The organism is Saccharopolyspora hirsuta (assembly GCF_008630535.1).
Lineage (GTDB): Bacteria > Actinomycetota > Actinomycetes > Mycobacteriales > Pseudonocardiaceae > Saccharopolyspora > Saccharopolyspora hirsuta.
Genome location: NZ_VWPH01000006.1, coordinates 457795 through 512857 on the forward strand (window position 1 = coordinate 457795; position 55063 = coordinate 512857).

The 55063-nt window shown below is 72.2% G+C and carries 54 protein-coding genes (1 of these 54 cut by a window edge); 33 read left to right on the top strand and 21 right to left on the bottom strand.

Annotated features, from left to right (window positions below; all coding sequences use genetic code 11):
• On the top strand, positions 1-335 hold the 3' portion of the coding sequence (locus F1721_RS15495; RefSeq protein ID WP_246154949.1) for a hypothetical protein. Its footprint begins 316 nt before the window's first position; only the last 335 of its 651 coding nucleotides appear in the window; its start codon lies beyond the left edge, outside the window; the stop codon is at positions 333-335.
• A 5-nt stretch (positions 336-340) separates the two neighbouring features.
• On the opposite strand, the gene F1721_RS15500 is transcribed toward F1721_RS15495, so the two are convergent.
• The gene (locus tag F1721_RS15500) at positions 341-1816 is read right to left on the bottom strand and encodes an FGGY-family carbohydrate kinase (protein ID WP_150067354.1); all 1476 of its coding nucleotides are present in this window, start codon (positions 1814-1816) and stop codon (positions 341-343) included.
• Between the two features lie 155 nt (positions 1817-1971).
• On the opposite strand from F1721_RS15500, the gene F1721_RS15505 reads away from it, so the two are divergent.
• A complete protein-coding gene (locus F1721_RS15505; protein ID WP_150067355.1) occupies positions 1972-2676 on the top strand; it encodes an HAD family hydrolase in 705 nt (234 codons plus the stop codon).
• A 31-nt stretch (positions 2677-2707) separates the two neighbouring features.
• Positions 2708-4150, top strand: coding sequence for an FGGY-family carbohydrate kinase (locus F1721_RS15510; protein WP_150067356.1), 1443 nt, complete (start codon positions 2708-2710; stop codon positions 4148-4150).
• A 31-nt stretch (positions 4151-4181) separates the two neighbouring features.
• Here the strand turns inward: F1721_RS15510 and F1721_RS15515 are convergent, their stop codons facing one another.
• Together F1721_RS15515 and F1721_RS15520 are read right to left on the bottom strand one after the other, a co-directional pair.
• On the bottom strand, positions 4182-4970 hold the full coding sequence (locus F1721_RS15515) for a DeoR/GlpR family DNA-binding transcription regulator (protein WP_150067357.1): 789 nt from the start codon (positions 4968-4970) through the stop codon (positions 4182-4184).
• Positions 4971-5080: 110 nt separating this feature from the next.
• Positions 5081-5551 carry a gamma-glutamylcyclotransferase family protein gene (locus tag F1721_RS15520; RefSeq protein ID WP_150067358.1) on the bottom strand — a complete coding sequence of 157 codons (471 nt, stop codon included), beginning with the start codon at positions 5549-5551 and terminating at the stop codon, positions 5081-5083.
• Positions 5552-5829: 278 nt separating this feature from the next.
• Here F1721_RS15520 and F1721_RS15525 point away from each other — a divergent pair, with 278 nt between their 5' ends.
• From F1721_RS15525 to F1721_RS15535, 3 genes are all read left to right on the top strand, one after another.
• A complete protein-coding gene (locus F1721_RS15525; protein ID WP_150067359.1) occupies positions 5830-7233 on the top strand; it encodes an NAD(P)H-quinone dehydrogenase in 1404 nt (467 codons plus the stop codon).
• A 56-nt stretch (positions 7234-7289) separates the two neighbouring features.
• Complete coding sequence (locus F1721_RS15530; protein WP_150067360.1) at positions 7290-7688, top strand: thiol-disulfide oxidoreductase DCC family protein; 399 nt, start codon at positions 7290-7292, stop codon at positions 7686-7688.
• 190 nt (positions 7689-7878) lie between these two features.
• On the top strand, positions 7879-8952 hold the full coding sequence (locus tag F1721_RS15535) for a tetratricopeptide repeat protein (RefSeq protein WP_246154950.1): 1074 nt from the start codon (positions 7879-7881) through the stop codon (positions 8950-8952).
• A gap of 117 nt (positions 8953-9069) precedes the next feature.
• On the opposite strand, the gene F1721_RS15540 is transcribed toward F1721_RS15535, so the two are convergent.
• Positions 9070-9756, bottom strand: coding sequence for an MBL fold metallo-hydrolase (locus F1721_RS15540; RefSeq protein ID WP_246154951.1), 687 nt, complete (start codon positions 9754-9756; stop codon positions 9070-9072).
• Positions 9757-10165: 409 nt separating this feature from the next.
• On the opposite strand from F1721_RS15540, the gene F1721_RS15545 reads away from it, so the two are divergent.
• The 9 genes from F1721_RS15545 (at position 10166) to F1721_RS15585 (ending at position 19074) form a co-directional block, all read left to right on the top strand.
• Positions 10166-11347, top strand: a complete 1182-nt coding sequence (locus F1721_RS15545; RefSeq protein ID WP_150067361.1) for a macrolide family glycosyltransferase — start codon at positions 10166-10168, stop codon at positions 11345-11347.
• Between the two features lie 204 nt (positions 11348-11551).
• Entirely contained in the window at positions 11552-12307 is a 756-nt protein-coding gene (locus F1721_RS15550; protein WP_150067362.1) for an SDR family oxidoreductase, read from the top strand.
• Positions 12308-12426: 119 nt separating this feature from the next.
• Positions 12427-13596, top strand: coding sequence for a low temperature requirement protein A (locus F1721_RS15555; RefSeq protein WP_246154954.1), 1170 nt, complete (start codon positions 12427-12429; stop codon positions 13594-13596).
• Between the two features lies 1 nt (position 13597).
• Positions 13598-14470 carry a LysR family transcriptional regulator gene (locus F1721_RS15560; RefSeq protein WP_150067363.1) on the top strand — a complete coding sequence of 291 codons (873 nt, stop codon included), beginning with the start codon at positions 13598-13600 and terminating at the stop codon, positions 14468-14470.
• A gap of 84 nt (positions 14471-14554) precedes the next feature.
• On the top strand, positions 14555-15859 hold the full coding sequence (locus F1721_RS15565; RefSeq protein ID WP_150067364.1) for an enolase C-terminal domain-like protein: 1305 nt from the start codon (positions 14555-14557) through the stop codon (positions 15857-15859).
• A 13-nt stretch (positions 15860-15872) separates the two neighbouring features.
• Positions 15873-16184, top strand: coding sequence for an L-rhamnose mutarotase (locus tag F1721_RS15570; RefSeq protein WP_150067365.1), 312 nt, complete (start codon positions 15873-15875; stop codon positions 16182-16184).
• On the top strand, positions 16181-17176 hold the full coding sequence (locus F1721_RS15575) for an aldo/keto reductase (protein ID WP_150067366.1): 996 nt from the start codon (positions 16181-16183) through the stop codon (positions 17174-17176). Before F1721_RS15570 ends, F1721_RS15575 begins: the two co-directional genes overlap by 4 nt.
• 88 nt (positions 17177-17264) lie before the next feature.
• Complete coding sequence (locus F1721_RS15580; protein WP_150067367.1) at positions 17265-18152, top strand: dihydrodipicolinate synthase family protein; 888 nt, start codon at positions 17265-17267, stop codon at positions 18150-18152.
• 91 nt (positions 18153-18243) lie between these two features.
• Complete coding sequence (locus F1721_RS15585; protein ID WP_150067368.1) at positions 18244-19074, top strand: NAD(P)H-binding protein; 831 nt, start codon at positions 18244-18246, stop codon at positions 19072-19074.
• 234 nt (positions 19075-19308) lie between these two features.
• Here F1721_RS15585 and F1721_RS15590 read toward each other — a convergent pair whose 3' ends face one another.
• From F1721_RS15590 to F1721_RS15600, 3 genes are all read right to left on the bottom strand, one after another.
• Positions 19309-19596 carry a putative quinol monooxygenase gene (locus F1721_RS15590; RefSeq protein ID WP_150067369.1) on the bottom strand — a complete coding sequence of 96 codons (288 nt, stop codon included), beginning with the start codon at positions 19594-19596 and terminating at the stop codon, positions 19309-19311.
• 123 nt (positions 19597-19719) lie between these two features.
• Complete coding sequence (gene glpK / locus F1721_RS15595; RefSeq protein ID WP_150067370.1) at positions 19720-21225, bottom strand: glycerol kinase GlpK; 1506 nt, start codon at positions 21223-21225, stop codon at positions 19720-19722.
• A 34-nt stretch (positions 21226-21259) separates the two neighbouring features.
• On the bottom strand, positions 21260-22015 hold the full coding sequence (locus tag F1721_RS15600) for an MIP/aquaporin family protein (RefSeq protein WP_246154956.1): 756 nt from the start codon (positions 22013-22015) through the stop codon (positions 21260-21262).
• A 321-nt stretch (positions 22016-22336) separates the two neighbouring features.
• On the opposite strand from F1721_RS15600, the gene F1721_RS15605 reads away from it, so the two are divergent.
• A complete protein-coding gene (locus F1721_RS15605) occupies positions 22337-23164 on the top strand; it encodes a DeoR/GlpR family DNA-binding transcription regulator (RefSeq protein WP_150067371.1) in 828 nt (275 codons plus the stop codon).
• A 224-nt stretch (positions 23165-23388) separates the two neighbouring features.
• The gene (gene glpD / locus F1721_RS15610) at positions 23389-25125 is read left to right on the top strand and encodes a glycerol-3-phosphate dehydrogenase (protein ID WP_246154959.1); all 1737 of its coding nucleotides are present in this window, start codon (positions 23389-23391) and stop codon (positions 25123-25125) included.
• A 222-nt stretch (positions 25126-25347) separates the two neighbouring features.
• Here the strand turns inward: glpD and F1721_RS15615 are convergent, their stop codons facing one another.
• The 8 genes from F1721_RS15615 to F1721_RS15645 form a co-directional block, all read right to left on the bottom strand.
• A complete protein-coding gene (locus F1721_RS15615; protein WP_150067373.1) occupies positions 25348-26139 on the bottom strand; it encodes an ESX secretion-associated protein EspG in 792 nt (263 codons plus the stop codon).
• Positions 26136-27002, bottom strand: coding sequence for a PPE domain-containing protein (locus F1721_RS15620; protein ID WP_150067374.1), 867 nt, complete (start codon positions 27000-27002; stop codon positions 26136-26138). Before F1721_RS15620 ends, F1721_RS15615 begins: the two co-directional genes overlap by 4 nt.
• 6 nt (positions 27003-27008) lie before the next feature.
• Complete coding sequence (locus F1721_RS15625; protein ID WP_093157164.1) at positions 27009-27380, bottom strand: hypothetical protein; 372 nt, start codon at positions 27378-27380, stop codon at positions 27009-27011.
• 245 nt (positions 27381-27625) lie between these two features.
• Positions 27626-28276, bottom strand: coding sequence for a DUF3558 domain-containing protein (locus F1721_RS15630; protein WP_150067375.1), 651 nt, complete (start codon positions 28274-28276; stop codon positions 27626-27628).
• 48 nt (positions 28277-28324) lie between these two features.
• Positions 28325-28696: a DUF1707 SHOCT-like domain-containing protein gene (locus F1721_RS15635; RefSeq protein WP_246154964.1), complete on the bottom strand. Its 372-nt coding sequence runs from the start codon at positions 28694-28696 to the stop codon at positions 28325-28327.
• 121 nt (positions 28697-28817) lie between these two features.
• On the bottom strand, positions 28818-30143 hold the full coding sequence (locus F1721_RS15640; protein ID WP_150067376.1) for a dicarboxylate/amino acid:cation symporter: 1326 nt from the start codon (positions 30141-30143) through the stop codon (positions 28818-28820).
• A 98-nt stretch (positions 30144-30241) separates the two neighbouring features.
• A complete protein-coding gene (locus F1721_RS35645; RefSeq protein ID WP_351134134.1) occupies positions 30242-30331 on the bottom strand; it encodes a putative leader peptide in 90 nt (29 codons plus the stop codon).
• An 80-nt stretch (positions 30332-30411) separates the two neighbouring features.
• Positions 30412-31047, bottom strand: coding sequence for a Maf family protein (locus F1721_RS15645; protein WP_150067377.1), 636 nt, complete (start codon positions 31045-31047; stop codon positions 30412-30414).
• Positions 31048-31493: 446 nt separating this feature from the next.
• On the opposite strand from F1721_RS15645, the gene F1721_RS15650 reads away from it, so the two are divergent.
• Positions 31494-32639 carry a S1 family peptidase gene (locus F1721_RS15650; protein ID WP_150067378.1) on the top strand — a complete coding sequence of 382 codons (1146 nt, stop codon included), beginning with the start codon at positions 31494-31496 and terminating at the stop codon, positions 32637-32639.
• A gap of 155 nt (positions 32640-32794) precedes the next feature.
• A complete protein-coding gene (locus F1721_RS15655; RefSeq protein ID WP_246154966.1) occupies positions 32795-33508 on the top strand; it encodes a heparin lyase I family protein in 714 nt (237 codons plus the stop codon).
• A gap of 41 nt (positions 33509-33549) precedes the next feature.
• Here F1721_RS15655 and F1721_RS15660 read toward each other — a convergent pair whose 3' ends face one another.
• Both F1721_RS15660 and F1721_RS15665 read right to left on the bottom strand, forming a co-directional pair.
• Entirely contained in the window at positions 33550-35415 is a 1866-nt protein-coding gene (locus F1721_RS15660) for a Xaa-Pro dipeptidyl-peptidase (RefSeq protein ID WP_425474407.1), read from the bottom strand.
• Positions 35416-35842: 427 nt separating this feature from the next.
• A complete protein-coding gene (locus tag F1721_RS15665; protein ID WP_150067379.1) occupies positions 35843-36163 on the bottom strand; it encodes a nucleotidyltransferase family protein in 321 nt (106 codons plus the stop codon).
• A 74-nt stretch (positions 36164-36237) separates the two neighbouring features.
• On the opposite strand from F1721_RS15665, the gene F1721_RS15670 reads away from it, so the two are divergent.
• The 4 genes from F1721_RS15670 (at position 36238) to F1721_RS15685 (ending at position 39266) form a co-directional block, all read left to right on the top strand.
• Complete coding sequence (locus F1721_RS15670; RefSeq protein ID WP_150067380.1) at positions 36238-37065, top strand: biotin--[acetyl-CoA-carboxylase] ligase; 828 nt, start codon at positions 36238-36240, stop codon at positions 37063-37065.
• Positions 37066-37142: 77 nt separating this feature from the next.
• Positions 37143-37658 (top strand): PH domain-containing protein, encoded by a 516-nt coding sequence (locus F1721_RS15675; protein ID WP_150067381.1) that lies wholly within the window; start codon positions 37143-37145, stop codon positions 37656-37658.
• A gap of 22 nt (positions 37659-37680) precedes the next feature.
• Positions 37681-38631, top strand: a complete 951-nt coding sequence (locus F1721_RS15680; protein ID WP_150067382.1) for a hydroxymethylglutaryl-CoA lyase — start codon at positions 37681-37683, stop codon at positions 38629-38631.
• Positions 38628-39266: an adenosylcobinamide amidohydrolase gene (locus tag F1721_RS15685; RefSeq protein WP_150067383.1), complete on the top strand. Its 639-nt coding sequence runs from the start codon at positions 38628-38630 to the stop codon at positions 39264-39266. The genes F1721_RS15680 and F1721_RS15685 overlap by 4 nt, the downstream gene beginning before the upstream one ends.
• Positions 39267-39563: 297 nt before the next feature.
• Here F1721_RS15685 and F1721_RS15690 read toward each other — a convergent pair whose 3' ends face one another.
• Positions 39564-40013 carry a MaoC family dehydratase gene (locus F1721_RS15690; RefSeq protein ID WP_150067384.1) on the bottom strand — a complete coding sequence of 150 codons (450 nt, stop codon included), beginning with the start codon at positions 40011-40013 and terminating at the stop codon, positions 39564-39566.
• 259 nt (positions 40014-40272) lie between these two features.
• Here F1721_RS15690 and F1721_RS15695 point away from each other — a divergent pair, with 259 nt between their 5' ends.
• The 5 genes from F1721_RS15695 to F1721_RS15715 all read left to right on the top strand — a co-directional run bounded on the left by F1721_RS15695 (position 40273) and on the right by F1721_RS15715 (position 45651).
• Positions 40273-40731, top strand: a complete 459-nt coding sequence (locus tag F1721_RS15695) for a YbaB/EbfC family nucleoid-associated protein (protein ID WP_150067385.1) — start codon at positions 40273-40275, stop codon at positions 40729-40731.
• Between the two features lie 2 nt (positions 40732-40733).
• On the top strand, positions 40734-41054 hold the full coding sequence (locus F1721_RS15700) for a WXG100 family type VII secretion target (protein ID WP_150067386.1): 321 nt from the start codon (positions 40734-40736) through the stop codon (positions 41052-41054).
• Between the two features lie 5 nt (positions 41055-41059).
• Entirely contained in the window at positions 41060-43447 is a 2388-nt protein-coding gene (locus F1721_RS35345; protein WP_150067387.1) for a TNT domain-containing protein, read from the top strand.
• Positions 43444-43749 (top strand): hypothetical protein, encoded by a 306-nt coding sequence (locus F1721_RS15710; protein ID WP_150067388.1) that lies wholly within the window; start codon positions 43444-43446, stop codon positions 43747-43749. Before F1721_RS35345 ends, F1721_RS15710 begins: the two co-directional genes overlap by 4 nt.
• 78 nt (positions 43750-43827) lie before the next feature.
• Positions 43828-45651, top strand: a complete 1824-nt coding sequence (locus F1721_RS15715; RefSeq protein WP_150067389.1) for a DUF2339 domain-containing protein — start codon at positions 43828-43830, stop codon at positions 45649-45651.
• A 382-nt stretch (positions 45652-46033) separates the two neighbouring features.
• Here the strand turns inward: F1721_RS15715 and hisN are convergent, their stop codons facing one another.
• Positions 46034-46807, bottom strand: a complete 774-nt coding sequence (gene hisN / locus F1721_RS15720; protein WP_425474404.1) for a histidinol-phosphatase — start codon at positions 46805-46807, stop codon at positions 46034-46036.
• Between the two features lie 138 nt (positions 46808-46945).
• Here hisN and F1721_RS15725 point away from each other — a divergent pair, with 138 nt between their 5' ends.
• Both F1721_RS15725 and F1721_RS15730 read left to right on the top strand, forming a co-directional pair.
• On the top strand, positions 46946-47620 hold the full coding sequence (locus tag F1721_RS15725) for a response regulator transcription factor (protein WP_150067391.1): 675 nt from the start codon (positions 46946-46948) through the stop codon (positions 47618-47620).
• 6 nt (positions 47621-47626) lie between these two features.
• Complete coding sequence (locus F1721_RS15730; protein WP_150067392.1) at positions 47627-48901, top strand: ATP-binding protein; 1275 nt, start codon at positions 47627-47629, stop codon at positions 48899-48901.
• Here F1721_RS15730 and F1721_RS15735 read toward each other — a convergent pair whose 3' ends face one another.
• Positions 48902-49429, bottom strand: coding sequence for a GtrA family protein (locus tag F1721_RS15735; protein ID WP_150067393.1), 528 nt, complete (start codon positions 49427-49429; stop codon positions 48902-48904).
• Between the two features lie 62 nt (positions 49430-49491).
• Positions 49492-51855: a sigma-70 family RNA polymerase sigma factor gene (locus F1721_RS35350; protein ID WP_150067394.1), complete on the bottom strand. Its 2364-nt coding sequence runs from the start codon at positions 51853-51855 to the stop codon at positions 49492-49494.
• A 184-nt stretch (positions 51856-52039) separates the two neighbouring features.
• On the opposite strand from F1721_RS35350, the gene F1721_RS15745 reads away from it, so the two are divergent.
• The 3 genes from F1721_RS15745 to purE all read left to right on the top strand — a co-directional run bounded on the left by F1721_RS15745 (position 52040) and on the right by purE (position 54643).
• Positions 52040-52855 carry a hypothetical protein gene (locus F1721_RS15745; protein WP_211840485.1) on the top strand — a complete coding sequence of 272 codons (816 nt, stop codon included), beginning with the start codon at positions 52040-52042 and terminating at the stop codon, positions 52853-52855.
• A 62-nt stretch (positions 52856-52917) separates the two neighbouring features.
• Positions 52918-54102: a 5-(carboxyamino)imidazole ribonucleotide synthase gene (locus F1721_RS15750; protein WP_150067395.1), complete on the top strand. Its 1185-nt coding sequence runs from the start codon at positions 52918-52920 to the stop codon at positions 54100-54102.
• Positions 54103-54154: 52 nt separating this feature from the next.
• On the top strand, positions 54155-54643 hold the full coding sequence (purE, locus tag F1721_RS15755) for a 5-(carboxyamino)imidazole ribonucleotide mutase (RefSeq protein WP_150067452.1): 489 nt from the start codon (positions 54155-54157) through the stop codon (positions 54641-54643).
• Positions 54644-55063: the final 420 nt, after the last annotated feature.

Below are 55063 nucleotides of genomic sequence, written 5' to 3' on the forward strand. Positions count from 1 at the left end.
CCATCCCCTACGGCCGCGAGGTGCGCTCGCAGCCGGACCTGACCGTCCACCAGGCGTGGATCCGGGAGTGCGACGTCGTGGAGCTGGACGGCCTGCGCACCCAGGCCCTGGACTTCGCGATCACCGAGCTGCTGTGCACCGGCGACCAGCGGCAGGCCCTGGACTGCCTGGAGCAGGCGCTCGGACGGCTCGGCGAGCAGGCGGAGCGCTTCCGGGCGCTGGTCGCCGAGCGGGTCGCCCGCCGCCGGGACCGCCGCGGCACCCGGCGGGCGAGCGCGCTGCTCGGGCTGGCCTGGGCGAAGCCGCGCCCCGAGCTGATCGGGGGTGCGCGGTGAGGACCTCAGCGCGAGCGCTGGAACCAGTCGGCGGCCTGAGCTGCTTCGCGGGCGGCGATGAACCGTGCGTAGGCGTCGTCGTAGATGGCGCGGTTGGCCTCGACGGGGCGCAGCGGTTCCGACGTGCCGACCAGCTCGCGGGCCACGTCGGTGATGCTGCGGCCGCTCAGCAGGCACTGCGCGGTCACGGTCGCACCGCGGGCACCGGCCTGCTCGTCGGTGGTGCGCACGACCGGCAGACCGGTCACGTCGGCGATCACCTGCCGCCACAGCCGGTTCGCCGAGCCCCCGCCGGTGAGCCGGAGCTCGGTGGGCTGCGCGGTGCTGGCCCGCAGGCAGTCGCGGATCGCCATGGCCAACCCCTCCAGGCAGGCCCGCGCGATCTCGGCCGGACCGTGCTCCAGGCTCAGGCCGTGCAGGCTGCCGCGCGCGGCCGGGTCGTAGAACGGCGCGCGTTCCCCGGCGAGCGAGAGGTAGGGCAGCATCAGCAGGCCCTTGCTGCCCGGCTCGGCCTGTTCGGCGAGGTCGGTGAGGTCCTCCGGGTTGGGCAGGCCGAGCATCCGGCAGGCCCACTCCACGACCTCGGTGCCGGACAGGGTGGCGCTGGCGAGCATCCACCGCCCCGGTTCCGGCGTGCGCAGCGACATGCCGACCGGCGTGCGCTCGAGCCGCGGGCTGTCGCTGAGCACCTCGGTGCAGATCGTGGTGCCGAGGATGGTGCACGCCTGTCCCGGTTCGGTGACCCCGGCGCCGATGGCCGTGGAGATCACGTCGTAGGCCCCGAGCACCACCGGCGTCCCGGCCGGGACACCGAGTCGTTCGGCCGCGGTGTCGCGCAGCGGAGCGATCCGCTGCTGCCCGTCCACCACGTCGGGCAGCAAAGGCTGCGCCCAGTCCAGCCCGAGCTCGGCGAGCACGGTGGGCGAGTACTGCCCGGTGCGCGCGTCGAGGAACGGGTTCGAGGCTTCGGAGACGTCCCAGGCGAGGCACCCGGTCAGGCAGTGGAACAGCCAACCGCCGCAGGTCAGCACCTTCGCGGACCGGTCGATCCGGGCGGGGTCGTGCTCGGCGAGCCACCGCAGCTGCGCGTGCGGCAGGCCGCCGAAGCCGACCGATCCGTTGATCTTGAACAGCTCGGCGAGGACGCCGGACTCGGCCCAGCCCGCAGCGATCTCGGATGCCCGGGCGTCGTTCCAGAGCAGCGCGGGACCGGTGGGGCGACCGGCGTCGTCGACCAGCCAGCACCCGTCGCCCTGCGCGGTGAGCGCGAGCGCGGCGACGTCGGAGCCCGCCGCGGCGGTGAGCTCGGCGACGGTGTCCGCGACCGCGCTCCAGACCTCCTGCATGTCCTGCTCGGCCCAGCCGGGGCGGGGATGCTCGACCCGGGTCGGCCGCCGGGCGACCGCCAGCTCGGTCCCGTCCGCTGCGTAGGCGACGCTCTTCACCACCGAGGTGCCGGCGTCGATGCCGATGGTGATCACGGGCGTTCCCTCCAGATCCCGCCTACCGGGTCGGCCGGTGCGCGACCCGAGAACATCACAGCATTGAGTGTTAAAAATTTCAAGATAGGTGTTATGTTTGCGATGGGATGTGACACCACGGTCCCGGTAGTGGACCACCACCGGAAGGACGCGACGTGCCGCCTCAACCCACCACCGACGCCCGCATCGACCTCGTGCTGCTCGACGTCGGCGGCCCGGTCTACGACGACCGCGCCTACCGCGACGCGCTGCTGCGCGCCACGCGCGAACTCGCCGCCGAGGCCGGGCGCGAGGTCGACGAAGCGGAGTTCCAGCAGGTCTACGACGAGCGGCGGCAGGCCCAGGGCGGCTCGCTGCGCACCGCGGTCGCCGAGCGGTTCCTGACCGCAGACGACCGCCAGCGGCTGTCCGACCGCGCCGAGCAGTACTGGGAGTACCCGCCGTCGGCCCTGCACGAGGACGTCCTGCCCGCGCTGCGGCAGCTCGCCGGGCGCTACAAGATCGCGATCGTGGCGAACCAGCGCGCGGTCGTCGTGGACGCCCTGCGCCGCGACGGCGTGGCCGACTTCGTGGACGTCTGGGCGATCTCGGAGGTCGTCGGCGCGGAGAAGCCGGACCCGCGGATCTTCCAGCACGCGCTGCGCGAAGCCGGTGTCGAACCGGCGAACGCGGTGCACGTCGGCAACCGGTTGGACACCGACGTGCGCGGTGCTCACCGGGTCGGGCTGCGAGCGGTGTGGGTGGTGCGCGGCGAGGCCCCGCCGAAGCCGACGCCAGAGCAGCTCGCCGAGCCGGACGTCGCGGTGTACTCGATGGCGGAACTGCCGGAGGCGTTGGAGAAGCTGCAGGCCGCCGGATGACCAGCGGTCCACGCTCCGGGGAGGGGTGCTGATGGGAGAGCTCGTCGCAGGGGTCGACATCGCGACCGCGAACGTGCGCGTGCAGGTCCACGACCAGGTCGGCGCGGTGGTGGCCGCGGCCTCCCGGCCGCTGCCGCAACCAGTGCGCTCGTCCGGCGGCCGTTCCGAGCAGGACGCGAGCACGTGGTGGCCAGCGGTTCGCGACTGCCTGGCCGAGTGCACGGCCGCGCTAGGGGCGCGCAGCGCCGAGATCACCTCGCTGGCGATCTCGGCCACCTCGGGCACGGTGGTTCCGGTCGACGCCAGCGGGAACCCGCTCGGCGCCGCGCTGATGTACGACGACCGGCGCGCCGAGGCCGAGGCCCGGACCGCGGTCGAGGTGGGTGCGCCGCGCTGGGAGCGGACCGGCATCACCCCGTCGGCGGGTTCGGGCCTGGCCCGGATCGCCTGGCTGGCGCGGCACCTCCCGGAGGGGACCGAGCAGGTCTGCCACACCCCGGACGTCATCGCCCGGAAGCTGGTCGGGCGGCCGGTCGCGACCGACACCAGCCACGCGCTGAAGAGCGGCTACGACGCGGTGGCCGGGGAGTGGGCGACGGAGGTCTTCGACGCGCTCGAGGTGCCGTCCCGGCTGCTCCCGGAGGTCGTGCGGCCGACTGCGGTGCTCGGTGAGGTCTCCGCGGCGGCTGCGGTGGAGACCGGTCTGCCGCAGGGCTGCGAAGTGCGGGCCGGGATGACCGACGGGTGCGCGGGCCAGCTGGCGTGCGGGGCCGTCGACATCGGCCAGTTCGTGACCGTGCTGGGCACGACGCTGGTGCTCAAGGGCGTTTCCAAGGAGCTCGTGCACGACCCGGCCGGGGCGGTGTACAGCCACCTGCACCCGGACGGCGTGTGGCTGCCCGGCGGTGCGGCCAACATCGGCGGCTCCGCGCTGTCCGATGTGGACCCGTCGGAACTGGCGGGCCTGGACGCGGCGGCCACCGAACGCGGCCCGGCCAGCGTGGTCAACTACCCGCTGCGCGGGGAGGGCGAGCGGTTCCCGTTCCTGGCCGAGCGGGCCGCGCAGTTCGTCCTCGGCACTCCGCAGGACCGGGTGGACGAGTACCGCTCCCGCCTCGAAGGTGTCGCTTTCTGCGAGCGGCTCGCGCTGGAACGCCTGGCGGATCTCGGTGCACCGGCAGCGGGCCCGGTGCGCACCGCGGGTGGTGGCGCTCGCAGCCTCGCCTGGTGCCGGATCAGGGCGTCGATCCTGGACCGGCCGGTCCTGCGGGTCCAAGGCGCGGGCACCGCGCTCGGGGCTGCGCTGCTGGCTGCCAGCGGTTCGATCCACCCGGACCTGAGCGCCGCGGCGACCGCGATGGTGCCCGAGGGCGAACTGGTCGAGCCGGTGCCCTCGGAGGTGTCCCAACTGGACGGCAGCTACCAGCGCTTCCTCGGCGAACTCCGCGAGCGCGGCTGGCTCGCCGCGGCCTGACGCCGGGAACCCGCTCCGCGGTCGGCGGGGGTCAGCGCTCGGCGACCTCCAGCGCCACCCCCGCCGACCGGAGCTCGTCGAGCCGCGCGGCCGGGGTACCGGCATCGACCACGACCAGGTCGAACTCGGTCAGCGGGGCCAGCTCGTGGACCGCGCGCCGGTCGAACTTGGAGTGGTCCAGCAGCAGCACCCGCTTGCCCGCGGTCTCCATCAGCGCCCGCTTGACCTGGATCGTCTCCTGCGAGCGGTGCAGGCAGTGCCCGCCGACCACGGCGGTGGTGGACATGAACAGCACGTCCGAGCGCATGGTGCGGGCCATGGTGGCGGTGTGCAGCCCCAGGAATGCGTCGTAGGACGGCTGGTAGTCGCCGCCGAGACCGATCAGGTGCAGGCCGGGCTCGCCGCTGAGCAGGTTGATCACGGACAGGAAGTTCGTCACGACGGTCAGCGGGGCCAGCGCGGGCAACCGCTCGGCGACGGCCAGCGCGCTGGTGCTGTCGTCCAGGGCCACGACCTGGCCGGGGGAGACCAGCCGCGCGGCGTGCTCGGCGATGCGGGCCTTCTCCTCGGCGGCGTCGGCGATCCGGGCCCGCACCGAGGTCTCCAGCAGCGCGGTCGGCGTCGAGGTCGCCCCGCCCCGGACCTTGCGCAGCCAGCCCTGCTGCTCCAGCACGTCCAGATCGCGGTGGATCGTCATGCCGCTGACGCCGTGCTTGGCGGCGAGCTCCTCGATGCGCACGAACCCGCTGGCCAGCACCTCCTGGCGGATCTCCTCGCGCCGGTCCTGCTGGCTGACCGGTGTGCCGCCTGCCTCGGCCACCCCGAAACCCCTCACCTCAGAGCTCGTCGTAGGTCCCACCCGGTACGCGACGGCGAGCGACCACGTGTGCAATCGCCAGTGATTGTCACACGTGCGGCGTGATGTTCGGGTCAGATGTCACGCGGGGAGCCGGGCCCGACGTTGTGGCAGGGCCGTTTCCGCAGCTTCTCGACGTAGTCCTCGGGGGCCCCGGCGGCTTCCGCGGCATCGGCCATCACGCCGAGGTAGCGCGCTGACGGCAGCCCGCCCTCGTAGGCGTCGAGCACGTACAGCCAGGCCAGCACCGGCCCGTCCAGCGTCTGCACTCGCAGCCGGAGCTTCTTGTGCATGCCCAGCTCGGCGCCCTCCCAGTTGTCGAGCTGCCGCTCGTCCTCCGGGCTGACGTCGTAGAGCACCGTGAAGACCTGGGCACCGGGGTGTTCGACGATGGTGGCGAGGGCGCCTTCCCAGCCGTAGTCCTCCCCGCCGAAGGTCAACCGCCAGTCCATCAGCCAGCCCGTACCCGCCATCGGCGAATGCGGAGCTCGCTTCAACATCTGGGCCGGATCCATGTTGGACCCGTACGCGGCGTACAGAGGCACGCCCAACAGGGTAGCGATCGACAGCCCGGGTGGCGGACCGGACCACGTCACAAAAGTGGGTAGTCGCGACCGTCTTCGGCCGTCCCGTCCGGTTTCGCGCGCCTCGGGCGGATCGCGGAGCGCAGCGGCCGACCCCGAGCCGGTGACCCTCGGTCGCCGCCGCGCTGTGGGACGCGCCACGGTGGTCAATTCGGGCGACACCACCCGAATCGACCGGACTACGCGCAGCGTACGGTGAGTCTGGCGCCCACACGGCAGGCATCGGGGAGGAACGCGAAGTGACCCGCATCGTGATCATGGGAGGCGGTCCGGCCGGTTACGAGGCGGCGCTGGTCGCCGCGTCGAACGGGGCGGACGTCACGCTGGTCGAGCCGGAAGGCCTCGGTGGGGCTTGCGTGCTCTACGACTGCGTGCCGTCGAAGACCTTCATCGCCTCGGCGGGGGCGCGCTCGGCGTACCGCGATGCCCGCGAGCTCGGCATCCGCGCGAAGACCGAGGACTCCGACGTCGACGTGGCGGTGGTGCACGGCCGGGTCAAGGGCCTCGCGCTCGCGCAGTCCGCCGACATCCGGTCCCGGGTCCGCCGCGAAGGCGTGAAGATCCTGCCCGGTCGCGCGCGCTTCACCAACCCGGCCAAGGGCATGGCGGTGCACCAGGTCGGCGTCGACCTGGCCGACGGCGGCTACCAGGAGCTGACCGCCGACGTCGTGCTGATCGCCACCGGTGCCACGCCGCGGGTCCTCAAGGGCGCCGAGCCGGACGGGGAGCGCATCCTCAACTGGCGGCAGCTCTACGACCTGCCCGAACTTCCCGAGCACCTGGCCGTGATCGGCTCCGGCGTCACCGGTGTGGAGTTCGCCTCCGCCTACACCGAGATGGGCGTCAAGGTCACCATGATCTCCAGCCGCGACCGGGTGCTGCCGCACGAGGACGCCGACGCGGCGGCGGTGCTGGAGGAGGTGTTCGCCGAGCGCGGCACCGAGGTCGTCAAGCACGCGCGCGCCGAGAAGGTGGAGCGCACCGATTCCGGGGTGCTGATCCACCTGGCCGACGGGCGGCAGGTGGAGGCCAGCCACGCGCTGATGACCGTGGGCTCGGTGCCCAACACCAGCGACATCGGGCTGGAGCGGATCGGCGTGGAGACCGACCGGGGCGGCTACATCCCGGTCGACCGGGTGTCGCGGACCTGCGTGCCGGGCGTCTACGCGGCCGGTGACTGCACCGGTCTGCTGCTGCTGGCCTCGGTGGCGGGCATGCAGGGCCGGATCGCGATGTGGCATGCGCTCGGCGAGGGCGTCACCCCGATCAAGCTCAAGACGGTCGCCGCGAACGTCTTCACCCACCCGGAGATCGCCACCGTCGGCATCAGCCAGCAGGCGATCGACAGCGGCGAGGTGCCGGCGCGGACCGTGATGATGCCGCTGGCCACCAACCCGCGCGCGAAGATGGAGGGGCTGCGCCGCGGTTTCCTCAAGGTCTTCTGCCGCCCGCAGACCGGTGTGGTGGTGGGCGGCGTCGTGGTGGCGCCGAACGCCAGCGAGCTGATCCTGCCGATCGCGCTCGCGGTGCAGAACCAGGTCACGGTGGACAACCTGGCCAACACGTTCTCGGTGTACCCGTCGCTGTCGGGCTCGCTCACCGAGGCGGGCCGCCTGCTGATGCGGCACGACGACCTGGACTGAGGAGGGCTCGTCCGCAGGAACCGGTCGGGCCGGGCAACCGCTGGGCAGGAGTGGCCATGACCGAACTTCCGGTGCTGATCTACGACGGCGACTGCGGTTTCTGCACGCGCAGCGCGCGGCTGGCCGAGCGCCTGCCGGTGCGGATGCGCGTGCAGACCTGGCAGGAGGCCGACCTCGCCGCCTACCGGACGACGGCCGACCGGGCCCGGCACGAGGTGCTGTGGGTGGCGCCGTCCGGACGGGTGTTCGGCGGTGCGGCCGCGGTGGCCGAGCTGCTCAAGACCTGCCGCCCGCCGTGGCCGGTGGCCGGTGCGGTGCTGTCCGCGCCGGTGGTGCGCACGCTGGCCGAGTGGGTTTACCGGTGGGTCGCGGAGAACCGCTACCGGCTGCCCGGCGGCACTCCGGCGTGCAGGTTGCCGGAGGAACAACGTCCCGGCCGCGGGGATCGTTCCTGAGCCGTTCGATCTCGGCCGAAAGTACGAGATAGCCGCTCTGCTTCCTGGCCGATCGGTCGACTCCACCTGACACATCGGCTGATCCGCTGGCCCCTCGACGCGCCATAACTTGGATGTCGTCGGGGGTCGAACGGGCCGGTTCCCCCTGTTTCAGGGGATCGACGGGGAGAACCGGCCCCCAGCGAGATTGGTGCGTCTTGGCACCAACGCGGTGTGGAAGAGCGAGGTGGCCGGGATGTACGGCAAGGCGTTCGCGCCGGAGTTCCAGGGACGGCTCCGGAGTCTGTCGGTGAACACGAACTACGAGGACGCGCTGGCCAAGGCGCGTGCGGAAGTTGTTCGCGCGGCGGAGGAAGGCGATGGCCTGGCGCTCGCCCAGGCGAGGCTGGTGGAGTCCGAGGCGTGCCGGCGGTTGGGCCGGGTCGACGAGGCGGACGTGGCGTGGCGCGCGAGCTACCGGGCCGCCCGGGAGGCCGACGAGCCGGGCGCGATGGCGTGGGCGCTGTGGAACGGCGGCACGCTGGCCCGGCAGCGCGGGCAGATGACCGGCGCGCTGCGCTGGCTCGGCCTCGCCCGCGATGCGGCGACCCGGGCGGGCGACGTGGTGGCCCTGGGGTACTCGGTCGCCGGGATCGCCGAGACGCTGCGGATCCGCGGTGACTACGAGGAAGCCCGCGACCTGCACGAGAAGCTGCTCGCCGAGGCCCGCAGGCGGGGCGAGACCCGGCACACGGTGTGGGCGCTCGAAGGGCTGGCGCAGCTCGACCGCAACGCGGGCGATCTGGACGCGGCGTGGGAGCGCTTCGCCGAGGCCGCGCAGATCGCCGAGGACGGCGGGGACGAGCGGGGGCTCGCCTGGGCGCTGCGCGGTCTGGCCGACGTGCTGTCGTTGCGCGGGGAGCACGACGAAGCGCTGCGGCTGCTGACGAAGGGCGAGCAGATCTGCCGCCGGATGGATCTGTCCAGCGCCCTGGCCTACAACCGGAAGATGCGCGGCAACGTCCTGTTCCGCGCGTGCTGGTACGGCGAGGCGGCGCGCACCTACCAGGAGGCGCTGAAGATGTTCCGCGCCATGAACGAACCGCGCGGGGCGGCGCTGGCCGAGCTGGGCCTGCTCAAGAGCCGTGACAAGCTGGGGCGCCCGCGACCAGCCACCGAGCGCGACCTGCGTGCCCTCCGGGACACCTTGGACGACCGGGAACACCGGCACACCAGGAAGATGGTGCAGGACGCGCTCGACGAGATGCTGGAACTGGTCGCGTAATCCCGGGGGATCTACCGACGCCGCAACAGTTTCCGCGCGACGGTTCTTCCGGTCGGCCGCTCTGGCTCGGGCCGCGATCCTGCGGCACCGAACCGAGGTCGGATCGAGGCGGAACGGTCAGTCGTTGAGTTTCGCTGCTGCGGCGCGGAGTTCGGCTCCCGCGTTGCGGGTGATCGGCTCGCCGTGGCCGAAGCAGGCGACCTCGGTGTCCAGCTCGGCGAGGCGGCGGAACGATTCGACGGCCTGCGCCCGGTCCAGGTTGAACGTGCCGAGCACGACCTCGCCGAAGTGGGCGATGGTGTCGCCGGTGAACAGAGTTCTGCTCCTTGACAAGTGAATTGCGATGCTCCCGTCGGTGTGACCGGGGATGGAGAGCACGCGGGCGCCGCCGCCGAAGTCGAGCACATCGCCCTCGGCGATCTCCTGGTCGACCGGGCAGGGCGGGTGCGGGGGCACGTTCGGGGTGATGCTGTCGAACAGCGGTCGCTCCCAGTCGAGCAGCACCGGGTCGGGGCGGGGCTGCTCGCCCTGGATGACGGCCACGTCCCCGGCGTGCGCCAGCACCGGTGCGCCGGTGGCCGCGCGGAGTTCCGCGGCCGATCCCACGTGGTCCTCGTGGCCGTGGGTGAGCACGATCCGGTCCAGTTCGACGTCGAGCTCGGTCAGCAGCGCGGTGATGGCCGGGCCGGAGCCGACGGTCCCGGTGTCGATCAGGGTCGCGGAGCGTCCGTCCAGCCACAGGTAGGCCTGGCCGAAATCGGGGCGCAGGTGGTACAGGCCGGGCACGACGAGGTCGACGTCCACACCGGCACGGTAGGCGCGGATCGGGTTGCGGCGGAGCGGGTTTCGTCGCGGGCGAACGAGCGCCGCCGGAGGGGCGCGGAAAACGGCGCGACGCCGAGGTGGGGGCTGCGTTAACCTGACCGCATGGTGCAACAGCAGCTCTACCTCTGATCGCGCTCTCGTCCGCGGCCTCGCGACGGCTTCGTTCCGCCTGCCCGGCCGCGCATTTTCGCGCGCCCGCATCGATCCGGCGCGGCGGTGCACCGCCCGCCGATTCCGCACCTCCGCATCCCGATCGCACGCTGCGAGCTGGCCCCGTTGCCATCGCGGTCGCTGCGGAGCGGGCTCGGCTGCTCGGGCGCGAACACCGACATCGTTGATCCGCTCCTCGTTGCGGCGAGGGCGTTTTCGATCAGGAGAGCAGAAGCAGATGACCAAGGCTGCGCAGAACGCGCACCGCACCCGGCCCGCGCACATCGCCTTCCTCACCATCCCGGCGCACGGCCACGTCAACCCGGGTCTCGGCCTGATCACCGAGCTGGTGAGCCGGGGCCACCGCGTCAGCTACGCGGTGACCGACGCGTTCGCCGACCAGGTGGCCGAGGCCGGGGCGGTCCCGGTCCGCTACACCTCGCTGCTGCCGGGGTCGCCGACCGCGACCCGGCAGGAGTGGCCGGACGAAGAGGTCGAGGCGCGCTTGATGTTCCTCGAAGAGACCAAGCACGTCGTGCCGCAGCTCGAGGCGGCGTACGCGGGTGACCGGCCCGACCTCGTGGTCTACGACCTCCCGGACTTCCTCGTCCTCGCCGAGAAGTGGGGAGTGTCGGCGCTGCAGCTGTGCCCGACCCACGTCTACTCCGAGGGGCTGGAGTCTGTCCTGGACATGACGCCGACCCCGGAGAAGCTGGCGGTGCAGGAGGCGTACGACGAGTACTTCGCCGCGCAGGGATTGACGTTGCGGGAGAAGGACTTCATGCACCCGAGCCGCTGCATCGTGACCATCCCGCGGAGCTTCCAGTACTTCGGGGACAAGGCGGCGGACGTCTACACGTTCGTCGGCCCGATGCTGACCGAGCGGGCGTCCCAGGGGGACTGGCAGGCGCCGGACGACCGGCCGGTGCTGGTGATCTCGCTGGGTTCGGCCTACAACGACCGCCCGGACTTCTACCAGACGTGCTTGCAGGCCTTCGCCGACCTCGACTGGCACGTGGTGATGTCCGTCGGGAAGGCGGTCGATCCGGCCGAGCTGGGTGAGGTCCCGGCGAACTTCGAAGTGCACCGGTGGATTCCGCAGCTCCGGGTGCTGTCCCGGGCCAGCGCGTTCATCACGCACGCCGGGATGGGCGGCACGATGGAGGGCCTGCACCACGGCGTCCCGCTGATCGCGGTGCCGCAGGCCGTCGACCAGTTCATGAACGCGGCTCGGATCGAGGAGCTCGGTCTGGGCGTGCAGCTGGACGCCGCGACCGCCACCCCGGAGCAGCTGCGCGCCGCGCTGGAGAAGGTCACCTCGGACGAGGGGATCCTGAGCAGGGTGGCGGACATGCAGCGGGAGATCGAGGAGGCCGGTGGGCTGGCGCGGGCCGTCGAGATCGTCGAAGCCATGCTGTAGCCGTGTCGGACCCCACCCGCCGGGTCACTCCGGCGGGTGGTCCGCCCGGTCCGGTGCGGCCGTTCCCAACTGGGCGTATCCACGGCAGTTGTGGCCGTACGCGGATGTTCTGTTTCCCGCTCCTCGCGGCTGCCGCATACCGTCGGGAAGCGACCTCAACCAGGTCGTCTGACCAGCAGTGATGCCAGAAGGAGCGGGAGAACCATGGCGGAGCGGAGCCTGCGGGGCAAGGTCACGGTCATCGGCGGCGGGGGCAAGAACCTGGGCGGCCTGCTGTCTACGACCTTCGCGGACGAGGGCGCGAAGGTCGTCGTGCACTACAACAGCGACTCCTCCGCCGCCGAGGCGGAGAAGACCGTCAACGCGGTGCGGGAGGCCGGTTCCGAGGCGATCTCGGTGCAGGGCGACCTGACGCAGGTCAGCGAGGTGCGGCGGCTGTTCGACACCGCGGTGGACACCTTCGGCGGGGTCGACGTCGCGGTGAACACCACCGGGATGGTGCTGCGCAAGCCGATCCTGGAGACCTCCGAGGAGGAGTTCGACCGCATGTTCGCGATCAACGCGAAGGCGGCGTACTTCTTCATCCAGGAGGCCGGTCGCCGGCTCAACGACGACGGCAAGATCATCAGCCTGGGCACCTCGCTGCTGGCGGCGTTCACCGACGGCTACTCCACCTACGCCGGGGGCAAGGCGCCGCTGGAGCACTTCACCCGCGCCGCGGCCAAGGAGTTCGCCGACCGCCGCATCTCGGTGAACGTGGTGGCGCCGGGGCCGATGGACACGCCGTTCTTCTACCCGCAGGAGACGCCGGAGCGGGTGGAGTTCCACAAGTCGCAGGGCATGGGCAACCAGCTCACCCACATCGAGGACATCGTCCCGGTGATCCGGTTCCTGGCCACCGAGGGCTGGTGGTTCACCGGGCAGACGATGTTCCCGAACGGCGGCTACACCACCAGGTGATCGCCGGCGGTGCGGCGGGCCGTCGGGAGGGGGACGGCCCGCCGCACCGCGCACGCGGAGCAGAATCGAGCAGTCCGGACGCCGGTGCGGAGGAGGAAGCGGTGGTGAACCTGGCGGGGATGCGGTGGCAGGTAATGCGGGGGCGCGACCCGGACGAGCCGCACCGCGTTTCCACACCGCTGGAGCTGTTCTTCGACCTGTGCTTCGTGGTGGCGGTGGGGCAGGCCGCCGCGCAGCTGCACCACACGCTGGACGAGGGCCACCTCGGCGGCGGGCTCGTCGGGTACGCGGCGGTGTTCTTCGCGATCTGGTGGGCGTGGATGAACTTCACCTGGTTCGCCTCGGCCTACGACACCGACGACGTGCTCTACCGGCTGCTCACGCTGCTGCAGATGGCCGGGGTGCTGGTGCTGGCGGCCGGGGTGCCCGCCGCGTTCGAGCACTACGACTTCAGCGTCGTGGTCCTCGGCTACGTGCTGATGCGGGTCGGGCTGATCTGCCAGTGGCTGCGGGCCGCCGTCGAACACCCGGAGGGCCGGGGCACCGCGCTGCGCTACGCGGGCGGGATCGCCGTGGTCCAGGTGGGGTGGATCGCCCGGTTGTGGGCGCCGGGGGCGTGGGCCGCCATCACCTTCGTGGCGCTGGTGATCGCCGAGCTGGCGGTCCCGGCATGGGCGGAGTCCCGCAGGCGGACCACCTGGCACCCGGAGCACATCGCCGAGCGGTACGGGCTGTTCACCATCATCGTGCTCGGCGAGGTCATCCTCGCCTCGCTCGCGGCCGTGCAGTCCGCGCTGAGCGAGTTCGGGGTGTCGGCGACGCTGATCCTGATCGCCGTCGGCGGCCTGGCGCTCGTCTTCGTGGTGTGGTGGATCTACTTCACCGGCGCCGAGGCGCACCTCCGCACCCTGCGGATCGCGCTGACCTGGGGTTACGGCCACGTCGTGGTGTTCGCCGCGATCGCCGCGCTCGGGTCCGGCATCGAGGTCGCGGTGGACACCGCGGGGCACCACTCGCACGTCAGCGAACAAGCCGCTGCGTTCGCCGTCGCGGTGCCGGTCGCCGTGGTGCAGATCGCGCTGGGCGTGCTGCACCGCCTCGCGCGCACCGGTGCGGTGCGGAACTTCGCGTTTGTCGTGGCCGGTGCGATCGTGGTCCTCGCCCTGTCGTTCAGCACACCGCTGCTCGGGTTGGGCGGTGCCGTGGTGGGCATGGCGGTGGCGGCTGCCGCGACGCTGGTCGTCAACGTCGTCGGCGCTGGATCGGACACCGCGGGAAGCAGGGGCTGACGTGGGCCTGGACCTGCACAAGCTGGGGCATCTCGTCGCGGTGGCGGAGGAGGGCAGCTTCACCCGCGCTGCGGCGCGCCTGCACCTGTCCCAGCAGGCGCTGTCCACCTCGATCCGCGCGCTCGAACGCGAAGTCGGCGTCGACCTGCTGGAACGCACCACCACGGGGGTCGCGGTGCTCCCCGCCGGTGAAGCGCTGATCGCCGACGCCCGCGTGCTGGAGGGCGTGGCCCGCTCGGCGCTGCAACGCGCGCGGCGGATCGGCCGCGGTGAGGCGGAGGTGCTGCGCATCGGCCACACCCCGGCCGTCACCGGCGACGAGGTCACCGCGCTGCTCCGGCAGGCGCACGCCGACCACCCGGATCTCGCCACCGACGTCAACCAGCGCTATCCCGGTGAACTCGTGGAGCAGCTGCTGGCCGGGGAGCTCGACCTCGGGCTGTGCCGCGCCATGACCCCGGCGCACGGCCTCAACCGCGCCACCCTCGTCTACCAGCGGCTGCGGGTGGCGGTGTCCGCGGAGCACCGCCTCGCCGACCGGGACGTGGTCGCGCTGTCCGAACTGGCCGACGAGCAGATCGTCGTGTGGGGCACCCCCGGCCGTTCCGGCTACACCGATCTGCTCGTCGAGCACTGCCGGAGGGCGGGTTTCGAACCGCGCACGCGGCGGAACCCCATCCAGGGCACTCCGCCGGTCACCGCGGTCCTCGGCACCGACGACGTCGCATTCGTCACCGCCGCACCCGGTCCGGCCGCGAGCGGGAAGGTCCGGGTCGTCGAGCTCGAGCCGCCGACCGAGGTGCCGCTGCAGGCGCTGTGGCCGACGCACACCACCTCCGACGCCCGGCACGCCTTCCTGGCCAGCTTCACCTGAGCCCCGTTCGCGACCGGCGATCTTGGCATTCCGCGCACCGGCGGTTATACCTGTGGTCGGCGTGCGCGGAAGCGAGGTGGCCCGATGGCTGCGCTGATCACCGGACTGCGGACCAGCGACGTCCGGTTCCCCACGTCGCGGGAGCTGGACGGTTCGGACGCGATGAACCCGGACCCGGACTACTCGGCGGCCCACGTGGTGGTCGAGACCGACGCCGACGACGGGCTGACCGGCCACGGGTTCGCGTTCACCATCGGCCGCGGCAACGACGTGCAGGTCGCGGCGATCCGCGCCCTGGAGTCCGCTGTGGTGGGGCGCCCGCTGGAGGCGGTGCTGGACGATCTCGGCGCGGTGTGGCGGGAACTCGTGCACGATTCCCAACTGCGCTGGCTGGGCCCGGAGAAGGGCGTGGTGCACATGGCGATCGGCGCCGTGGGCAACGCGCTGTGGGACCTGAAGGCGAAGCGGGCCGGGAAACCGCTGTGGCAGCTGCTCGCCGAGCTGTCCCCGGAGCAGATCGTCGAGCTGGTCGACTTCCGGTACCTCAGCGATGCGCTGACCCCGGAGGAAGCCCTGGACCTCCTGCGCCGAGCAGAACCCCGCCGTGCGGAGCGCGTCGCGGAGCTCCTCCGCGACGGGTACCCGGCGTACACCACGTCCCCGGGCTGGTTGGGCTACTCGGACGCGAAGCTGCGTCGGCTCTGCCGCGCCGCGGTGGACCAGGGCTTCGACCTGCTCAAGCTGAAGGTGGGCGCGGACCTGGACGACGACGTGCGGCGGCTGCGGATCGCCCGCGAAGCGGTCGGCCCGGACGTCCGGATCGCCGTCGACGCCAACCAGCGCTGGGACGTGCCCACCGCGATCAGCTGGATCCGCGAGCTCGCGCCCTTCGACCTGTGGTGGGTGGAGGAGCCGACCAGCCCCGACGACGTGCTGGGGCACGCCGCCATCGCCTCGGCGATCGCCCCGGTCCGGGTGGCCACCGGTGAGCACGTCGCCAACCGCGTGGTGTTCAAGCAGCTGCTGCAGGCGGGGGCGGTGTCCGTCCTGCAGCTGGACGCCACCCGGGTGGCCGGGGTCAACGAGAACCTGGCGATCCTGCTGCTGGCGGCCAAGTTCGGCGTTCCGGTGTGCCCGCACGCCGGTGGGGTCGGGCTGTGCGAGCTGGTGCAGCACCTGGCGATGTTCGACTTCGTCGCGGTGTCCGGCTCCACCGAGGGCCGGGTGATCGAGCACGTCGACCACCTGCACGAGCACTTCGTGGATCCGGTGGTGGTCCGGGACGGCCGCTACCTCGCGCCGAGGCGCCCCGGGTTCTCCGCGCAGCTGCGCCCGGAGGCGCTGCGCGACCACAGCTACCCCGACGGCCGGGTGTGGGCCGGGGGATGAGGGAGGGAGCCGCATGCAGCGAATCGCCTTGCGCACCAGGCTGGAACCCGGGCGCGAAGCCGAGTACGAGCAGGTGCACGCGGTGATCCCGGCCGAGCTGGACGCGGCGCTGCGCGAAGCGGGCGTGCACAGCTGGCGGATCTGGCGCGACGGCCTGGACCTGTTCCACGTGGTGGAGGTCGAGGACTACCGGGCGATGCGGCGGGCGTTGCGCGACCACCCGGCGAACGTGGCCTGGCAGGCGCGGATGTCCGAGCTGCTGGCGGTCGAGGACGACTACTCGGGCGAGGACACCGGTCTCCGGCAGGTGTGGGAGCTGCCGTGAAGCTCGGCGCCTCGGACGTGGTGGTCTCCCCGCTCGGGTTCGGCGGCGCGGTGATCGGGAACCTCTACCGCGCGGTCGACGAGGACACCGCCCTCGGCGCGGTGGACGCGGCCTGGGACGCGGGAATCCGGTACTTCGACACCGCGCCGCACTACGGCCTGGGGCTGGCCGAGCGCCGCCTCGGCACGGCCCTGGCCGGGCGGCCGCGCTCGGAGCTGGTCGTGTCGACGAAGGTCGGCAGGCTGCTGGTGCCGCGCCCGACGGCTGCGGGCGCGCGCGATGCCGCGGGGTTCGACGTGCCCGCGGATCACGAGCGGGTGTGGGACTTCAGCGCGGACGGGGTGCGGCGGTCGCTGGAGGCCAGCCTGCGGCGGCTCGGCATGGACCGCGTGGACCTGGTGCTGATCCACGACCCGGACGACCACTGGCGGCAGGCGGTCGACGAGGCCTACCCGGCGCTGCACGAGCTGCGCGCGCAGGGCGTGATCGGTGCGATCGGTGCGGGCATGAACCAGTGGCGCATGCTGGAGCGGTTCGCGATCGAGACGGATGTGGACGCGGTGATGCTCGCCGGTCGCTACACGCTCCTGGAGCAGTCCGCTGCGGACACCATGCTCCCGACGTGCCTGCGGCGGAACGTGTCGGTGCTGGCCGCAGGGGTGTTCAACGGTGGTGTCCTGGCCACCGACGAGCTCGACCCGGAGGCGATGTTCGACTACGCCCCGGCCTCGCCGCAGCTGCGCGCCAAGGTCGCCCGGATCGCGGAGGTGGTCCACCGGCACGGCGCGAGCCTCCCGCAGGTCGCGATGGCCTTCACCGGTGCGCACCCGGCCGTCGCCAGCGTCGTCGTGGGGGCCAGGTCCGAGGCCGAGGTCCGCCGCAACGCGGCGCTGTTCGAGCGGCCGGTGCCGTCCGCGGTGTGGGAGGAACTGGTCGCCACCGGCCTCCTCCCGCCCGCCGGCCGAGGAAGTGGACCACCGGATGGCACGTGAACTGGCCCTGTCGAGGTGCCACTTCGGGTGAGATCGTCGGGAGGCCGTCCACGACCGGCTCGCGGTCGGCCGAACCGAAAGGAAGTGCATGTTCACCGGCCTCAGCGCCTTCCCCCTCACCCCGACCGACGAGACCGGGATCGACGAACGCGCGTTCCGGAAGCTGGTCGAGCGGTTGGCCGCGGCGGGTGTCGATTCGATCGGCGCGCTCGGCTCGACGGGCGGATACGCCTACCTCACCCGGGAGCAGCGCTCCCGAGCTGCCCGGATCGCGGTGGACGCCGCAGGCGGCATCCCGGTCATGATCGGCATCGGTGCCCTGCGCACCTCCGACGTGCTCGCCTTGGCCGAGGACGCCCAGAACGCGGGTGCCTCCGCGGTGCTGCTCGCCCCGGTGTCCTACCAGCAGCTCACCGATGACGAGGTCTTCGGGCTGTACGAGGACGTGACCGCGCAGCTCTCCGTTCCGCTGTGCGTGTACGACAACCCCGGCACCACGCACTTCCACTTCAGCGACGAGCTGCACGGGCGCATCGCGGCGCTGCCGAACGTCGGCGCGGTGAAGATCCCGGGCATCCCCGCGGACCGGGCAGCCACCAGGATCGCCGCCCTGCGGAGCCAGCTGCCCGACGGTGTGGCACTCGGCGTCAGCGGCGACCAGCTCGCGGCCGGTGGGCTCAACGCGGGTGCGGACCTGTGGTTCAGCGTCATCGGCGGATTGCTGCCCGAGGAGTGCCTGGCGATCACCCGCGCCGCTGCGCAGGGTGATGCGGCCCGAGCGGTGGAGCTGTCCGAACGCATGGAACCGCTGTGGGAGCTGTTCGGGCGTTGCGGCAGCTTGCGCGTCACATCAGCCGCCGCTGAACACCTCGGACTGGTGGGCACCCCGAACCTGCCCCGCCCGCTCCGCGGCCTTCCGGCCGAGGCCCGGCGTGAGGTCGCCGCCGCGCTCGACGCGCTGGGAGTGCGCGCCTGAACATCTCCGCCAGCCGGTCGGAGACGAGTTGACCTCCAGTGCGCTCGAAGTCCTAGCTTGGGGCTGAATCCGATCGGCTGAGGAGAACTCGATGACAGTGCTGGTGACCGGTGCGACGGGCAATGTCGGACGCCGGGTGGTGGAGCGCCTGCTGGCGTCCGGTGCGAAGGTGCGTGCGCTGACCAGGAATCCGGACAGCGCCGGGCTGCCCGGCGAGGTGGAGCTGTTCCGCGGCGGGCTCGGCGATGCGGAACCGCTGGCCCGGGCGCTCGACGGGGTCGACCGGGTATTCCTGTTCCCGATACCGGAAAGCACTCCGACGTTCGTCGCGCAGGCCGCGGCGGCGGGGGTGCGGCGGGTCGTGGTGCTGTCGTCGCTGGCGGTGGAGTTCGACGACAGCAACGCGATCGGCCAGCGGCACCGGCTGATCGAGCAGGCGGTCGCCGACGGCGGTTTCGAGTGGACGTTCCTGCGGCCCGGCGCGTTCGCGACCAACGCGCTGGCCTGGGCGGAGTCGATCCGCGCGGAGGGCGTGGTCCGCGAGCCGTTCCCGGAGGCGCGGCAGACGTCCATCCACGAGGACGACATCGCCGCGGTCGCGGTCGCCGCGCTGCTGGAGGACGGCCACGCCGGGAAGGCGTACCGGCTGACCGGCCCGGAGTCGATCAGCATGGCCGACCAGGTGCGCGCGATCGGTGCCGCGATCGGCCGGGAGGTCCGGATCGAGGCGGAACCGATCGAGCAGGCGAAGGCGCGATTGCTGGCATCAGGCGTGCCGGAAGCCGTCGTGGCCACCCTGCTCGAACTCCGGGACCAGGACCAGGGGCACGACGAGCCGGTGCCGACGGTGCAGGAGGTGACCGGGCGCCCCGCCCGCACCTTCGCCCAGTGGGCGGTCGACCACGCCGACGACTTCCGCTGAGCAGCGCGGAAATCGGGCGCGGAGGACGCAACCTCCGCGCCCGCCGCGCGTCTACGCGGAAGGGGCGAGGTCGACGGGCACCGACCTCGCGGCAGCGCACCGATCTCCCGGCGACGAGACCCCTCGACTCGTCGCCCGGTGCTGCCGAGGGCGGGGTAGCGCGGGGCAGGGCGCCCCGCCCGCCCCTGGAGCGCGGTTCCCCCCGATCCACCCCGGGGGGAACCGCCGCACCGCTCAGAACGGCGAGCGCACGTCGGTCACGCTGAACTTCAGCACGTGGTCGCCGGTGATGGCGATCCCGGTGTCGGGAGCATCGGCGACCGCCCGCCACGCCGCGAGCGCTTCCTCGGACTCCCAGCGCTCGAAGTTGTTCACCCGCGCGGGATCCAGCGGATCGGCGGTGATGGCCAGGTCGAGGCACCCGGGGGCTCGACGAGCCCGGTCGACGAGGTCGCGGTGCGCGGCGACGAACGCATCGCGCTGCGCGGGATCGACCTGCACGTGACCGGCGATGATCAGCATCTCTCCTCCAAGACATCGGTGGCGTGCGGAGAGTTGGACGCCGCGGCGCCGCGGAACTCATCGAGAAGTGCGCAGAAAAAGCGACCCGCACCCCGGGCGGGATGCGGGTCGCCGGTCAGGTGCTCAGTCCACCCAGTTCAGGGTCTTGGACACCGCCTTCTGCCACTGCGCGTACTGCTTCTCGCGCAGCTCGGTCGGCATCTTCGGGTCCCACTGCTTGTCCTTGGCCCAGTTGGAGCGGATGTCCTCCTCGCTGGCCCAGAAGCCCACCGCCAGGCCCGCCGCGTAAGCCGCGCCGAGCGCCGTGGTCTCCGCGACCACCGGCCGGATCACCGGCACGCCGAGGATGTCGGCCTGGAACTGCATCAGCAGCTCGTTGCCGACCATGCCGCCGTCGACCTTCAGCGACTTCAGCGGCACGCCGGAGTCGGCGTTCATCGCCTCGATCACCTCGCGGGTCTGGAACGCGGTCGCCTCCAGCACCGCGCGGGCCAGGTGCCCGCGGTTGACGTAGCGGGTCAGGCCGACGATCGCGCCGCGCGCGTCGGAACGCCAGTGCGGTGCGAACAGCCCGGAGAACGCGGGCACGAAGTAGGCGCCGCCGTTGTCCTCGACGGTGCTGGCGACCTGCTCGATCTCCGGGGCGCTGGCGATCAGGCCGAGGTTGTCCCGCAGCCACTGCACCAGCGATCCGGTGACCGCGATCGAACCCTCCAGGCAGTACACCGTGTCGTTGCCGCCGATCTTGTAGCCGACGGTGGTGAGCAGCCCGTTCTCGCTGATCACCCGCTCGGTGCCGGTGTTGAGCAGCACGAAGTTGCCGGTGCCGTAGGTGTTCTTGGCCTCACCGGGCGACAGGCAGGCCTGGCCGAAGGTGGCCGCCTGCTGGTCGCCGAGGATGCCGGCGATCGGGATGCCGGCGAACACGCCGCGCTCCCGGAACTTGCCGTACACCTCGGAGGAGGAGCGGATCTCCGGCAGCATCGCCATCGGCACGCCGAGCTCGGCGCAGATGTCGGCGTCCCACTCCAGCCGCTCGAGGTCCATCAGCATCGTGCGGGAGGCGTTGGTCGGATCGGTGACGTGCAGTCCGCCGTCCGGGCCGCCGGTGCAGTTCCACAGCACCCAGGTGTCCATGTTGCCGAACAGCAGCTCGCCGCGTTCGGCGCGCTCGCGGGTGCCCTCGACGTTGTCCAGGATCCACTTCACCTTGGGACCGGAGAAGTAGGTCGCCAGCGGCAGACCGGTCTTGCGCTGGTACCGGTTCTGCCCGTCCTCGCCCGCGGCGAGGGCGTTGACGATCTCGTCGGTGCGGGTGTCCTGCCAGACGATCGCGTTGTACACCGGCTTGCCGGTGGCCTTCTCCCACACCACGGTGGTTTCCCGCTGGTTGGTGATGCCGACGGCGACGACGTCGGAGGACACCAGGTCGGCCTTGGCCAGCGCGCCCGCGCAGACCTGCCGGGTGTTGGTCCAGATCTCGACCGGGTCGTGCTCGACCCAGCCGGCCTTCGGGAAGATCTGGCGGTGCTCGACCTGGTCGACCGAGACGACCCGGCCGGAGTGGTCGAAGATCATGCACCGGGTCGAGGTCGTGCCCTGGTCGATGGCGGCGACATAAGAGGCCATCTGTCGTTCTACCTTCCTATGTGGACGAGTCTGGTCAGCTGGCGATGGGCAGTGCGAGGGCCAGCGCGCCCGCCAGCACACCACCGAGGATCGGGCCGACGATCGGCACCCAGGAGTAGCCCCAGTCCGCCGATCCCTTGCCGCGGATCGGCAGGATCGCGTAGGCGATGCGCGGGCCGAGGTCGCGGGCCGGGTTGATGGCGTAGCCGGTCGGGCCGCCGAGCGAGTTGCCGATGCCGATCACGATGAAGGCGACCGCGGCGTAGCCGAGGGCCGAGTTGCCGAAGGTCGGCACGCCGTCCGCGCCGCTGGGGCCCGCCTGCGGGCTGAGGATGATCCAGAAGACCAGCACGAAGGTGCCGATGGTCTCGGTGACGAGGTTCCACGGGGCGTTGCGCACCGTCGGCGCGGTGGAGAAGATGCCGAGCGTGTTGCGCGGGTCGTCGTGGGTGTCGAACTGCAGCTTGTAGGCCGCCCAGCACAGCACGGCGCCCAAGGTGCCGCCGATGAGCTGCGCGATGATGTAGACCGGCACCTGGTCCCACGGCGTCTGGCCGTTCACCGCCAGCCCCAGGGTGACCGCCGGGTTGATGTGCGCGCCGGTGGGTTCCGCGATGCTGGCGCCCGCGAAGACCGCGAAGCCCCAGCCGAAGTTGACCATCAGGAAGCCGGCGTTGTGCCCGCCGGTCTTGCGCAGCACGTTGTTGGCCACGACGCCGCAGCCCATCAGCGTGAGTACCGCTGTCCCCATCAACTCCCAGAGGAAGATCTCCCCGAGACTTGTCGTCATTCTTGCCGTTCCCCTCTTCATGCCGCCGTTGGCACAGGCGGGATTTGGTGACTGTCCGACATGGAGTGAGTCGGGACGGTACTGCCGCATGTGAACACGTGTCCATGCATGCCGCCAGTCGTGGGTACCGGGTTGCTCCGTACCGCCCAACGCCCCTGCTCGACCGCGCGACCCCGGATCGGACCCGGTCCCGGCCGCAGCGCGACCCGACGCCGCTCCATACTGTGCGGTAACATTAGACTTGGGGAAAACAACGCTGCAAGATGCCTCCGATGGTGTTTTTATCGAGTTGGCTGGTGCAGGAGCGAGGGGAGGACGACGATGTCCGCTCGGCGTCCGTCCGAGAAGCAGCAGGACCGCCGGCGCAAGATCACCGAGCTGGTGATGGCCGAGGGCACCCTGCGCATCGACGACCTCGTCGCGACCATCGGCGCCAGCGCGATGACCGTCTACCGCGACCTCGCCGACCTGGAGTCGCAGGGACTGGTGCACCGCAACCGGGGCAACGTCTCGGCGGCGTCGTCGCTGCTGTACGAGGCGGCCTCGGAGTACCGCCTGCCGCAGAACAAGGCGGAGAAGGAGGAGCTCGCCCGCGCCGCCGCTGACCTGGTCGAACCCGGCCAGGCGCTGGTGCTGGACGACTCGACGACCGGCGTCTACCTGGCCCGGCTGCTGCCGGAGCGGGCGCCGCTGACCGTGGTCACCAACCACCGCGGGGTGTTCGACGAGCTGCGCAACGCGCCGGGCATCAGCCTGATCTGCGTGGGCGGCGACTACCTGCCGTGGGCGGACGCCTTCGTCGGCGGCATGGCTTTGGACGCGCTGCGCAACCTGCGGGTGGACCTGGCGATCATGTCGGTCTCGGCGGTCACCGACGGCATCTGCTGCTACCCGCAGCAGGAGATGGTGCAGATCAAGAAGGCGATGCTCGCCTCCGCGCAGCGCCGCGTGCTCTACGTCGACCACACCAAGTTCCGCCGGCGGGCGCTGCACGCGGTGGCGCCGGTCGAGGACTTCGACATCGTGCTGGTGGACTCGAAGACCACCAGCGCGGACATCGAGGTGCTGCGCGACCGCGGCGCGCTGGTCGAGCAGGCGGGGAGAACGCGCAGCGCCGCGTCGAGCACGGACCGTGCTGGTCGGGCATGATGACCACTCGTCGAGGTCCGGTTCCCGCGTCGGCGGTGGGCGATGGAAAGTGCGTTGCGAGCGGTCCGGGCGGTGACCTGCGATCACCTCACCGGCCCGGGGGTGTCCTCGCGCGGAGACCTGCGAGCGCGCGCAGCGGGGAAAGCTGAGTCCCACCCCGCGAGCGGCTGCCGCCGCTGCTGAAAGACCTGATGGTGGGACGCGATTCGAGCGAGGAGGACGCGGTGTCCGAAGACAAGACCGAGAACCGGCTGAAGGGCACGTTGGGGCCGGCCGAACGGGCCGAGAACTGGCGGCGGCTGGGCGCCGACGAGTTCGACGTGGTGGTGATCGGCGGCGGTGTCACCGGTGCCGGGGCCGCGCTGGACGCCGCGACCCGCGGCCTGAAGGTGGCGCTGGTCGAGGCCCGCGACCTCGCCTCGGGGACCTCCAGCCGGTCCAGCAAGCTGTTCCACGGCGGCCTGCGCTACCTGGAGCAGCTGGAGTTCTCGCTGGTCCGCGAGGCCCTGCGGGAGCGCGAGCTGATGCTCACCCGGATCGCGCCGCACCTGGTCAAGCCGGTCCCGTTCCTGTACCCGCTGACCCGCCGGATCGTGGAGCGCCCGTACACCGCGGCCGGTCTGTTCCTCTACGACACGATGGGCGGTGCCCGCTCGGTCCCGGGCCAGAAGCACCTCTCCCGCGCCGGTGCGCTCCGGATGGTGCCCGCGCTCAAGCGCAGCGCGCTGATCGGCGGCATCCGCTACTACGACGCGCAGGCCGACGACGCCCGGCACACCATGACCGTCGCCCGCACCGCCGCCCGCTACGGCGCGGTGGTGATGAACTCGACGCAGGTCACCGGGTTCCTCCGGGAGGCCGACCGGATCGCCGGGGTCCGGGTGCGCGACGTGGAGACCGGCGCCGAGACCGAGGTCCGCGCGCAGGCCGTGATCAACGCGACCGGGGTGTGGACCGACGAGCTGCAGAAGCTCTCCGGCGGCCGCGGCCGGTTCCGGGTGCGCGCCAGCAAGGGCGTGCACATCGTGGTGCCGCGCGACCGGATCGTCGCCGAGACCGGGATGATCCTGCGCACCGAGAAGTCGGTGCTGTTCGTCATCCCGTGGGGCAACCACTGGATCGTCGGCACCACCGACACCGACTGGAACCTGGACCTGGCGCACCCGGCCGCGACGAAGGCCGACATCGACTACATCCTCGAGCACGTCAACACCGTGCTGGCCACCCCGCTGAAGCACGACGACATCGAGGGCGTCTACGCGGGGCTGCGCCCGCTGCTGGCCGGGGAGAGCGAGGAGACCTCGAAGCTGTCCCGCGAGCACGCGGTGGCCCGGGTCGCCCCGGGCTTGGTGGCCATCGCCGGCGGCAAGTACACGACGTACCGGGTGATGGCCGCCGACGCGGTGGACGCCGTCGCCCCGGACATCACCGGCCGGATGGCCTCCTCGATCACCGACCAGGTCCCGCTGATCGGCGCCGACGGCTACCACGCGCTGGTCAACCAGGCCGACCAGCTGGCCGCCGAGCACGGACTGCACCCGTACCGGATCCGGCACCTGCTGGACCGCTACGGCTCGGAGATCCACGACGTGCTGGGCCTCGCCGCCGACCGGCCGGAGCTGCTCAAGCCGATCCCGGCCGCGCCGAACTACCTGCAGGCCGAGGTGGTCTACGCGTGCAGCCACGAGGGCGCCCTGCACCTGGAGGACGTGCTCACCCGCCGCACCCGCATCTCCATCGAGTACCCGCACCGCGGCGTGGACTGCGCGGAGCCGGTGGCCCGCCTGATGGCCGAGGTGCTCGGCTGGGACGAGGCGCAGATCGAGCGCGAGGTCGAGGTCTACACCCAGCGCGTGGAGGCCGAGCGCGACTCGCAGACCCAGCCCGACGACCAGGCGGCGGACGCCAAGCGCTCGGCGGCCCCGGAGGCCCGCGACCGCCTGGAAGAACCGCTGGTCTGATCCGGACCTCCCGCGATTTCAGCGGAAGTCGCGGGAGGTCGGCGCGTCGGCCCTCGACATGCCGACACCTGCGGACGACCCACCGCGATTTCAATGGAAATCGGACGTCCGATTTCCATTGAAATCGCGGCCCCTCCGGGGTGGTGACCTCCTCCGGGTGGCAGGTTCCCCGGGGCCCCGGGGTCGCAGTTTCCATTGAAGCTGCGGGTGACCGGGCGGTGGTCAGGCGTCGGTGGTGACCTCGGCGAGGAGTTCTTCGAGGTGGGCCGTCAGGCGGCGGGCGTCGACCGGGGCGATCGTGCTCCACAGGTCGCCGGACGGCGATTCCCGGCGCAGCTGGGCGTACCGGCCGTGCGCGGTGTCGAAGAACCCGACCACCCGGCCCGCCCGGACGCGGCGGCCGAACCGGTCGCGCGCGGCCGCGCCGAACTGCCCGCGGGCGGCCACCCCGGCGATCATGTCCGTCAGCGCTTCGGCGTCGTCCGCGCGGGTTCCCCTGCGCTGCAGGGCGCTGGCCAGCTGCTCGACGTTGTTCCCGGCCTCCTCCGCTGCGGCGTCCAGATCACTGCTGCGCAGCGACACCGAGCGACCGGGGCCCGGTGGCAGCGCGGGGAGCACCGAGATCGCTTCGCGCGGCAGCCCGCTCGCCGACGCCGAACGCAGGCACAGCTGGTCGCCGTCCTTGACGACCAGCACCGCTTCCTCGCCCTCCGACGCGGCGAGCACCCGGACGCTGCGGTCCAGCCACAGCCGCCCGTCGACCTCACGCTCCGGGCGGGCCAGCAGCCGCAGCATCCGCTCCAGCTCCGGGTCGACGTCGGTCGGCCGCCCGAGCCCGCGCGCGCCCAGCGACCGCCACGCCGAGTCGACCAGCTGGGCGCGTTCGGTGTAGGTGCGCCCTGGGGAGGGGACCTTGAGCACCAGCGGCATCGTTTCGAGCTCCAAGTGCTCGATGAGCACGTCGAACTCCAGCGCCGACAGGCCGAGCTGCCGGGCGGTGGTGGGGAACGTCATTGCCCGGGCTCGCCGCCGATCACCGGTCGCGACGGCGACTCGACCAGGTCGAAGAACCCGCCCCGCCCGCCGACCTGCTCGGTGACCTTCCGGTCCACGCTCTCGTCGTGCTGCTCCCGCTTGGCCCGCCCGCCAGCGGTGGACCGGGCACCGCCGCCGGACCGGCCTTCGCCGCGCACCGGGGTGCCGCCGGGCCGGGTGGCGGGCTGTTGCGCGGTGCGCTGCGCCGCGGTCGTGGAGCCGCGCGGTCCGGGCATGGTCGCCGGACCCCAGCTGATGGTCACGTTCTGCTGGCCCGCGGACACGCCGGAGCCGCCGCTGATCGGGGCGTCCACGACGACCTGCGGGGGCGGCGTGAACGAGGCCAGCGACGTGGTGTTGGCCCGGGTGGACGCCTCGTAGGTGCGCATCACGTCGAAGGCGCGCTGCTCGGCCGCGTGCTGCTTGGCCTCCTGCACCTCGTAGTCGGTCTGCCCGCCGAACAGGTGCGTCAGCAGGGTCTGCGCGGAGCTCGGCTCCTCAGCGGTGACCTGCACCGGCGGCGGCATGTCCCGGCGCGCCTTGCTGATGAACTCCGCCTGCTGCTCGGCCCGCTCCCGCATCACGGTGCTGGCCTCCTGGGCCAGCGCGGCCCAGTTGCCCAGCGGGCGCAACCCCTCCTGGGCGCTGTCCGCCGCTGTTCCCCGCCAGCCGTCCATCGCCGAGGTGACCGCGGCGGCCAGCCCGGCGTCGATGTCGCCGAGCGCGCGGGTCAGCTCGCTCCAGCGCCGGACGCTGTCGGTCGAGCCCTCCGGTCCCGGGCCCTCGTTGATCTGCGCGTACAGCTCGGGGTGCCGGTACCCCTGCCATCGGTGGTCGCTCATGGCCGGTCAGCAGCCCCCGATGCCCATCGCGCTCTCGCCGTCGATGCGCGAGTACTGGCGGTTGGCGCGCTCCAGCGACTCGGCGGCGGCCTGCAGCTGGTCGCGGTAACCGCACAGGGCGGTCAGCGCGTCCTCGCCGCCGCCGAGCGAGCGCCGGTTGAACTCCTCGGCGGCATCGGCGCTGATCGGGTCGCCGGCCCACGGCCGGATGCGGAGTTCGGTGATGGCGTGCTCGATCTGCAGGCCGACCGCGTCCAGCGATTCCTGCAGCGCGTTGACCAGCCTCGGGATGGCGGCGGGCTCGACCTGCATCGAGCCGCCGGACACACCCGGCAGGGCTTCGGTCGAGCTGTCGCCCCACGGAGCAGTTAGCGGCACGTTTTCCCCTCCCACAGGTAAGGGCCCGGATCACGGGTGCAGGCCCTCGTGCTCGAACGCGCGGTTGCGCGGGGCCGCACGCCGGTCAGGTGTTGTGCGGGGCACCTGGCCGGGATGCGGAGCACCCGAACGCTCAAGCTACTAAACGTCCAGCGAACACTGTAGTCACCAATCGTCACGCTGGGGAGTGCTCCATAAGCGGTGAGTATCACTCTCGGCCCCGGGCGTCCGGTCGCTCTGCGTGATCAGTCCGGCTGAGAGGACTGCGTTCGGGGCTCCGAGGTCTCCGGCGCGACCAGCGTGGCCACGGCGTCCTCGGCGACCCGCTGGGCCCCGGCGCACAGCTGGTCCACCGGCGACGGGGGTTGCGCGCCGTCGTCGCGGTAGAGGACGTCGAGGTGCTGGCCCTCGGCCACGTCCACCGCCACGTTGCAGGACAGGTCCAGCCCCGGGGTCTTGATGACCAGCGCCGGGAACCCGCCGACCACCACCGGGGTGGCCTCCACCTGCGCGGTGTCGTCGGTCCACACGCCCATGCCCTCGGTGGTGATCAGCGCCAGCCGGGCGCCCACCTTGGCGGTGGTGTTGCGGTAGCTGCAGGTCGCCGCGTTGCCGAACCCGGCTTCGGAGTCGGGCATCGGGTCGCGGTCGAAGCCGAGCTGGCTGCGCTGGGCGGGGGTGAGCAGCGTGCAGGCGGCGACGCCGTCGAGCCCGAGCTCGAAGGGCCGGGGCGGCGGTGGGGGCGGGGTGCTCGTCGTGGGCAGCGGCATGGGTGGCGGGGCCGCGGTGTCCGCGGTCGGCTGCGACTGCCACAGGCTGCATCCGGTGAGGGCGAGCGCGCTGACGGCGAGCAGCGCGCTCAGCCGCCGAGCCCCGGTGATCCGCGAGCTGTGCATGTCCTCACCGTAACGAAGCGTGGTCGGCGGCGAGGTGGTGTCGGGGGTTCAACGGCGCCAGGTGAACCAGAGCACGGCCACCAGCGGGATCAGCAGGACCAGCGCCGCCTGCCGGGCGACGATCAGCAGCAGGACCGCCAGCGCCGCCACGCCGACCGCGAGCGCGATCTTCACCGCGGCCGGGCGCGGAACGACCGCGGCCTGCGGCTCCGGGGCGCGCTCGGGGCGGGGTGCGGGCAGGTCGTCGAAGAGGGCTTCCAGCTCGGAGCGGAACCGCGCGGTGGCGACCTGGCGGCACCGCTCGTCGTACTCGCCCACGTCGAGCCGTCCGACGGCGAAGTGCTCGCCGAGCAGCCGCATCGCGAGTTCGCGCTCGGGATCGCCGATGCGGAGATCTCTGCCCCGCCGTCCCTTCTCCACGCCCCCATCCTACGGTCGGCGGACCCCCGATCGAGCCGGGTGAGACGAGCGTTCCGGTGCTGTTCGGCGAAATGTCGAGGGGCGCCGCCGACTCGGTCGGCGACGCCCCTCGGGCAGGTCGTCAGGCGCGGGCGAGCTCGCGGTCGACCAGCGGGGTGCTCGGCTTGGCCAGCACCTCGTCGTCGAGCAGGCCCTCGCTGCGGGCGACCACGGTCGGGACCACGATCTGGCCCGCGACGTTGGTGGCGGTGCGCATCATGTCCATGATCGGGTCCACCGCGTAGGCGATGGCGATGCCGGTGGCCACCACCTCGGGCGGGAAGCCGAGCGCGGCGGTGGTCAGCGTGAGCATGGTGAACCAGCCGGTGACACCGGCGGTGGCGATCGAGCCGAACACCGCGACCGCGACGATCGTCAGGTACTGCACCGGCCCGAGGCTGATGCCGAAGAGGTTCGCGATGAAGATCGAACCGACCGCCGGGTAGATCGCGGCGCAGCCGTCCATCTTGGTGGTGGTCGCCAGCGGCACCGCGAAGTTCGCGTAGGAGGCGGGCACGCCCAGGTCCTCGGTGGTCTGCCGGGTCAGCGGCAGGCTGGCGCTGGACGAGCGGGAGACGAACGCGAACTGCAGCACGTTCCACGACTTGGCGAAGAACCGGACCGGGCTGACCTTGGCGACCAGCGCGAGCAGCAGCGGGTAGACCACGAACAGCACCAGCGCGCAGGCCACGTAGGTGGAGCCGATCAGCTTCAGCAGCGGCGCGAAGAACTCGTTGCCGTAGCTGGCGACGGCGTTGCCGATCAGGCCGAGGGTGCCGATCGGGGCGAGCCGGATGATCCAGCCCAGCACCCGCTGGATGACCTCGAAGGCGGCCTTGTTGAAGTCGACGAACGGCGCCGCCTTCTCGCCCAGGCTGTAGGTGGCGGCCCCGATGATCAGCGCGACGAACACCACCTGCAGCGTCTCGCCCTCGGCGAAGGCGCTGATCAGGTTGCTGGGCACCAGGCCGGTGATCAGGTCCAGCCAGGAGCCGTGGGTCTTCTCGCCGATGGACTGCAGCTTCTCCGGGTCGGGCTCGATGACCAGGCCGCGACCGGGCTGGAACAGCGTGCCGACGGCCAGGCCGATCAGCACCGCGATCAGCGAGGTGATGGCGAACCACAGCGCGGTCTTGCCGCCCAGGCGCGCCGCGACCCGCCCGCCGCCGAGACCGCGGAGGCTGTTGATGCCCACCACGATCGCGGTGAAGATCAGCGGCAGCACGGTGAAGGTGAGCAGCTTGGTGAAGGTCGAGCCGATGGTGTCGAGCGTGGTGGCGAGCCAGTCGGCGCCGGTCTGCTTGGCGACGTAGCCGAGCAGCGCGCCGAGCACCAGCGACGCGATGACGGCGACGGCGAACAGCTTGGGGTTGAAGCGCAGGCGCGATCGCCCAGCAGTGGTGGACACAGGGGTCTCCCGGAGTCGCGGAGTGAGTTCGAAGGCAGTGCGGTTCGAGCGGCGCGCGACGAGGGCGCGCGATCAGGAAGCGGCGGTGCCGCGCTCGATCACAGACAGACGGAGCTGGCCTGCCGTCGCAGATCGACGTGCAGGCGCGAAGTCAGATACAGCCGTCGGAGGGTGCCCATCGCGAACATTTGTAACCAGCCGCGCGGCGAAACCCATCCAGGGGTAACCGAATTGTGTTCGTATTCACTCGGACGCTCGAAGTCCGACGTCACTCCGCGTTTGGCGAGCTCCAGAGCGTCACGACGCTGACGCCGACCTCGGCGAGCAGCTTGCGGGTGAGCGGCAGGCTGATCCCGAGCACGCTCGACGGATCGCCGTCGACGCCCTCGATGAACCAGCCGCCGAAGCCTTCGAGGGTGAAGCCGCCCGCCACGTGCAGCGGCTCGCCGGTCGCCAGGTAGGCCTCCAGCTCGGCCTCGCTGGGCTCGCCGAAGCGAACCGTGGTCCCGAGGTGCCCCTTGGCGCGCGCGGTGACCTCACCGCCTTCGAGGCGGACGATCGCGTGCCCGGTCAGCAGCTCGCCGCTGCTCCCGGAGTTCTGCGCCCACCGCTTGGCCGCCGCTTCGCGGGTGCCGGGCTTGCCGACGATCTCGCCGTGCGCCATCAGCAGCATCGAGTCGCAGCCGACGACCACCGCGTCGGGCTCCTCGGCGCCGATCTCGGCGGCCACCGCATCGGCCTTGGCCTGCGCCAGCGCGGTGACCAGCTCGGTCGGCGCGGGGTCGCCCAGCGAGGCGGTCACCGCGTCCTCGTCGACGCCGGAAACCCGCACCAGCGGGTCGATCCCCGCCGAGCGCAGCACCGACAAGCGAGCGGATGACGCGGAAGCAAGCACGAAGCGCACGCCGCCGATGGTAGAGACCGCCCGGACAGGTGCCCGCACCCCGCCGCGATTTCCGCGGAAATCGCCGAGCTGGCGGTCCGCGGCGAAGCGGAGGTGCCGTCGCCGGTTGCCGGGGGATCACCCCTCTCGGCCTACGGGCGGTGCTGCTGCTGGCGGAAGGCTGGGGCGAAAGCAGTTGGCATGGCGGAATTTTCGCGCTCAGGATGCTCCGAAAGGTGGTGTCCGATTCGCGGGTCGACTCCTTAATGTCCTCCTACGCGAATCGCCGCACCCCGAGCGGCCGGTTCACCCCCCTTCCACTCCTCGCCGTCCCGGGTCGCCGGGCGGCGCCACTCGCACCACCTCACCCCCGGCAGCGGGTGCCGGGGCTCCACGCTCCCGCGCACCGCGGCCGGACCGGTCCTGCGCGGGTGATCCCTGCCCAATTCGGATCGAGGGAGACGACCATGAGTCGGAGCAGAACCACCCGGTTGCTGGGTGCGGCCGTGCTGGCGGCGGGCACCCTCGCCGCGCTGGCGGTGCCGTCGACCGCCGCACCGGCGTCGGAACAGGCGGCACCGGAGTTGCTCGCCGCGATGCAGCGGGACTTCGGCCTGACCGCGCAGCAGGCGAAGGACCGGCTGGCGCGGGAAGCCGATGCCATCGAGCTGGACGAGGCGGTGCGCGGGAGCGCGGGCGAGTCCTTCGCCGGTTCCTACTTCGACGCCGCGCGCGGCAAGCTCGTCGTCGCGGTGACCGACGGACGTGCGGCGGAAGCGGCGCGCGGTGCCGGGGCGGACGCCGTGGTGGTGTCCAACTCGGCGCGGGAGCTGGACGCCGCGAAGTCCGCTCTGGACGCGATGGAGGCGTCCGCGCCGCAGTCCGTCACCGGCTGGTACGTGGACGTGCGGTCCAACTCGGTCGTCGTGTCGGTCGACCGCACGCGGCGGGACGCGGCCACCGAGGGCTTCCTCGCCCGGGCCCGCGGCGTCGACGACTCGGTGCGGGTGGAAGAGGTCGCCGAGTCGCCGCGGACCTTCTACGACCTGGTCGGCGGGGACGCCTACTACATGGGCGGGCGCTGCTCGGTGGGCTTCTCGGTGCGCACCGCGTCCGGTGGTGCGGGCATGGTCACCGCCGGGCACTGCGGCCGTCCGGGGACCGCGGTCTCCGGGTACAACCAGGTCTCGATGGGCACGTTCCAGGGCTCGTCGTTCCCCGGCAACGACTACGCGTGGGTCTCGGCCAACTCCAGCTGGACGCCGCGCGCGGCGGTCAACATGTACAACGGCAGCACCCGCGCGGTCTCCGGCGCGTCGGTGGCCCCGGTCGGGTCGTCGATCTGCCGGTCGGGTTCGACGACCGGCTGGCACTGCGGATCGGTGCAGGCGATGAACCAGACCGTGCGCTACGCCGAGGGCACGGTGTACGGGCTGACCCGCACCAACGTCTGCGCGGAGCCGGGCGACTCGGGCGGCTCGTTCATCAGCGGCACCCAGGCCCAGGGCATGACCTCGGGCGGTTCCGGCAACTGCAGCTCCGGCGGCACGACCTACTTCCAGCCGGTGCAGGAGGCGCTCAACGCCTACGGACTCCGCCTGGTGACGGGCTGATCTGCTGAAGCGGTGGCACGTGAGCGCTCGGTGCCCGGAGCGCTCACGTGCCCCGTCCACAGTGGATTCCGCTTGCTGCGGTTCGGGTGACTCCTCTGGACACCGGCCGCCGGCGTCCGGTAGATCTGGCCTTCCGCCGCCGGAAGGGAAGGATCATGGTCGGGAGAACTCCCGCCGTGGCCCTGTTGGCGGCGATGCTCCTGGTGGCGTCGGCGCCCTCGGCCTCCGCGGCGGTCATGTGGGACGGCGATGCCTCGCACGGCACCGGGGTGTTCGCGCACATCGGATCGGAGTGCGCCGATCCGGGCAGCGTCACCGCCGTCGACGATCCGGAGCACGGCGCGGTGTGGCGCTACGACAAACCGGCCGGGCTGCGGCGGTGCGAGAGCCGGGGCATCTCGATCGACGGCCAGGAGTACGACTTCCAGAACGGCTCGACCTACTACCTCGGCTGGCGCAGCAAGCTGTCCAGCACGGTGGACAACAACGCCACCTTCCAGTGGAAGTCCTACGGCAGCCACGTGCAGAACTACCCGGTCGTCCTCAAGGTGATCGACGGCAAGCTCTCGCTGCTGCAGCGCCAGCCGGACGAGACCCGGATCATCTGGGAGAGCCCGATCCGGGCGGGCGAGTGGCACAGCATCGTCCTCGGGCTGCACCTGTCCGACGAGATCACCGGCGGGTGGGTCGAGCTCTGGTTCAACGGCGAGCAGCAGACGTTCAGCGACGGCTCGCAGCGCTGGGCGTGCCGCACCTTCGACAGCGAGAACCACCCGAAGTGGGGCGTCTACGGCGCCGAGGGCGACGACGTGGTCAACGAGATCGACGCGCTGAAGATCGGCACCGAGTACGCCGACGTCGCGCCCTGACCGGGTGGGGGCGATTTCGCGCGAAATCGCCCCCACCACCGTCAGCTGCCGGGCAGGACGTCCCGGTTGAGCTGGACGTCCGGGCGCGGCGGGACGCGGTCCGGTCGGACGCTCGGCTTGTCCGTCCCCGCCGCGGCCACCGCGGGCAGGTCGCCGATGACCGGGAGCGTCACCGAGGTCGCGCTCAGGTCCAGGCCGATCTGGCCGGGCTGGCGCGGGGCGACGATGAACGCGCTGTCCGTGCCGCCGATGATCAGCGCCAACCGGTGCCCGGCGGGCACCACGTGGTCGGTGGTGGCCAGCCGGAAGGTCATCGTCTGCGGCTCGCCCGGCTCCAGCGGCCGCTCCTCGGACAGCGACTCGTGGTTGGCCAGGTCGGCCCAGCCGCGCGCGATGATCTCGAAGTCCACGTCGGTCGTGGTCGCCTCGGTGTCGAAGTAGCAGGCGTCGTCGCCGGGCCGGTTCTCGCCCCAGCACGACTCGGTCTGCAGAGTGCGGATTCCCTCGCCCTGCCCCAGGTAGTCGCGGGTGGCGGCGGGACCGTAGTCGACGAGCATCGCGGACAGGTGCGCCGTCGGGGTGCTCGGCGTGGCGGTGACGGTGACCGAACCCGTCCCGGCCACCCGCACGTCAGCGCCCAGCGGCGCGGTGCTGAACAGCGCGCGGGCCGGTGACGGCTGGTCGGGGTTCGCCGCCCAGTCGTACTCGTCCAGCGACGGGTCGTCGGTGAACGTCGCGGTGCCGCTCCCCGGCTGCGTCCCGAGACCGTCCTCGCGGGGGTGGAGCACGACGTCCCGGGCCAGCTCACCGGACCAGGTCGGCTCGTCGGCCCAGACGTCGGGCGCGCGTTCGACGCTGGCCGCGGGCTCCCGCTCGATCCCGTTGTCCACGCCGAGCAGCCAGTGGTCGAACCAGCGGTGCAGGGTGTCGACCCACTCGGCGCGCCGGAAGTCGAACGGGTCGACGTGCCCGGTCTGGCTCAGCCACAGCTTGCGCGGCACGTCGCGCTCGGCCAGCGCGTCCCACCACTGCCCGAGGTGGAGCGTCTTGACGTTGAGGTCGCCGAGGCCGTGCACCGCGAACACGCTCGCGGTCACCCGGCTCGCGTCCGGCACGTAGTCCCGCTCCGTCCACATCGGAGTGACGTCGCCGTTGGCCGGGGAGCCGTCGTCGAGCTCCTGCTTGGCCGGGCCGCAGTCCGGGCGGCCGCCCTCCTCGACGGTGCGGGCCAGCCCGGACGGGTCGAAGCCGAAGGACACGCCGTCCGAGCGGTAGTAGTCGTACCAGGAGCTGATCGCGCCGATCGGCACGATGGTCCGCAACCCCTCCACGCCGGTCGCGGCCACGCCGTTGGCGATGGTGCCGTCGTAGGACTTGCCGATCATGCCGACGTCACCGGTCGACCAACCCGCGTCGACCCGGCCGCCGCCCGAAGGAGCGTCGAAACCGGGAGCACGGCCGTTCAACCAGTCGACCACGGCCTTGGCCGAGGTGATGTCGGACGGCCCGCCGACGTCCACGCAACCTTCGGATCGGTTGGTGCCGGACAGGTCGACCAGCACGGTCGCGTACCCGCGCGGCACGAAGTAGTTGTCGTAGAACTGCGGAAACCCGACGGGCCGCCCCTGCTCGTCGTAGGTCTTCAGCTCGCTCTCGTTGCCCCGCCCGCAGCACGAGTAGTACGGACTGGCATCCATGATCACCGGAACTGGCTGGTCGGTGCCCGAAGGCCGGACGATGTCGGCGGCAACCCGGTCGACCACCCCGTCCCCGTCCCCGTCCAACCCGGTCTCCACCCACACCGTCTCCCGCACCGGATCAGCGCTGAACACGGGCTGGCTCCGCCCATCCCTGACCTGCTCAGGTGCCTGAGCGGTCGCCACCCCCGGCGCGACCCCGGACACCACCAGCGCTGCGCACGGCAACGCCCACCAACGTCTCCGCAACGTGCCCACCTCCGAGAACTCTCGAAGGCAAGCTACGAACCAAGATCACCAACCAAAACAGCCGAAAGTGTGCCCAGCCGCCACCACAACCGAACCCCCGGGTGCCGAACCTCACGCGATTTCGATTGAAATCGCCCCACCACCCCAACCGCAGGATTCCCCGAAACCGACGGCGATTTCGATTGAAATCGCTGCACACCCCAACGCAACCACCCACCGCTTCGAACCCAAACCCAACCCCGTGCCCGACGGCACCCCTCCCCACCAACCCCACCCCGGTATCACCACTGGTCGCCTGGCGGTGGCCCAGTCCCGGCCGACAGTCACGACCGATCGCCCGCCTTGTGGACGCGGCAGAAGAGCCGGAGAAGCTCCGGAATAGCGGGTTTTAGACCGACACCGCCTCGGTGAGCACTTCGTCCCGGATCCGTTCCTTCAACCCGTTCGGGGTCACGACCTGGGTGAAGACGTTGAGCAGTTCTTCGACGTCGAGCGCGAATCCGGACATGTCCCACAGGCTCGTGCCCCGAGCGACGTCGATCAGCAGGTCCAGGTCGCTGTCGTCGTCGGCTTCGCCGCGGGCGACGGAGCCGAACACGCGGACGTTGCTGACGCCGTACTTCTCCGCGATCCGGTAGATCTCGTCGCGGTGCGCGCGGACCTCGTCGAGGGTGATCCGCCGGTGCGGCGCGTCGATGACCGAGGTCATGGCTCCTCCTCCCTGCTGACGCCATCATCCCAGCTCCTCCGGAGGGCGGTCCAGTCGCGGCATAGGCTGGGGGCGTGACTCCTGTGCTGCTGGACGGCGGACGGCTGCGGGCCCGGTTGGTCGACGACGGGCCGTACGCCGCGCTCGACGTGGTGACCGTGACGGGTTCGACGAACACCGACCTGGCGGCCGCCGCCGGTCGGGGTGCGGCGGACCGGACCGTGCTGATCGCCGAGGAGCAGCAGGCCGGGCGCGGCCGGATGCAGCGCCAGTGGACCTCGCCGCGCGGTCGCGGGCTGTTCGTGAGCGTTCTGCTGCGGCCCGACGTGCCGCAGTCCACCGTCTCCTGGCTGCCGCTGATCGCCGGTGTCGCGCTGGCCGAGACCGTCCAGCGCACCACCGGGGTGCGCGCCTCCCTGAAGTGGCCCAACGACCTGCTGCTCGGCAGCGGCGAGGAGTGGCTGAAGGCGGCCGGGATCCTGGGCGAGGCGGTGGCCGGGCCGGACGGGCTGGCGCTCGTCCTGGGCATGGGCATCAACGTGCTGCAGGAGCGCGACGAGCTGCCCCGCGGCGCGGGCGGGCTGCCCGCCACCTCGCTGGCCGCGGAGGGCGCGGAGGTCGACCGGGAGGAGTTCGCCGTGGCGTTGCTCACGGCGTTCGCCGAGGCCGACGACCGCTGGCGGGCCGCGTCGGGGGACGTGGTGGGCAGCGGGCTGCTCGACCGGTACCGGCAGCTGTGCAGCACCGTGGGCCAGCAGGTGCGCGTCGAGCTCGGGCCCGATGAGCAGCTGCGGGGCGTCGCGACCGACATCGACGCCGAGGGTCGGCTGGTGGTCCGCGCCGAGAGCGGCCGGACGACGGCGGTCTCCGCCGGCGACGTGGTGCACGTCCGGCGGGTTTGATCGCCGATGCCGCGTCCGGTCGGCTGCGGCCGGTAACGTGATCGGCGACCCGCGAGGCGGTTAGAGGAGGGGAACCGGTGGCCTACCCAGACGACCTGCTCGGCGAGGACGAGTACGTGGTCGTGCACAAGCACCCGCACTGGAAGATGCTGGTCGTCCCGGTGCTGGTCCTCTTCGTGGTCGTCGGTGGCGGGTCCTACCTGGCGGCCCTGGTCGCCCCGTTCTCCTGGCACCTGCCCGCCTGGATCGCGCTGGCGGTCGTCGGTGCCGTCCTGGTCGTCTGGTTCACCCTCGCCCCGCTGGTGCGCTGGCGCACCACGCACTTCGTGGTCACCACGCACCGGCTGATGGTCCGCGAGGGCGTCTTCACCCGCAGCGGCATCGACATCCCGATGTCCCGGATCAACTCGGTGCGCTTCCGGCACGGCCTGATCGACCGGATGCTGGGCTGCGGCACGCTGGTCGTCGAGTCCGCCTCGGACGAGCCGCTGGAGTTCGACGACATCCCGCAGGTGGAGAAGGTCCACACGCTGCTGTACCGCGAGGTCAACGACGACCCGCGGGACGATTGGGGCCGCGGCGAGAGCCGGTGAGCCGCTGGACACGGGAGGGCTGATGGGACCGCTGGAGCTGGGTCTGCCGATGCAGGTGGCCGCGCCGGAGCCGGGCGAGCTGCCGGGCTCGGTGACGATCTGGGAGGTCGGACCGCGCGACGGGCTGCAGAACGAGAAGCAGGCCGTCCCGGTGGAGGTGAAGCTGGAGTTCCTGCACCGCCTGGCCGACGCCGGGCTGTCGGTGCTGGAGGCGACCAGCTTCGTGCGACCGGAGTGGGTCCCGCAGCTGGCCGACGCGGCGGAGCTGCTGGCCGGGCTGCAGCGCGCGCCCGGCGTCCGCTACCCGGTGCTGGTGCCGAACGCGCGCGGCCTGGACCGGGCGCTGGAGTCGCAGGTCCGCGACATCGCGATCTTCGCCTCCGCGACCGAGACGTTCACCCGGCGCAACCTCAACCGCGGTCTGGACGAGCAGTTCGCGATGTTCGACCCGGTGGTGCGGCGCGCGGTCGACGAGGGCCTGTCGGTGCGCGGGTACGTCTCGATGTGCTTCGGCGACCCGTGGGAGGGTGCCGTGCCGGTCGAGCAGGTCGTCTCGGTGGGCAAGCGGCTGCTGGAGATGGGCTGCGACCAGCTGTCGCTGGGCGACACGATCGGCGTGGCCACGCCGGGGCACGTGTCGGCGCTGCTGCGCGGGTTCGCCGCGGCCGGGGTCGCGGTGGACCAGCTGGCGGTGCACTTCCACGACACCTACGGCCAGGCGCTGTCCAACACCTTCGCCGCCCTGCAGCACGGCGTGTCCACTGTGGACTCCTCGGCGGGCGGTCTGGGCGGCTGCCCGTACGCCAAGTCGGCCACCGGCAACCTCGCGACCGAGGACCTGGTGTGGATGCTCGACGGCCTGGGCATCAAGCACGGCGTCGACCTCGCCAAGCTCGTGGGGACCAGCGTCTGGATGGCCGAGCAGCTCGGGCGCCCGAGCCCGTCGCGAGTGGTCAAGGCGCTGAGCTCGTGACCGCGCCGAGTCCGGTCCTGCACGCGGTGCAGGACCGGCCGGTGCTGGTCTGGCGGTGCGAGCGGCCGTGGCTGGCGATCTCCTCGGCGCCCCGGGGCGGCGGCATCGGCCTGCGGAACTGGGTGCTCAACGCGACGGTGGTGACCGACTACGACCACCCCGACCCGACGGCGCACGCCGGTGAGATGGCGGCCGAGCTGGGACTGACCGGCGACGGCATCGGCCTGCTCACAGCGGTGGACGTGCGCCACGAGGTCACCGCCGCCGACGGCGGGGTCCGGGCGAGCGTGACCACCGGCGCGAACGCGCCGGTCTGGGCGGCAGCCCCGGCCGAAGCGCGAGCGTGGGCGCCGGGAACGATCAACGCGGTGTGCTGGTCGCCGGTCCGGCTGAGCGAGGCGGCCCTGGTGAACTCGGTGGCGACGGTGGCGGAGGCCAAAGCCCAGGCGCTGGTGGAATCCGGGGTCGCGGGTACTGGAACGGTCACCGACGCCACGGCGATCCTCTGCCCCGCGGACGGCGAAGCCGAGCTGTACGGCGGGCCGCGGTCGCGGATCGGCGCGGCGCTGGCCCGGGCCGTTCACGCGGCGGTGACGGCGGGGCTTCGCATCGAGAACCCGCGGCACAGTTCCTGAACCGGGGGTTTCTTGCTGCTGACCGGGGTGCGCGGTTGGGGCTGGGGTGCCGTCTGGGCGACCAGTGGTGATACCGGGGTGGGGTTGGCGGGGAGGGGTGCCGTTGGGCACGGGGTTGGGTTTGGGTTCGAAGCGGTGGGTGGTTGCGTTGGGGTGTGCAGCGATTTCAATCGAAATCGCCGTCGTTTTCGGGGAATCCTGCGGTTGGGGTGGTGGGGCGATTTCAATCGAGATCGCGTGAGGTTCGGCACCCGGGGGTTCGGTTGTGGTGTCCGGTTTCTTGGGTTGCGCGGTCCGTCAGTCCTGCTCTCGGGTGCCGAACATGGCTACGAAGGTGAAGCGGAGGACTCGCTCTCCGTTCCGGTCTGCCGTGCCGGTGATCTCCACCAGGCCGAGGTTCGGTTTGCTCTGGGAGCGGCGTTGGCTGTTGACCTCCATGCCCAGGTGCAGGACGTCGCCCGGGAATACCGGGGCCAGCCAGGCAAGTTCGTTGCCGCCCGGTGAGCCCTGGGAGGTCGAGTCCGCCAGGACGTGGTCCACGTAGCCGCGCATCCACAGGGAGGCCGTGAACCAGCCGGAGGCGCACAGGCCGCCGAGGACCGAGTTGCGCCCCGCCTCTTCGTCGAGGTGGAACGGTTGCGGGTCGAAGCGCTCCGCGAAGGCCAGCATCTCCGCTCGGTCCACCTCCACCTTGCCCAGGTCGAAGGTGCGGCCGGGGGTCAGGTCTTCGTACGCGATCGTCGGCATTGCCCCATGGTCCCAGCCCGGGTTCGGCCGCTCGGCGAGACGGTGCTCACACCGGGTGATCGGGGGTTTCGGACATTCCGGTGCGATGGCAGGTCGGGGCGGAAAAAGCCGGGGCGGACGTGGAACCATCTGCGCTGCGGGGCACGTCCAAGTCGCGACGTGCGGTCTGCGGTTCACCGGGCCGCGGACGACCGCTTGAGCCGAGCCGGACTTCGCCGCAGCCGCGGGGCCGTCCAGCGACCAGGGGAGGGGAGCGGCCGTGCCGACCGATCACCAGGCCCAGGTGGCCGAGCTGCTGGCGGACTACCAGCGCAGCCGGGAGCGCCTCGCCGAGACGCACCGGGACCTGGCCGCCATCACCGAAACCGCCCGCTCCCGCGACGGCCGGGTGCAGGTCGCGGTCGGCCCGCGGGGCGCGCTCCGCGAGGTGGTGCTGGCCGACGACGTCTACGAGAAGCTGCGGCCCGCGCAGCTCGCCGCGACGATCGCCGAGCTGAGCGCGCAGGCGGCGCAGGCCGCTGCTCGGCGCGCCGCCGACGTGCTCGCCGAGGTCCTGCCCGCGGGAACCGACCCGGAACTGCTGCTGGGCGGACACGCCGACGGCGAGTCGGCATCGGTGCTGCGCAACGAAGCGGAGCCCGTCGACGATGATGTTGCCGAGGACGAGGACTTCTCGGCCGGGAGCTGGTTGCAGCAGAGCCCGACGAAACGGATGTGACCATGAGTGGTTTCCGCAGCGACCTCGGGCGGCTGAGCGAGCACGCGAGCGAGTTCGACGACCTGGCGGGGCGGGCGCAGCAGATCGCCGACACCCTGCGCCAGGCGGTGGAGTCGGCCGGTGCCTGCTGGGGCGGTGACGAGATCGGCGCCAACTTCGCCCGGGCCCACTGCGGCCGGGCCGACCAGGCGCTGTCCGACCTCGGGGAGATGTCGTCGCGACTGCGCGGCATGGGGTCGAAGTTCGCCGCCGCGGCGGCCACGACGCAGCAGGTCGACGCCGACAACGCCGAAGAGCTCGGACGAATCGCCGAACGGGGGTGAGCGCGGTGGGCATCGAACTTCCCGCCGAACTCCGCGACGTCGCCGCGCGCGCGGGCGCCCGGTGGCCGGAGGCGGACGAGGACGCGATGCGCGAGTCGGCGGCGGCGTGGCGAGAAGCCGCGAAGTCGATCGACGGCCTGGCGGCCAGCGCGGACGGCGCTGCGCAGGGTGCGCTGCGGGCCTTCGAGGGCGAGGCCGCGGAGGCGGCGAGCCGCGAGTGGGACGGCTTCGTCGCCGACGACGGCATCCTGCCGAGCTCGGTGCGGCAGTGCCACGCGGCGGCGGACCGCCTGGACCACGCGGCCGAGCAGATCGGCGCGGCGAAGGTCCAGCTGGTGCGCGAGCTGGTGACGCTGGCGAAGCAGACCGACGCGGCCGAGCAGGCGGCGGCAGCCGGGCACCCGCAGGCCCTCGCGGCCCTGGACTCGGCGGTGCAGGGCGCGGCGGCGAACGTGGCGCAGCTGCACAGCACCCTGGCCGCGGCGGTGGACCCGGACAGCGGTGTCCGGGTGGACCAGGGCAAGCCCCTGTCGGCCCTCGGCGACGTCGCGCTGAACGCGGGCACCGGCCTGGCGTCCACAGTGGAGGCTGCGGGTGGCGGTCTGGGCGAGACGGTCGCGGGTGTCGGGCACGCCGCTGGCGGAGCGGTCGCGGGTGTCGGTGAAGCCGCTGGTGGAGCGGTCGCAGGTGTCGGGCACGCGGCCGGTGGTGCGGTCGCGGGTGTGAGCGAAACCGCAGGCGGTGCGGTCGAAGGGATCGGTCGGACCGCGGGCGGTGCGGTCGGTGGCGTCGCGGAGGGCGTCGGTGGTGCGGTCGGCGGCGCCGTCGACGAGGTCGGCCGAGTCGGTCGCGATGTCGCCGGTGGCGTTGCGGAAGATGTTGGCAGCGCGGCGGAGCACGTCGGCCGCGGAACCGTCGGGGGTGTGGCAGCAGGTGCGCAGGACGAGATCTCGGCGGCGGCCCAGCCCGCCACCGGCTGGCAGGCGGACGCCGAGCACACCGGTCCGGTCAAGGTCAACCCCGGCTCCTGGGCGCCCGGCCTCGCCGACGCGGGCACCGGCCCGATCCCGGTGAGCACCGGCCACGCCCGCCCGGGCTGGACGCCCGGCGACGACCCCGCCTCCAGCACCGCTCCGCACGCGGTGCACTCCGCCTGGGCTTCGCCGCAGGCTCCGCAGGCCCCCCAGCCTCCGCTGCCGCCGGGCGCGGCTGCTCCGCAGCCGGGCTTCGCCCCGGCGGCCCAGCCGCCCGCGCCGGGCGGGGGCGGCCACTTCGTGGCGCCGCCCGGCGCGCCTCCGGCGGCGCAGCCTCCGGCCGCGGCTCCGCCGTCGGCCCGGCCACCGGTGGCGGCTCCGCCGGGCGCCTTCGGCGCTGCCCCGGCTCCGCAACAACAGCAGCAGCAACCGCAACAGCAGCAGCCGGTGAAGAACCCGGCGCAGCGCTCCCCGCTGCGTCCGCTCCCGGCTCCGCCGCAGCCTCCCGCTCCACCTGCGGTGGAGCCCGTCCAGCGGCCGCTGCGGCAGGGCGGCCGGAACGCGGACGTGGTGGCGTTCGTGCTGCACCAGTTCCCGATCGGCTACATGCCGGTCGCGGCGAGCCGGGCGAGCCGCCAGCTGCCGCCGCCGTCGGAGGGCCCGGCCCGACCCGGGTTGAACTTCCCGCCGCACGACCACCCGGAGTCGCACCTGGTGGACGACAGCGATGCGCTGGAGCGGGTGCGTTCGGGGGAGGTCTACGCGGCTGCGCAGCGCGATCGCGAGGAGCGCGACGAGCCGGAGCAGCTGCCGGAGGAACTCGTCGCGAAGCACGATCCGCTGGGCGAGCTCAGCGAGCTCGAGTGGGAGCGCCGGTTCGTGGTGCGCGACGGCGAGCGGAGCGAGTACGCGTGGCCGCCCGCCGACGAGCACCCGGAGGGCGCGGTGGAACCGGCGGAGCCGGTGGTGCTGGAGCCGGACACCGTGCTCGACTGCACGGGCAGCGGTGCCGGGCGCTTCTCGTTCGCGCTGGCGACGGCGTTCGGGCAGCGCTCGCTGCCCGCGGCGCACGCCGAGCGGGAGTACCGCCGGTACCGGGTGATGCGGCGGTTGCCGGTGTGGCAGTCGGTGGCGGCCCCGTGGTTCGCGCAGCCCGGCGGCGGTGTCCGCTACCGCACGACGCACTCGCTGGACGACCTGGTCGGGCTCGGCTACCTGGTGGAGCTGACCAGGTCGCGGGAGGCCGCCGAGGCGGTGACCTTGCGCATCGAGCGCGAGACCGCGGAGGGCGCCGAAGTGGTGGAGTCGACCTTCCGGATCACGTCGACCGCCGCGTCGACGGAGCGGATCGCCCGCGAGCGCGCGACGGTGCCGATGAGCACCGACGAGGCGGAGCGGCAGAAGGAGGCCGGGAAGTGAACACCGAGTCCGTGCTGGGCTGGCTGCTGGCGATGGGCGTCCCGGAGGGGCTCGTGTCGATCGGCGCGGAGGCCGACGACGCCTGGTGCCTGGTGCGCGACGAGCGCGACGGCACCCCGGCGTGGGAGGTCTTCTGGCGGGAGCAGGGCAACCGCTACGACTGGGCCCGGTTCAGCAACGAGCAGGTCGCCTGCTTCTACCTGTTCGGTCGGCTCACCTGGACCCAGGCGCTGCGCGGGGTGGTCGGCCCGGTCGACGCCACCAGCACGCCGCCGAAGGGCACCCCGGCGCAGCGCGGGTGAGCACCGGCACCGAGCCGTGATCGCAACTGAGTAGTGCTACCGATGTCCTGACCGGCGGCGTTCCCCCACTGTGATGACATGTCGCATCCGTCGCCCGGTCAAACGCTGCAACTGGTGGCCGGTGAGCTGCACGCCATCGGCCAGCGGCTGACCTACCTGGGCAGCATGGTGCAGGCCCAAGCGGCGGCGCAGGCCGCCCCGCAGGAAGCGCAGGCACCGGACGTCCAGCCGCAGGTCGCTGCGCCGCAGGCTCCGGCACCGGAGGACGTCCAGCCCCCGGTGGCCGCGCCGCAGGACGTCCAGCCGCAGGTGGTGCCGTACCCGGGGCTGGCGCAGCAGCCGGTCCGCCCGCGCCGCCAGCTCGGCGCGAACCTGGAGCCGAGCCGCGTGCTCGCCTGGGTCGGCGCCGGGGTGACGCTGCTCGGAGTGGTGTTCCTGCTGGTCCTCGCCGTGCAGCAGGACTGGCTCGGACCGGGGGCCCGGGTCGGCGGCGGCGCGGTGCTCGCCGCGCTGCTGGTCGCCGCGGGTTGGTGGATGCACCGCCGCTCGAAGGGCGAGGACGCCGGGCGGATCGCCGCGTTCGCGCTCGCCACGACGGGTTTCGCCGCGCTGTTCCTGGACGTGGTCGCGGCCACCTCGCTCTACGGGTTCGTGCCCGCCCCGGTGGGTTTGGGCGTCGGACTGCTGGTCAGCGTCGCCGGTCTGGCGCTCGCCGACTTCTGGCGGGCGCGACCGCTGGCGCTGGGCGTGGTGCTGAGCTCGGCGATCTGCGCGCCGCTGATCACCCAGCTGCCGAACGCGCTGCTGGTCGGCTTCCTGATCCTGCTGCAGGTCGCGGCGGCACCGGTGCAGGTCCGGCGCGGTTGGTCCGCGCTCGCGCTGGCGGCCGGCATCCCCGCGGTGCTGGCGGCCCTGGTGGCGGCGATCTGGGGTTCGTTCTTCCACGACCCGGTGCTCGTGGTCGCGATCAGCCTGTCCGTGCTGGCGGGCGTGGTGATCGCCGCGATCACCGCCGGGGCCCGGCCGGACGCGGACCGGACCTCGATCGGCCTGCTGATCGCCGCGCCGACCCCGGCGTTCCTGGCCGGTCCGCTGCTGCTGGAGCCCCCGGTCGCGGGCCTGCTGGGCGCGGGAACCACCGTGCTGCTGCTGGCGATCTGGGCGGTGGCCCGGTTCGTCCCGGCGTTCCGCGACTGGTTGTCGCACCGGTTCACCGCAGCGGTCGGCGCGATGGCGGCGATCGCCGCGGCGCAGACCACGCTGACCGTGCTGGACTCGTCGAGCTGGGCAACGGCGCTGCTGTGCGAGGCGCTGCTGCTGAGCGTCGGCGCGTTCCTGCTGCGCAGCGCGGGTGTTCTCCTCGGCGCGACGTGCTACGCGACCTTCGGGTTCCTGCTCGCCGTGGTCAACGAGGTGCCGCTCACCGCGCTGCTCTGGCACGGCTACGCCCCCGGCCTCGCTGGCCTGCTGTGCGGCCTGCTGATCGCCGCCGCGGCGATCGTGGTGCCCGCCTCGGCGGTCCGGATCGAGAAGTTCCCGAAGTCGTCGCCGCTGTGGGCGGCGACGGGACTGGCGCTGCTGTACGGGACGGCGAGCACGACGATGGCGGCCTGCCTGCTGGTGTCCGACACCCGGAACGGCTTCCTCACCGCGCACATCCTGATCACCCTGACCTGGGTGGTCGCGGCGATCGCGCTGCTGCTGCGCGGGGTCCGCGTCAAGCACCTGCGCATCGCGGGCCTGGTCCTGATCGCGGCGTCCCTGGCGAAGCTCCTGCTGTTCGACCTCGCCACCCTGGACGGCGTGGCCCGGGTGATCGCCTTCCTCTGCGCGGGCCTGATCCTGCTGGCAGCGGGCTCCCGCTACGCCCGCCTCCTCAAACCGACCCGCGACGAAGCCTGAGCAAGCCCCTCCCGACGCCGTCCGCCCACGATTTCAGTGAGGTTTTCCAGCCTCGTTCTGAGTGGCGGTGCCGGTGGCGGAACCTCAGCGCCCGCCTGGACTCCGGGTGCCCTGGCTTGTGTATGACCCGATACACGGCGTCAGGCCCGTCCTCGCCGGAAGGAAGGAACCCCGGAGGGGTGGGCACCGTGAACCCGCGGCGGTGCGAGTTGCGAGGGTGGGTTATGCGCCTGCGGCGCATGCGACACCTGCCGGTCGGTGCCGTTCGCCCTTCGCAGCTGCGGTCCACGGACGGGGATGAACAATTTCAATGGAAATCGGAGACCTGATTTCCATTGAAATCGCGGACAGTCCGAGGTCGGGGCGAGGGAGGACTCGCCGTTCAGCGCTCCAGCAGGGACAGGGCGCGGGCGTGGAGGTGGCCGTTCGTGGACAGCGCGCTGCCGCCGTCGTAGCGCGGGGCACCGGTCAGGTCGGTGAACGAGCCACCGGCCTCGGTCACCAGCACCTGCGCCGCCGCCACGTCCCACGGGTTCACGATCGGCTCCGCGGCGATGTCGATCACGCCCTCGGCCACCAGGCAGTGCTGCCAGAAGTCGCCGAACGCCCGGTTCTCCCAGCAGGCGTCGACCAACCGCAGGTAGGCCTCCCGCGAGTGATGCTCCACCCAGGTCCCGAGGTGGGTGGTCGACACGTAGGCGTCGGCGGGCTCGCGCACCCCGGACACCGAGATCCGCTCCGGCTCCGCCGCACCCGTGCGGCACCAGGCGCCCGCCCCGGTCGCCGCCCACCAGCGCTTGCCCAGCGCCGGGGCGCTGATCACGCCGACCTGCGGACGACCGCCGTCCACCAGGGCGATCAGCGTCGCCCACACCGGGACGCCGCGGAGGAAGTTCTTCGTGCCGTCGATCGGGTCGAGCACCCACGCCCGGCCCTCGCCCGCCGTGCCGCCGCGCTCCTCCCCGGCGACCACGTCGTCCGGCCGGTGCTCGGCGAGCACCTCGCGCACCGCGTCCTCCACCGCGAGGTCGGCGTCGGTGACCGGGGTGCGGTCGGGTTTGCGGTCCACGCTCAGGTCCCGGGCCCGGAACCGGCTGGCGGTGATGCCGTCGGCGACGTCCGCGAGGTGCAGGGCGAGATCGAGATCGCTGGTCACGCCAGGCACCCTAGACGATCGCGGACTCGTCCCGCGGGGCGGCGCGGGCAGCCTCCGGCCCGCTGCTCAGGGCAGTCGGCGCGAGCCCAATCACCCACGACACCGGACGTGATCATCTTCGCCCTCTAGGCTGGAGGCGTGAGCGTGGTGCTGTTGGCAGAAGACGACCCGGCCATCGCTGTGCCGCTGTCGAGGGCGCTGCAACGCGAGGGCTACACCGTCCAGGTGATCGAGGACGGTCCATCGACGCTGAGCACCGCCGCCTCCGGTGGGATCGACCTGCTGGTGCTGGACCTCGGACTGCCCGGGATGGACGGTCTGGAGGTGTGCCGCCGGCTGCGCGCGCAGGGTCGCGGCCTGCCGGTGCTGATGCTGACCGCCCGCACCGACGAGGTCGACTTCGTGGTCGGCCTCGACGCGGGCGCCGACGACTACGTGGCCAAGCCGTTCCGGCTCGCCGAGCTGATGGCCCGCATCCGCGCCCTGCTCCGCCGCGGCGCCCCGGAGACGCTGGAGGCCTCCGGCGTCCGCCTCGACCTGACCGCCCGCCGGGTGCTGGTCAACGAGCACGAGGTGCAGCTGGCGAACAAGGAGTACGAGCTGCTCCGGGTGCTCATGCAGCACGCCGGGCAGGTGGTGACCCGCGAGGAGATCCTCGAGGAGGTCTGGCCGGAGTCCGACCGCAAGGGCAGCAAGACGCTCGACATGCACATCTCCTGGCTGCGCCGGAAGCTCAGCGACAGCAACGGTCGGCTGGACGAGACCCGCATCGCCACCGTGCGCGGCGTCGGGTTCCGCTTCAACGCGGACTGACCCGCGATGCGCCGCCGAATCCTGCAGGCCACCCTGCTCGCCGTCGCCGTCACCGCAGTGGTCCTCGGGCTGCCGCTGGGATTCAGCGCGCTGAAGCTCGTCCAGGACATCACCGTCAACGACCTGTCCACCCGCGCGCAGCAGATCGCGACGCTGCTGGACGAGCAGATCGCCGCCCAGCGCCCGGTGGACCTCAACGCGGCGCGGCTCGCGGTGCCCGACGGCGCCCGGCTGATCGTCCGGACCCAGGCCCACGACTACGCCTACGGTCCCGACCCCGGCGAAGAACCGCTGGTGGAGAGCGTCCCGATGGTGCAGAGCGGCACGGTGACGCTCGCCGCGCCGAGCGGCCCGGTGCGCACCCAGCAGATCCAGGTCGCAGGTCTGGTGCTGCTGCTGGTGGTGCTCTCCGCGGGCACCGGCATGATCGTGGCGTCGGTGACCGCGCGCCGCCTGTCCGACCCGCTTCGCCACGTCGCGGCCCGCGCAGCCCGCCTGGGCGCGGGCGACTTCCGCGCGGACCCGCAGCGCCACCAGGTGCCGGAGCTGGACCGGGTCGCGGACGCGCTGGACGCCTCCGGCGCCGCGCTGTCGCAGCTCGTCCAGCGCGAGCGCGAGCTGGTCGGCGACGTGTCGCACCAGCTCCGCAGCCGCCTCACCGCGCTGCACCTGCGGCTGGAAGCGCTCGCCGCGACCAACGACCCGGAGGTCGCCGAAGAAGCGAGCGCCGCGCTGGAACAGGCGGAACGCCTCTCCGGAGTCCTGGACGACCTGCTCGCCGCGGCCACCGCGGCGCGCGCCCGCGACGCCGCACCCCTGGACATCTCGACGCTGCTCACCGACGTGGCGGCGGAGTGGCGGGAACCGCTCAAAGCGGAGGGCCGCACGCTGCGGGTCAAGGTGGAGGAGGAGCTGCTGGCCCGCGTCACGCCCACGCGGCTGCGCGAGACGATCGGCGTCCTGCTCGACAACGCGCTGCGGCACGGCGAGGGCACCGTCACCCTCGCGGCGCGGCAGGGTGGCGGCACCGTCGTCGTGGAGGTGAGCGACGCCGGTTCGGGCGTCCCCGACGAGCTGGTGCCCTACGTCTTCGAACGCGGCTTCTCCGGCCACGGCTCCACCGGCGTCGGCCTGGCGCTGGCCCGCGCCCTGGTCGAGGCCGACGGCGGCCGCCTCGAACTCAGCCAGGCACGACCGGCGATGTTCGAGGTCTTCCTCCCGGTCGCCCGGGCCGACGACGTCCTCGGCCTGCCCTGGAAGTCCGAACCGACGCCGCGCTGATCAGCTGACCCGCGCGTGGTCGCGCTCCGGCGCGCCCTCGTCCGCGCGGTCGGTGGGGAACACCCACTTGCGGAACGCCCACCAGCGGAACGCCATGCCCAGCAGCAGCCCGACGATCTGCGCCGCGGTGAAGTCGGCGATCTCCTCCACGAACCGGCTGGTGTACGGGGTCTGCAGGTGCAGCAGGTAGCGGGAGACCCACAGCGGGGCCGAGTACAGCCCGACCCCGATCCCGCTGATGACGAAGTACAGCGTCGCCTCGGAGTGCCGCTGCCGCCCGCCCCGGGTGCGGAACGACCACTCCCGGTTGAGCACGTAGGACACCAGCGTCGCGACCAGCACCGCGATGATCTTCGAGGTGACCGGCTTGTGCGACAGCACGGTCAGCTTCAGCGCGTAGAAGATGCCGGTGTCGATGAGGAACGTGATACCGCCGACGATGCCGAACTTCAGCAGCTCGCGATGCCGGATCGCGAGTTCCCGGTACCGCTGCGGGATGCGCGCGAGCACCGAATCGACGACGGACACGCCCCGAGTCTACGTAGTTGCGCCGTCCGGGCGATGCCAGCCGTGGGAACCGGAGACCCGATTCACCTGGGCTGCGGTCCCCCGTGCGGGCTCGTCGTGCTCGTCAACGGCGGCGCGCTGCTGGTCGGGGGAGTCGAGCTGGACGGCGGCGCGGTGCTGCTGGGCGGCGTCGTCGTGCTCGGCGGCGTGCTCGACGTCGGCGGCGCGCTCGTGGTCGGCGGCGTCGTGGTCGGCGGTGCGGTGCTCGTCGGCGGGGCCGTCGGCGATGTCGTGCTGGGCGGCTCCGACGTGGTGGTCGGCTCCGAGCTGGACGTCGTCGGCGGGACCAGCGGCGAGTGCGCTGGCTCCGGCCACCAGCACCACGGCGGACGGTGGTGGTCCAAGCCCGGCGGCCACCACGGCCACCACGAGCATTCCGGCGGCTTCGGCGGCGGTGGGGGCAGCGGGAACCGCAGCGGTACGAGCTCGCTGTCGCTGGAAGTACCGAGGTTGGCGGTCACCTGGACAGCCGCTTCGGGCGAGGCCGGGTCGACCGTCGAGCTGTGGGCGACGGGATCCGGGACGTCCTGCGGGTCGGTCACCTGCACCACACCCAGCATCGATTCCCTGGGCGAGAGGTCGTCGGAGCACCGAACCCGGTCCTGGCCCGGGAGCACATCGCATTCGGGCGTCAGGACCTGCGCGTGCATGCCCTCCGGCAGCTCAGCGATGGCCTCGGCACGACCGGTGCTGGTCCCGACGTTGGTCACCCAGATGAAGAGCCTGCTGCTCTTCTCCGACGTCGGCCAGCTCCAGAGCTCCTCGGCCACCGGCCAGCTCCAGGCCTGCAGATCGATCTTGTCCACCGGAGCTGGCTCGACCACCACCGGCACCGCGTCCAGGTGCAGCTCGATCTCCGCACCGGCGGAGATGCTGGCGGTGATCTCGCCGCCCTGCGACGACTCGTCCGCCCGCACCCTGAAGTTGAAGGTGAACGACTCGCCGGGCCGCAGCCCGCGGTCGGTGGTGCAGGTGATGGTGCTCGACCGGTTCTGGCAGCTCACCGAGGGCGAGCCGGGCGGCTGCGCCAGCACCAGCGACCTGCTCTGCGGAACGGTCGACGCGGGCTCGGACGACATCGCGCCCGGGAGCTGCGCGGAAACCCCCGACGGCATGTCCAGCGCCGTCGTGACCGGCTCGGAGTCGCCCGCACCGCTGTTGCTCACCGTGATCGGCAGGTCGACCGGATCCCCACCGGCGACCAGCTGGATCGGCTGCCCCGGACCGGAGGCGTTGAGCACCGGCGTCGCAGGTGGCGGCGGTGGAGGCGTCGGCGCGGGCGGCGGTGCGGGCGCGGGCGGAGCCGGGGGTTGCGGAGCCGGGGGCTGCGGAGCCGGGCTCGGCGCCTGCGGCGCCTGCGGCGGCTGCGGCGGCGCAGGCGGCGGCGGTGCCGGAGGATTCGGCGGCTCCGCTGGCTGCACGATGGGCGCCGGTGGCGCGGAGGCCAGCGGAACGGTCTGGTCGGTCCCGGAGGTCATGGCGATCGCGACCGCGGTGGCCAGCACCGCGGTCGCCGCCCCCGCCGCACCGGACGCGCTGCCCGCGGCCAGCGCCGCGGCCGAAGCCCCGCCGGAGGACGAAACGGCCAGGTAGCCGGTGGCGGCGGACCCGAGCACCAGCGGCGCGATGATGACCCGGAGCGCGCCGTTGACGTCGGCCAGCTCCGCGGCCAGCGCCCGGCACCGGTCGCACCCGTCGAGGTGCGACTCGACCTGCGCGGTCTCCCGCTTGGACAGGCCGCGCCGGGTCCACGCGCCGAGCCGGTCGACCGTCGCCCGGCAGTGCTCGACCCCGGACTCGGAGTCGTCCAGCTGCCCGAGGTGCACCTGCAGGTACGCCTGCCGCAAGCCCTCCCGCGCGCGGTAGGCGAGCGCGGACACGCCGTTCGGCGTCAACCCGAGCAGCGGGGCGACCTGGGCCGGGGTCTGGCCCTCCACCTCGACGTGCCAGAGCACGGTCTGCCAGCGCTCGGGCAACCGGGCGAACGCCTGCGCGGCGAGGGTGCGCTCCAGCCCGGCGACGGCGGTGTCGGTGAACGGCACGCTGACGTCCGCGCCGGACACCTCCGCCACGTCGTCGGCGAGCTGCAGCTTGCGCTCGCGGCGGGTCCGGTCGTAGGCGGTGTGCCGCAGCGCGGTCAGCAGGTACGCGCGGAAGGCGGTGGTCGGGCCGCGCCCGTCGCGCAGCGTGTCGAGCACCTTGGCGAACGCCTCGGACACCAGGTCGTCGGCCTCGGCGGCGGACCTCGCGACCTGGCGGGCCATGTTGTAGGCAGCACCGACGTGCCGTTCGTAGAGCTGGGCGTAGGCGGCCGACGAACCGCTGCGAACCGCCTCCAGCAGTTCCCCGTCGCTGGGGCCCTGGACTTCCGCCGGAATTGTCGCCACGCCGCACCTTCCTCCCCGCGGGGGACTCTAGATCTGCTGACCTAGGGAGTCACGGTCGGTGCCGACCATGACGCTGCTCGAACGATTGTGATCTAGATCCTATTGTTGACGCCATCCCTTGCACCGTCATGGGCGACTCCTTGCGGCGTCCCGATGACAGGGAGTCGAAGGAGGGGCGTTGAGGATGAGGGAGTGGCCGCTCAAGTGTGATGCGACGATCGCGCAGGGTCGTCAACGGGCCCTGCGGTCGCGCTGGCGGACCGCCAGCCTCGCCGCCGGGTGGCCCTTTCCCAGCGATTGGGCCTCGGACGCGGTGGACGCGGTGTGCGCGGCGGTCGTCGCGGACCGGGACCTGGCGGAACCGCTGGCCGAGCTCGGCGCGGCGCGCGCCGAAGCCGGGGTCGGCCTGGCCGGAACGCTGCAGGACCTGGCGGCGCTGCACGCGGTCGCGAGCGGTGCCCACGACGGACTCGTGTCCGCCGACCCGGACGCGGTGCCCACGGCCCTGGTGCGCACCACCGCACTGGGCTGGGCGGACGTGATCGCCCGGCTGTCCGTCGGGCGCGAGGTGGAGGACCCGCTGACCGGCCTGACCACCGCGGGCTACCTGCGCACCCGGCTGCACGAGGTGTACCGGGAGGCCCGGGCCGAGGGCCGCTCGGCGAGCGAGGACTACGCGCTGCTCACGATCTCGCTCGAGTCCCCGGCCGACGGGTACCCGCGGATGATGGCGATGGTGCTGCTCGCGGACGTCCTGCGGACGGCGTTCGACGCGGGCGAGACCGTGTCCCTGGTCCGCTCGGCCACTGCGGCGGTGCTCGCCAAGCGCACCCCGCAGCTGTCCGCCCGCTGCCTGCACGCCCGCTGCATGATCGAGCACCGGCTGGCGGCGGACCCGGCGCTGCACTCCTGCCGGGAGGTCCGGATCCGGCAGGAACCGCTGCCCGCCGACCACAACGCCGCCTGCGACCTGCTGGCGTCGCTGCAGACCCGGGAGTGACGGGGATCGCGTTGGGCGGTCCCGGCGCAGGTGCGCGGCCCGCGCCGCTTTACGCTGGCCGCGTGGACCACCGGACCGGAACCCCAGTTGTCGGCATGATCGGCGGCGGTCAGCTGGCGCGGATGACCCACCAGGCCGCGATCCCGCTGGGGCAGTCGCTGAAGGTGCTGGCCACCTCGAAGGACGACTCCGCAGCGCTCGTCGCCCCGAACGTCGAGCTCGGCCACCACACCGATCTCGAAGCGCTGAAGAACTTCGCGCAGGGCTGCGACGTGATCACCTTCGACCACGAGCACGTCCCCGGCGAGCACCTGCGGGCCCTGGCCGCGGCCGGGGTGTCCGTCCAGCCAAGTGCGGACGCGCTCCTGCACGCCCAGGACAAGCTCGTGATGCGCCGCAAGCTCGCCGAGCTCGGCCTGCCGGTGCCGCCGTTCGCGGAGGTCACCGAGGTCGCCGACGTCCTGGAGTTCGGCGCCGAGCACGGCTGGCCCTGCGTGCTCAAGACCGCCCGCGGCGGCTACGACGGCCGCGGCGTCTGGCTGCTCAACACCCCGGACGGCGCCAAGAGCACTGTCGCCGAACTGCTGGAGAGCGGTTCGCCGCTGCTCGTCGAGCAGCGCGTGCCGCTGCGCCGCGAGCTCGCCGCGCTGGTCGCGCGCTCGCCGTTCGGGCAGGGCGCGGTCTGGCCGCTGGTCGAAACGGTGCAGGAGGACGGCATCTGCGTCGAGGTCCTGGCCCCGGCGCCGAACACCACCCCGGAACTGGTCGAGCAGGCCCAGCAGCTCGCGCTGAAGGTCGCCGAATCGCTGGGCGTCACCGGCGTGCTCGCGGTCGAGCTGTTCGAGACCGACGAGGGCCTGGTGGTCAACGAGCTGGCGATGCGCCCGCACAACTCCGGGCACTGGACCATCGAAGGCGCGCGGACCTCGCAGTTCGAGCAGCACCTGCGCGCGGTCCTGGACTACCCGCTGGGCGCCACCGAGCTGACCGCGCCCGCGGTGGTCATGGCGAACCTCCTCGGTTCGCCGACCGAGCTGAAGATGACCGTGGACGAGCGGCTGCACCACCTCTTCGCCCGCTACCCGCACGCGAAGGTGCACCTGTACGGCAAGAGCGAACGTCCGGGCCGCAAGCTCGGCCACGTCACCGTCCTCGGCGACCGCATGGACGAGGTGCGGGAGCAGGCGAGGCTGGCGGCGCACTGGCTGTCGCACGCCGAGTGGCCGGACGGCTACGAGATCCACTGAAGCGAAGAGAGGTCCGAGCGTGGCAGGCGAGAACCCGCTGGTCGGCGTGATCATGGGCAGCGACTCCGACTGGCCGGTGATGCAAGCGGCCGGGGACGCGCTCACCGAGTTCGACGTGCCTTTCGAGGTCGGCGTCTACTCGGCGCACCGCACCCCGCAGCGGATGCTGGACTACGCCCGAACCGCGGCCGACCGAGGCATCCGCGTGATCATCGCCGGTGCGGGCGGGGCGGCCCACCTGCCGGGCATGGTCGCCTCGGCCACGGTGCTGCCGGTGATCGGCGTCCCGGTGCCGCTGAAGCACCTCGACGGCATGGACTCCCTGCTGTCGATCGTGCAGATGCCCGCCGGGGTCCCGGTGGCGACGGTGTCGGTCGGCGGAGCCCGCAACGCCGGACTGCTCGCGGTCCGCACCCTGGCCGCGGACTCCGGTGAGCTCGGCGCGCGCCTGCGCGCGGACATGGCGAAGTTCCAGGCGGACCTGGAGAGCATGGTCCTGGACAAGGACGCCGCCCTCCAGGAGAAGGCCGCGCGTTCCTGACCCTTCGGCAGCAGAACCCCGGGAGGGGCCGGTTCACCCGGTCTCACCTGGGGTTTCTTCGTTAGTGGGGGGTGGTGTTCATGGGGTGTTTCGGGGTGTGTAAAGTTGTCCAGGTCAGCGCGACACGGGCCGGGAAAACCGGACCGGGCGGGACGCGGGGTCGAAACCAAGCTTCCACGAACGAGTGGTAGAGTGGTAGGGCCTCAAAAGCAAGACTTTGAAAATGCGAATCGCTTCGCGGTTGATAACTCTAAATGGTTCGGTGTCCGGGTGATAACGAATCGGGTGCGGGGAACGAGAGTGACCCCCCTGAATGACCGGGAAATCGGGCCTGCTAGAGTGGGAATCACGAAAGCGAACAGAGGAAATGCTCCCCGGAGCTGCACGGCCGTGAGTGGTTGTGGGTGATGGTGTGGGTGT

What these genes read in the sequence shown, in the direction of transcription:
- F1721_RS15555 (WP_246154954.1), top strand. Translation starts at nt 12,427, where the DNA reads ATGCGGTGGCAGGTAATGCGGGGGCGCGACCCGGACGAGCCGCACCGC.
- F1721_RS15530 (WP_150067360.1), top strand. Translation starts at nt 7,290, where the DNA reads ATGACCGAACTTCCGGTGCTGATCTACGACGGCGACTGCGGTTTCTGC.
- F1721_RS15730 (WP_150067392.1), top strand. Translation starts at nt 47,627, where the DNA reads ATGCGCCGCCGAATCCTGCAGGCCACCCTGCTCGCCGTCGCCGTCACC.
- F1721_RS15570 (WP_150067365.1), top strand. Translation starts at nt 15,873, where the DNA reads ATGCAGCGAATCGCCTTGCGCACCAGGCTGGAACCCGGGCGCGAAGCC.
- F1721_RS15665 (WP_150067379.1), bottom strand. Translation starts at nt 36,163, where the DNA reads ATGACCTCGGTCATCGACGCGCCGCACCGGCGGATCACCCTCGACGAG.
- F1721_RS15690 (WP_150067384.1), bottom strand. Translation starts at nt 40,013, where the DNA reads ATGCCGACGATCGCGTACGAAGACCTGACCCCCGGCCGCACCTTCGAC.
- F1721_RS15650 (WP_150067378.1), top strand. Translation starts at nt 31,494, where the DNA reads ATGAGTCGGAGCAGAACCACCCGGTTGCTGGGTGCGGCCGTGCTGGCG.
- F1721_RS15605 (WP_150067371.1), top strand. Translation starts at nt 22,337, where the DNA reads ATGTCCGCTCGGCGTCCGTCCGAGAAGCAGCAGGACCGCCGGCGCAAG.
- F1721_RS15545 (WP_150067361.1), top strand. Translation starts at nt 10,166, where the DNA reads ATGACCAAGGCTGCGCAGAACGCGCACCGCACCCGGCCCGCGCACATC.
- F1721_RS15590 (WP_150067369.1), bottom strand. Translation starts at nt 19,596, where the DNA reads ATGCTGATCATCGCCGGTCACGTGCAGGTCGATCCCGCGCAGCGCGAT.
- F1721_RS15550 (WP_150067362.1), top strand. Translation starts at nt 11,552, where the DNA reads ATGGCGGAGCGGAGCCTGCGGGGCAAGGTCACGGTCATCGGCGGCGGG.
- F1721_RS15585 (WP_150067368.1), top strand. Translation starts at nt 18,244, where the DNA reads ATGACAGTGCTGGTGACCGGTGCGACGGGCAATGTCGGACGCCGGGTG.
- F1721_RS35645 (WP_351134134.1), bottom strand. Translation starts at nt 30,331, where the DNA reads ATGTTCGCGATGGGCACCCTCCGACGGCTGTATCTGACTTCGCGCCTG.
- F1721_RS15630 (WP_150067375.1), bottom strand. Translation starts at nt 28,276, where the DNA reads ATGCACAGCTCGCGGATCACCGGGGCTCGGCGGCTGAGCGCGCTGCTC.
- F1721_RS15715 (WP_150067389.1), top strand. Translation starts at nt 43,828, where the DNA reads ATGTCGCATCCGTCGCCCGGTCAAACGCTGCAACTGGTGGCCGGTGAG.
- F1721_RS15510 (WP_150067356.1), top strand. Translation starts at nt 2,708, where the DNA reads ATGGGAGAGCTCGTCGCAGGGGTCGACATCGCGACCGCGAACGTGCGC.
- F1721_RS15745 (WP_211840485.1), top strand. Translation starts at nt 52,040, where the DNA reads ATGAGGGAGTGGCCGCTCAAGTGTGATGCGACGATCGCGCAGGGTCGT.
- F1721_RS15615 (WP_150067373.1), bottom strand. Translation starts at nt 26,139, where the DNA reads ATGACGTTCCCCACCACCGCCCGGCAGCTCGGCCTGTCGGCGCTGGAG.
- F1721_RS15580 (WP_150067367.1), top strand. Translation starts at nt 17,265, where the DNA reads ATGTTCACCGGCCTCAGCGCCTTCCCCCTCACCCCGACCGACGAGACC.
- glpK (WP_150067370.1), bottom strand. Translation starts at nt 21,225, where the DNA reads ATGGCCTCTTATGTCGCCGCCATCGACCAGGGCACGACCTCGACCCGG.
- F1721_RS15700 (WP_150067386.1), top strand. Translation starts at nt 40,734, where the DNA reads ATGAGTGGTTTCCGCAGCGACCTCGGGCGGCTGAGCGAGCACGCGAGC.
- F1721_RS15600 (WP_246154956.1), bottom strand. Translation starts at nt 22,015, where the DNA reads ATGACGACAAGTCTCGGGGAGATCTTCCTCTGGGAGTTGATGGGGACA.
- F1721_RS15620 (WP_150067374.1), bottom strand. Translation starts at nt 27,002, where the DNA reads ATGAGCGACCACCGATGGCAGGGGTACCGGCACCCCGAGCTGTACGCG.
- F1721_RS15565 (WP_150067364.1), top strand. Translation starts at nt 14,555, where the DNA reads ATGGCTGCGCTGATCACCGGACTGCGGACCAGCGACGTCCGGTTCCCC.
- purE (WP_150067452.1), top strand. Translation starts at nt 54,155, where the DNA reads ATGGGCAGCGACTCCGACTGGCCGGTGATGCAAGCGGCCGGGGACGCG.
- F1721_RS15680 (WP_150067382.1), top strand. Translation starts at nt 37,681, where the DNA reads ATGGGACCGCTGGAGCTGGGTCTGCCGATGCAGGTGGCCGCGCCGGAG.
- F1721_RS15655 (WP_246154966.1), top strand. Translation starts at nt 32,795, where the DNA reads ATGGTCGGGAGAACTCCCGCCGTGGCCCTGTTGGCGGCGATGCTCCTG.